General features: G+C 68.5%; 53 protein-coding genes (1 of these 53 cut by a window edge). 24 read left to right on the top strand and 29 right to left on the bottom strand.

Annotated elements, in window-relative coordinates; genetic code table 11:
- From AC07PR_RS16250 to AC07PR_RS16240, 3 genes are all read left to right on the top strand, one after another.
- Window positions 1-1135, top strand: partial view of a DUF3108 domain-containing protein gene (locus AC07PR_RS16250; RefSeq protein WP_495135891.1) — the 3' portion only. Its footprint begins 104 nt before the window's first position; the window shows 1135 of its 1239 coding nt (coding positions 105-1239); the start codon falls outside the window, past its left edge; the stop codon is at window positions 1133-1135.
- A gap of 112 nt (window positions 1136-1247) precedes the next feature.
- Window positions 1248-2036 (top strand): enoyl-CoA hydratase, encoded by a 789-nt coding sequence (locus tag AC07PR_RS16245; RefSeq protein WP_495135968.1) that lies wholly within the window; start codon window positions 1248-1250, stop codon window positions 2034-2036.
- 246 nt (window positions 2037-2282) lie between these two features.
- The gene (locus AC07PR_RS16240) at window positions 2283-2567 is read left to right on the top strand and encodes a DUF4148 domain-containing protein (protein ID WP_377157467.1); all 285 of its coding nucleotides are present in this window, start codon (window positions 2283-2285) and stop codon (window positions 2565-2567) included.
- 219 nt (window positions 2568-2786) lie between these two features.
- Here AC07PR_RS16240 and lysS read toward each other — a convergent pair whose 3' ends face one another.
- Complete coding sequence (lysS, locus tag AC07PR_RS16235) at window positions 2787-4328, bottom strand: lysine--tRNA ligase (RefSeq protein ID WP_495135890.1); 1542 nt, start codon at window positions 4326-4328, stop codon at window positions 2787-2789.
- Between the two features lie 53 nt (window positions 4329-4381).
- Between lysS and AC07PR_RS16230 the strand changes: the two genes are divergently transcribed.
- From AC07PR_RS16230 to AC07PR_RS16160, 15 genes are all read left to right on the top strand, one after another.
- Window positions 4382-5446: a Gfo/Idh/MocA family protein gene (locus tag AC07PR_RS16230; protein WP_377157463.1), complete on the top strand. Its 1065-nt coding sequence runs from the start codon at window positions 4382-4384 to the stop codon at window positions 5444-5446.
- Window position 5447: 1 nt separating this feature from the next.
- On the top strand, window positions 5448-6080 hold the full coding sequence (locus AC07PR_RS16225) for an acyltransferase (RefSeq protein WP_483108940.1): 633 nt from the start codon (window positions 5448-5450) through the stop codon (window positions 6078-6080).
- On the top strand, window positions 6077-7180 hold the full coding sequence (locus tag AC07PR_RS16220) for a DegT/DnrJ/EryC1/StrS family aminotransferase (protein WP_495135889.1): 1104 nt from the start codon (window positions 6077-6079) through the stop codon (window positions 7178-7180). The genes AC07PR_RS16225 and AC07PR_RS16220 overlap by 4 nt, the downstream gene beginning before the upstream one ends.
- A 7-nt stretch (window positions 7181-7187) precedes the next feature.
- Window positions 7188-7748 carry an acyltransferase gene (locus AC07PR_RS16215; protein WP_483108942.1) on the top strand — a complete coding sequence of 187 codons (561 nt, stop codon included), beginning with the start codon at window positions 7188-7190 and terminating at the stop codon, window positions 7746-7748.
- Entirely contained in the window at window positions 7745-8998 is a 1254-nt protein-coding gene (locus AC07PR_RS16210; RefSeq protein ID WP_431101825.1) for a DegT/DnrJ/EryC1/StrS family aminotransferase, read from the top strand. The genes AC07PR_RS16215 and AC07PR_RS16210 overlap by 4 nt, the downstream gene beginning before the upstream one ends.
- Window positions 8995-10299 (top strand): lipopolysaccharide biosynthesis protein, encoded by a 1305-nt coding sequence (locus AC07PR_RS16205; RefSeq protein WP_431101826.1) that lies wholly within the window; start codon window positions 8995-8997, stop codon window positions 10297-10299. The genes AC07PR_RS16210 and AC07PR_RS16205 overlap by 4 nt, the downstream gene beginning before the upstream one ends.
- Complete coding sequence (locus AC07PR_RS16200) at window positions 10296-11444, top strand: glycosyltransferase family 4 protein (protein ID WP_483108943.1); 1149 nt, start codon at window positions 10296-10298, stop codon at window positions 11442-11444. The genes AC07PR_RS16205 and AC07PR_RS16200 overlap by 4 nt, the downstream gene beginning before the upstream one ends.
- An 18-nt stretch (window positions 11445-11462) precedes the next feature.
- Window positions 11463-12680 carry a glycosyltransferase family 4 protein gene (locus tag AC07PR_RS16195; RefSeq protein WP_377157451.1) on the top strand — a complete coding sequence of 406 codons (1218 nt, stop codon included), beginning with the start codon at window positions 11463-11465 and terminating at the stop codon, window positions 12678-12680.
- Between the two features lie 138 nt (window positions 12681-12818).
- Window positions 12819-13544, top strand: a complete 726-nt coding sequence (locus tag AC07PR_RS16190) for a class I SAM-dependent methyltransferase (RefSeq protein WP_495135888.1) — start codon at window positions 12819-12821, stop codon at window positions 13542-13544.
- Window positions 13541-14752: a DegT/DnrJ/EryC1/StrS family aminotransferase gene (locus AC07PR_RS16185; protein ID WP_495135887.1), complete on the top strand. Its 1212-nt coding sequence runs from the start codon at window positions 13541-13543 to the stop codon at window positions 14750-14752. The genes AC07PR_RS16190 and AC07PR_RS16185 overlap by 4 nt, the downstream gene beginning before the upstream one ends.
- A 40-nt stretch (window positions 14753-14792) precedes the next feature.
- A complete protein-coding gene (locus AC07PR_RS16180) occupies window positions 14793-15386 on the top strand; it encodes a sugar transferase (protein WP_377157447.1) in 594 nt (197 codons plus the stop codon).
- Between the two features lie 49 nt (window positions 15387-15435).
- Entirely contained in the window at window positions 15436-17301 is a 1866-nt protein-coding gene (locus tag AC07PR_RS16175) for a polysaccharide biosynthesis protein (protein WP_495135886.1), read from the top strand.
- Window positions 17302-17475: 174 nt separating this feature from the next.
- Window positions 17476-17664: a hypothetical protein gene (locus tag AC07PR_RS16170; protein WP_495135885.1), complete on the top strand. Its 189-nt coding sequence runs from the start codon at window positions 17476-17478 to the stop codon at window positions 17662-17664.
- A gap of 17 nt (window positions 17665-17681) precedes the next feature.
- The gene (locus AC07PR_RS16165) at window positions 17682-19004 is read left to right on the top strand and encodes a hypothetical protein (RefSeq protein WP_495135884.1); all 1323 of its coding nucleotides are present in this window, start codon (window positions 17682-17684) and stop codon (window positions 19002-19004) included.
- A gap of 77 nt (window positions 19005-19081) precedes the next feature.
- A complete protein-coding gene (locus AC07PR_RS16160) occupies window positions 19082-20362 on the top strand; it encodes a hypothetical protein (RefSeq protein WP_495135883.1) in 1281 nt (426 codons plus the stop codon).
- A 13-nt stretch (window positions 20363-20375) separates the two neighbouring features.
- On the opposite strand, the gene AC07PR_RS16155 is transcribed toward AC07PR_RS16160, so the two are convergent.
- The 26 genes from AC07PR_RS16155 to AC07PR_RS16030 form a co-directional block, all read right to left on the bottom strand.
- Window positions 20376-21413 carry a GHMP family kinase ATP-binding protein gene (locus tag AC07PR_RS16155; protein WP_495135882.1) on the bottom strand — a complete coding sequence of 346 codons (1038 nt, stop codon included), beginning with the start codon at window positions 21411-21413 and terminating at the stop codon, window positions 20376-20378.
- The gene (gmhB, locus tag AC07PR_RS16150) at window positions 21410-21994 is read right to left on the bottom strand and encodes a D-glycero-beta-D-manno-heptose 1,7-bisphosphate 7-phosphatase (protein WP_495135881.1); all 585 of its coding nucleotides are present in this window, start codon (window positions 21992-21994) and stop codon (window positions 21410-21412) included. The genes AC07PR_RS16155 and gmhB overlap by 4 nt, the downstream gene beginning before the upstream one ends.
- The gene (locus AC07PR_RS16145; RefSeq protein WP_495135880.1) at window positions 21978-22691 is read right to left on the bottom strand and encodes a nucleotidyltransferase family protein; all 714 of its coding nucleotides are present in this window, start codon (window positions 22689-22691) and stop codon (window positions 21978-21980) included. Before AC07PR_RS16145 ends, gmhB begins: the two co-directional genes overlap by 17 nt.
- Window positions 22688-23287, bottom strand: coding sequence for a D-sedoheptulose-7-phosphate isomerase (locus AC07PR_RS16140; RefSeq protein WP_495135879.1), 600 nt, complete (start codon window positions 23285-23287; stop codon window positions 22688-22690). The genes AC07PR_RS16145 and AC07PR_RS16140 overlap by 4 nt, the downstream gene beginning before the upstream one ends.
- 50 nt (window positions 23288-23337) lie before the next feature.
- A complete protein-coding gene (locus AC07PR_RS16135; RefSeq protein WP_495135878.1) occupies window positions 23338-24492 on the bottom strand; it encodes a glycosyltransferase in 1155 nt (384 codons plus the stop codon).
- An 86-nt stretch (window positions 24493-24578) separates the two neighbouring features.
- Window positions 24579-25496, bottom strand: a complete 918-nt coding sequence (locus AC07PR_RS16130; protein WP_495135877.1) for a GDP-mannose 4,6-dehydratase — start codon at window positions 25494-25496, stop codon at window positions 24579-24581.
- Window position 25497: 1 nt separating this feature from the next.
- Window positions 25498-26535, bottom strand: a complete 1038-nt coding sequence (gene gmd, locus AC07PR_RS16125) for a GDP-mannose 4,6-dehydratase (protein WP_495135876.1) — start codon at window positions 26533-26535, stop codon at window positions 25498-25500.
- A gap of 78 nt (window positions 26536-26613) precedes the next feature.
- Window positions 26614-27744, bottom strand: coding sequence for a glycosyltransferase family 4 protein (locus AC07PR_RS16120; protein ID WP_495135875.1), 1131 nt, complete (start codon window positions 27742-27744; stop codon window positions 26614-26616).
- 12 nt (window positions 27745-27756) lie between these two features.
- Window positions 27757-29100, bottom strand: a complete 1344-nt coding sequence (locus AC07PR_RS16115) for an O-antigen ligase family protein (protein WP_495135874.1) — start codon at window positions 29098-29100, stop codon at window positions 27757-27759.
- A 10-nt stretch (window positions 29101-29110) separates the two neighbouring features.
- Window positions 29111-30268 (bottom strand): glycosyltransferase, encoded by a 1158-nt coding sequence (locus AC07PR_RS16110; RefSeq protein WP_495135873.1) that lies wholly within the window; start codon window positions 30266-30268, stop codon window positions 29111-29113.
- Between the two features lie 2 nt (window positions 30269-30270).
- On the bottom strand, window positions 30271-31221 hold the full coding sequence (locus AC07PR_RS16105; protein WP_495135872.1) for an NAD-dependent epimerase/dehydratase family protein: 951 nt from the start codon (window positions 31219-31221) through the stop codon (window positions 30271-30273).
- Between the two features lie 19 nt (window positions 31222-31240).
- Window positions 31241-31954 carry an acyltransferase gene (locus AC07PR_RS16100; protein WP_495135871.1) on the bottom strand — a complete coding sequence of 238 codons (714 nt, stop codon included), beginning with the start codon at window positions 31952-31954 and terminating at the stop codon, window positions 31241-31243.
- 11 nt (window positions 31955-31965) lie between these two features.
- A complete protein-coding gene (locus AC07PR_RS16095; protein ID WP_495135870.1) occupies window positions 31966-33237 on the bottom strand; it encodes a lipopolysaccharide biosynthesis protein in 1272 nt (423 codons plus the stop codon).
- A complete protein-coding gene (locus AC07PR_RS16090) occupies window positions 33234-34133 on the bottom strand; it encodes a glycosyltransferase (RefSeq protein WP_495135869.1) in 900 nt (299 codons plus the stop codon). Before AC07PR_RS16090 ends, AC07PR_RS16095 begins: the two co-directional genes overlap by 4 nt.
- 64 nt (window positions 34134-34197) lie before the next feature.
- The gene (locus AC07PR_RS16085; RefSeq protein WP_495135868.1) at window positions 34198-35286 is read right to left on the bottom strand and encodes an NAD-dependent epimerase/dehydratase family protein; all 1089 of its coding nucleotides are present in this window, start codon (window positions 35284-35286) and stop codon (window positions 34198-34200) included.
- On the bottom strand, window positions 35279-36307 hold the full coding sequence (gene dmpG / locus AC07PR_RS16080; RefSeq protein ID WP_495135867.1) for a 4-hydroxy-2-oxovalerate aldolase: 1029 nt from the start codon (window positions 36305-36307) through the stop codon (window positions 35279-35281). Before dmpG ends, AC07PR_RS16085 begins: the two co-directional genes overlap by 8 nt.
- Before the next feature lie 5 nt (window positions 36308-36312).
- The gene (locus tag AC07PR_RS16075; protein ID WP_495135866.1) at window positions 36313-37194 is read right to left on the bottom strand and encodes an acetaldehyde dehydrogenase (acetylating); all 882 of its coding nucleotides are present in this window, start codon (window positions 37192-37194) and stop codon (window positions 36313-36315) included.
- Between the two features lie 27 nt (window positions 37195-37221).
- Window positions 37222-38154 (bottom strand): NAD-dependent epimerase/dehydratase family protein, encoded by a 933-nt coding sequence (locus tag AC07PR_RS16070; protein ID WP_495135865.1) that lies wholly within the window; start codon window positions 38152-38154, stop codon window positions 37222-37224.
- A 16-nt stretch (window positions 38155-38170) separates the two neighbouring features.
- A complete protein-coding gene (locus AC07PR_RS16065) occupies window positions 38171-39988 on the bottom strand; it encodes a thiamine pyrophosphate-binding protein (RefSeq protein ID WP_495135864.1) in 1818 nt (605 codons plus the stop codon).
- Between the two features lie 16 nt (window positions 39989-40004).
- Complete coding sequence (gene rfbH / locus AC07PR_RS16060) at window positions 40005-41354, bottom strand: lipopolysaccharide biosynthesis protein RfbH (RefSeq protein ID WP_495135863.1); 1350 nt, start codon at window positions 41352-41354, stop codon at window positions 40005-40007.
- On the bottom strand, window positions 41351-42415 hold the full coding sequence (gene rfbG, locus AC07PR_RS16055; protein ID WP_495135862.1) for a CDP-glucose 4,6-dehydratase: 1065 nt from the start codon (window positions 42413-42415) through the stop codon (window positions 41351-41353). The genes rfbH and rfbG overlap by 4 nt, the downstream gene beginning before the upstream one ends.
- Before the next feature lie 10 nt (window positions 42416-42425).
- The gene (gene rfbF, locus AC07PR_RS16050) at window positions 42426-43199 is read right to left on the bottom strand and encodes a glucose-1-phosphate cytidylyltransferase (RefSeq protein ID WP_495135861.1); all 774 of its coding nucleotides are present in this window, start codon (window positions 43197-43199) and stop codon (window positions 42426-42428) included.
- Window positions 43200-43247: 48 nt separating this feature from the next.
- Window positions 43248-44240 carry an FAD-binding oxidoreductase gene (locus AC07PR_RS16045; RefSeq protein ID WP_495135860.1) on the bottom strand — a complete coding sequence of 331 codons (993 nt, stop codon included), beginning with the start codon at window positions 44238-44240 and terminating at the stop codon, window positions 43248-43250.
- Between the two features lie 26 nt (window positions 44241-44266).
- On the bottom strand, window positions 44267-44665 hold the full coding sequence (locus AC07PR_RS16040) for a MarR family EPS-associated transcriptional regulator (protein ID WP_495135859.1): 399 nt from the start codon (window positions 44663-44665) through the stop codon (window positions 44267-44269).
- 102 nt (window positions 44666-44767) lie between these two features.
- A complete protein-coding gene (locus tag AC07PR_RS16035; RefSeq protein WP_495135858.1) occupies window positions 44768-45907 on the bottom strand; it encodes a Wzz/FepE/Etk N-terminal domain-containing protein in 1140 nt (379 codons plus the stop codon).
- A 28-nt stretch (window positions 45908-45935) separates the two neighbouring features.
- The gene (locus tag AC07PR_RS16030; protein ID WP_495135857.1) at window positions 45936-47975 is read right to left on the bottom strand and encodes an SLBB domain-containing protein; all 2040 of its coding nucleotides are present in this window, start codon (window positions 47973-47975) and stop codon (window positions 45936-45938) included.
- A 142-nt stretch (window positions 47976-48117) separates the two neighbouring features.
- Here AC07PR_RS16030 and AC07PR_RS16025 point away from each other — a divergent pair, with 142 nt between their 5' ends.
- Window positions 48118-49242: an MraY family glycosyltransferase gene (locus AC07PR_RS16025; protein WP_495135856.1), complete on the top strand. Its 1125-nt coding sequence runs from the start codon at window positions 48118-48120 to the stop codon at window positions 49240-49242.
- Window positions 49243-49316: 74 nt separating this feature from the next.
- On the top strand, window positions 49317-50879 hold the full coding sequence (locus AC07PR_RS16020) for a DEAD/DEAH box helicase (protein ID WP_495135855.1): 1563 nt from the start codon (window positions 49317-49319) through the stop codon (window positions 50877-50879).
- 42 nt (window positions 50880-50921) lie between these two features.
- Here AC07PR_RS16020 and AC07PR_RS16015 read toward each other — a convergent pair whose 3' ends face one another.
- Window positions 50922-51713 carry an SAM-dependent methyltransferase gene (locus tag AC07PR_RS16015; RefSeq protein ID WP_495135854.1) on the bottom strand — a complete coding sequence of 264 codons (792 nt, stop codon included), beginning with the start codon at window positions 51711-51713 and terminating at the stop codon, window positions 50922-50924.
- A gap of 60 nt (window positions 51714-51773) precedes the next feature.
- Entirely contained in the window at window positions 51774-52385 is a 612-nt protein-coding gene (locus AC07PR_RS16010; protein WP_495135853.1) for a Maf family nucleotide pyrophosphatase, read from the bottom strand.
- Window positions 52386-52435: 50 nt separating this feature from the next.
- Between AC07PR_RS16010 and AC07PR_RS16005 the strand changes: the two genes are divergently transcribed.
- The 4 genes from AC07PR_RS16005 to AC07PR_RS15990 all read left to right on the top strand — a co-directional run bounded on the left by AC07PR_RS16005 (window position 52436) and on the right by AC07PR_RS15990 (window position 55764).
- Window positions 52436-52999 (top strand): YceD family protein, encoded by a 564-nt coding sequence (locus AC07PR_RS16005; RefSeq protein ID WP_483108964.1) that lies wholly within the window; start codon window positions 52436-52438, stop codon window positions 52997-52999.
- A gap of 263 nt (window positions 53000-53262) precedes the next feature.
- A complete protein-coding gene (gene rpmF, locus AC07PR_RS16000) occupies window positions 53263-53448 on the top strand; it encodes a 50S ribosomal protein L32 (RefSeq protein WP_067065736.1) in 186 nt (61 codons plus the stop codon).
- Window positions 53449-53644: 196 nt separating this feature from the next.
- The gene (gene plsX / locus AC07PR_RS15995) at window positions 53645-54778 is read left to right on the top strand and encodes a phosphate acyltransferase PlsX (protein ID WP_495135852.1); all 1134 of its coding nucleotides are present in this window, start codon (window positions 53645-53647) and stop codon (window positions 54776-54778) included.
- A complete protein-coding gene (locus AC07PR_RS15990; RefSeq protein ID WP_483108966.1) occupies window positions 54775-55764 on the top strand; it encodes a beta-ketoacyl-ACP synthase III in 990 nt (329 codons plus the stop codon). Before plsX ends, AC07PR_RS15990 begins: the two co-directional genes overlap by 4 nt.
- Window positions 55765-55846 lie beyond the last annotated feature (82 nt).

Genomic DNA, 55846 nt, shown 5'->3' with positions numbered 1-55846 from the left:
GCCGCTCGCCGACCCGCGCCGCTGGCGCGATGCGGCGCTCGGCATCCGCAGGCATCACGTCGCGCTGGCCGGACTCACGGCCGCGGTGATTGGCGCCCACCTCTGGCTGCTGAGCGGCGCCCGCGAGCTCCACGACCAGTGGGCGCCCGAGACGCCGGAGCCGGAGCGGCTGCAGGCGGCCTTCATCCGGGAACTGGCGCCGGCCCCGCCGCCGCCGCCGGCGACGACGCCAAAGGACGGACCGCAGGGCACGCCGCAGCGTCACATCGAATCGATGCCGGCGCTCGGCGACGGTCCGGCACCGCTGCCGCCCGATCCCGCCGCGAGCGAGCCGCCGCCTGAGCTGCAGGCCTTGGCGATGCCGCCGGCGCTGGCGGTCTCCGACGCGGTCGGCGAGTGGATGCCGGGCATCGAATGGCCGTTGTCCACCGAGCTCGACTACAAGCTGAGCGGCGATTTCCGCGGCGCCATCCACGGCGATGCCCGGGTGCAGTGGCTGCGCGAGGGCTCGCATTACCAGGTTCACCTCGAGGCCTGGATCGGTCCGAAGATCGCGCCGCTGATGTCGCGCCGGATGAGCAGCGACGGGGAGATCACGCCGCTGGGCCTGGCGCCGCGGCGTTTCGATGAAGTGACCGGCGGCCTCGCGGGCGGGAACCGCCAGTCGACGCTGCTCTTCGACCTGGGCGGCGTGCGTCTGGCCAACGGTCGCCGCGAACCGGTGCCCGACGGCACGCAGGACGCGGCCAGCCAGTTCGTCCAGTTCACCTGGCTCTTCCTGACCGGCCGCCAGTCCGCGCAGGGCGATCTGCTGATCCAGCAGCCGCTGGCGCTGCCGCGCAACGTGCACCTGTGGCGCTACAAGGTGCGCGGGATGGAGGACGTCGCGACGCCGCTGGGCCAGATCCCGGCGTGGCACGTGGACTCGGACATGGACATGGAAGACACCCGCGGCGACATGCAGGCGGAGTTCTGGCTGGCGCCGTCGCTGCAGTACCTGCCGGTGCGGGTGCGGATCTGGCAGAACCGGCCGAAGGATCCGCGCACGCACATCGACCTGGTGCTGAAGGCGGCGCCGAAGCAGGCGCTGGCGCCCGCTCAACCGGCGCCGTCGGCCTCCGCCGCCAGCCCCTGAGCCTCCGAGCGTCAGGGCGTCAGGGCGCGCGGACATCAGCGCCAGCATGCGCCCCTATAGTTGCCGCCATTCAAGTTCAAGGAGACATCCCATGATCGCAGCCCTGTCCGACGTGACGTTCGAGAACATCCTGGTGGAGGTCGCCGGCAGCGGCGACCGCAAGACGGGCGTGATCCGGCTGAACCGCCCGAAACAGCTGAACGCGCTGAGCGACCCGTTGATGGACGAGCTGGGTCGCGCGCTGCTGGCCTTCGACGCGGACGACGGCATCGGCTGCATCGTGCTGACCGGCAGCGAGCGCGCCTTCGCAGCGGGCGCGGACATCCCGACGATGGCGCCGCACACCTTCATGTCGGCGCTCAAGAGCGGGCTGATCTCGAAGAACTGGGAGACCATCCTGCAGGTGCGCAAGCCGGTGATCGGCGCGGTGGCAGGTTTTGCCCTGGGCGGCGGCTGCGAGCTGGCGATGATGTGCGACTTCATCATCGCGGCGGAGACGGCGCGCTTCGGCCAGCCGGAGATCAAGCTGGGCATCATCCCCGGCGCGGGCGGCACGCAGCGCCTGCCGCGAGCGGTCAGCAAGAGCAAGGCGATGGACATGCTGCTGACGGCCCGCATGATGGACGCCGCGGAGGCGGAACGCGCCGGGCTGGTGTCGCGCGTGGTGCCCGCGGAGCAACTGATGGCCGAGGCGCTGGCGGCGGCGGAGACGATCAACGGCTTCAGCGGCCCGTCGACGATGCTGATCAAGGAACTGGTCAACCTGGCCTACCAGGGCCCGCTGACCGACGGCGTCGCGATCGAGCGCCGCTACTTTCATGCGCTGTTCGGCACCGACGACCAGCGCGAAGGCATGGAAGCCTTCCTGGCGAAGCGGGCGCCGGCGTTCAAGCATCAGTGACGCTGGGCGTGACCGTTCCAGGGGAGGGCCTGGGACGGCCACGGTCCCTGCCTAGGCAGGCTCTTTTTGAAACAATCCTTGACCCCAACCGCTGTACGCTGAGTGTGCGCTTGGGTGATTGTTGACAATCCGTGAACGGATCTTTCCAGTTTGCCTAGTGTTTCCCCTAGGCGGCGGCGCCTAGAGTTCAACCCATGGACAACGCGGAGTGCGGAGTCCGGTGCAACGAACCGCTAGGAGCCCGCCATGAACACCCTGATCAAGACCACCCTGATTGCCGCCGCCTTCCTGACCGCCGGCGCCACCTTCGCCGCCGAACCGGCCCAGAAGACCCGCGCCGAAGTCATCGCCGAGCTGCAAGCCGCTCGCGACTCCGGCGAAATCGCCTCGCTGAGCGCTGAGCAAGCCGGCGTCGGCTCGCTCGAGAACGGCATCAACGCGCCGACTTCGGCTCAGATCGCCGCCAAGAAGGCAGCGGTCAAGACCGCCGCCAAGAAGGGCGCGACGACTGAAGGCAACTCGGCCAAGTAAGACCGACGCTTCCCCCTTGACACTGCCGGACGCACCGGCCGGCCTGGGGGGCCAGCAAAGGAAAAAGGACACCCTCGGGTGTCCTTTTTTCATTCGTGAGGCCAAGCGCGGGCACTCCACGCAGCAGGGGGCATCCCTCCGGGAACCCCCAGCAGCATTCCGGCCCCACTCGCAGTCGTTGACTGCACGTTGAATGGGGTCAGGGGGTGCGCGTTTCGATCAACCCTCGCGACGCAGCGCGGGGAACAGGATCACGTCACGGATCGAGGGGCTGTCGGTGATCAGCATCATCAGGCGGTCGATGCCGATGCCGCAGCCGCCCGTCGGAGGCATCCCGTACTCGAGGGCGCGGATGAAGTCGGCGTCGAAGAACATCGCCTCCTCGTCGCCCGCATCCTTGTTGGCGACCTGCGACTGGAAACGCGCCGCCTGGTCCTCGGCATCGTTCAGCTCGGAGAAGCCGTTGGCGTACTCGCGGCCGGTGATGAAGAGCTCGAAACGCTCGGTGATGGTCGGGTCGGCATCCGAGGCACGCGCCAGCGGCGACACCTCGACCGGGTAGTCGACGATGAAGGTCGGCTCCCAGAGCTTCTCCTCGACCGCCGCCTCGAACAGGCCGAACTGCAGCGCCGACAGGCCCCAGTGCTTCGGCGCTTCTTCGCCGAGTTCCTTGAGCTTGGCGCGCAGCACGTCGGCGTCATCGGCCTCGGCTTCGGTCACGCCCGCGTGCACGATCAGCGACTGACGCACGGAGAGGCGCGTGAACGGCTTCTCCAGGTCGACCGGCTTGCCGGCGTAGGTGACCTGGGCGCTGCCCGTGGCGGCGCGCGCGGCGTGGCGGATCACTTCCTCGGTGAAGCTCATGACCTCCTGGTGGGTCCAGAAGGCCGCGTAGAACTCCATCATCGTGAACTCGGGGTTGTGCCGGACGCTGATCCCCTCGTTGCGGAAGTTGCGGTTGATCTCGAAGACGCGCTCGAAACCGCCCACCACCAGGCGCTTCAGGTAGAGCTCCGGCGCGATGCGCAGGTACATCTCCTGGTCTAGCGCGTTGTGGTGCGTGATGAAGGGCTTGGCGTTCGCACCACCCGGGATCGGGTGCAGCATCGGCGTCTCGACTTCCAGGAAGCCGTTCTCGACCATGTACGAGCGGATCGAGGACACGGCCTTGGAACGCGCCACGAAGCGTGCGCGGGCGTCGCCGTCGGTGATCAGGTCGACGTAGCGCTGGCGGTACTTCTGCTCCTGGTCGGCCAGGCCGTGGAACTTGCTGGGCAGCGGACGCAGGCTCTTGGTGAGCATGCGCAGCGTCGTGACCTTGACCGACAGCTCGCCGGTGCGGGTGCGGAAGAGCGTGCCCTCGGCACCCAGGATGTCACCCAGGTCGTAGTGCTTGAAGTCGTTGTAGACCTCCTCGCCCAGCGCATCCTTGGACAGGAAGAGCTGGATCGAGCCGGTCGCGTCGGCCAGCGAGGCAAAGCTGGCCTTGCCCATGATGCGCTTGAGCATCATGCGGCCGGCCACCGTCACCGTGACGGCCTGCGGCTCGAGTTCCTCGTTCGGGAGCTCGCCGTACTGCGTCTGCAGCGGCTGCGCGCGGTGCTGCGGTTTGAAGTCGTTGGGGAAGGCCGCGACCCCCTTGGCCTTGGCCTTTTCGCGGACGGCGGCGAGTTTCTCGCGGCGTTCGGCGATCAGCTTGTTCTCGTCTTGGGCGGGCGCCGGCGTGTCGTTGCCGGTCTGGGGGTCTTGGGGCTGGCTCATCGTGGGCTGCAAAAAAGGCAGGGGGCGATTTTAGGCTCTTAAAATCGCGCCCCATGTCTCAGTCCCCCATCCTGGACCGCCCGGTCCGCGTCGCCCTGGTCGGTTGCGGCCGTATTTCCAAGAATCACGTCGACGCGCTGACCCGGCACCAGGGCCGCGCGGAGCTGGTCGCCGTCTGCGATATCCGCCCCGAGGCCGTCCAGGCCGCGCTGGCCCAGACCGGCCTGCCCGCGGACCGCGGCTTCGCGTCGCTGGACGCGCTGCTCGCAGGCTCCGACGCCGACCTGATCGTGCTGTCCACGCCCAGCGGCCTGCATGCGCAGCAGGCCATCGCCTGCGCCCAGGCCGGCCGCCACGTGCTCAGCGAGAAGCCGATGGCGACGAAGTTCGAGGAAGGCCAGGCCATGGTCCGCGCCTGCCGCGACGCCGGCGTGAAGCTGTTCGTCGTCAAGCAGAACCGCCTGAACGCGACCGTGCAGCTGGTCAAGAAGGCGCTGGACGAAGGCCGCTTCGGCCGCATCTTCATGAGCACGGTCAACGTGTTCTGGACCCGCCCGCAGAGCTACTACGACGCCGCCCGCTGGCGCGGCCGCTGGGACATGGACGGCGGCGCCTTCATGAACCAGGCCAGCCATTACGTGGACCTGCTGGACTGGCTGGTGGGCCCGGTGGACAACGTCCACGCCTACACCGCCACGCTGGCCCGCGACATCGAGGCCGAGGACACCGGCGTGCTGGCCCTGCGCCTGCGCCACGGCGGCCTGGCCAGCATCAATGTGACGATGCTGACCTACCCGCAGAACCTGGAAGGCTCGATCACCATCCTCGGCGAGAAGGGCACGGTCAAGATCGGCGGCACTGCCGTGAACAAGATCGAACACTGGACCTTCGACACGCCGCATCCCGACGACGAGCTGGTGAAGAACGCCAGCTACGAGACGACCAGCGTCTACGGCTTCGGCCACGCCGCGTACTACGACAACGTCATCCAGACGCTGCGCGGCGAGGCGCAGGCACAGGTCGACGGCTACGAGGGCCTGCGCTCGCTGGAGCTGCTGATCGCCTGCTATCGCAGCGCGCGCGACGGCCAGCGCGTCGGCCTGCCGCTGGTGTTCTGAGATGAGCTTCTGGCAACACGCCTCGGCCGTCGTCGACGACGGCGCGCAGCTCGGCGACGGCACCAAGGTCTGGCACTTCAGCCACGTGTGCGCCGGCGCGCGCGTCGGCGAAGGCTGCTCGCTGGGGCAGGGCGTCTACGTCGGCAACGACGTGACGATCGGCCGCAACGTGAAGATCCAGAACAACGTGTCGGTCTATGACGCGGTGACGCTGGAGGACGACGTCTTCTGCGGCCCGTCCATGGTCTTCACCAACGTCTACAACCCGCGCTCCGCAGTGCCGCGCAAGAGCGAGTACCGCCGCACGCTGGTAAAGCGCGGCGCGACGCTCGGGGCGAACTGCACCGTCGTCTGCGGCGCGACGATCGGCGAATACGCGTTCGTCGGCGCCGGCGCCGTCGTCAAGGGCGATGTGAAGCCGTATGCGCTCATGGTCGGCGTGCCGGCCCGTCAGATCGGCTGGATGAGCCGCCACGGCGAGAAGCTGGCCCTGCCCCTTGACGGCCATGGCCGCGCTGCCTGCCCCGCCAGCGGCGACCTCTACGAACTCGACGGCCAAACGCTGTCGTTGATCACCGCTTCGAACGCGGCTTCGACCCCCACCACCGCGTCGCCCCAGGATTCCCAGCCATGAGCCTTCCCTTCATCGATCTCAAGGCGCAGTACGCCGCGCTGAAGACGACGATCGACGCCCGCATCCAGCGCGTGCTGGACCACGGCCAGTACATCATGGGTCCCGAGGTCAAGGAACTGGAGACCGCGCTGGCAACCTACGTCGGCACGAAGCACTGCATCACCGTGGCCAGCGGCACCGAGGCGCTGCTGATCGCGCTGATGGCCTTGGACCTGCAGCCCGGCGACGAGGTCATCACCACGCCGTTCACCTTCGCGGCCACGGTCGAGACCATCGTGCTGCTGGGCGGCGTGCCGGTGCTGGTCGACATCGAGCCCGACAGCTGCAACCTCGACGCGACGCTGATCGAAGCGGCCATCACGCCGCGCACGAAGGCGATCATGCCGGTGAGCCTCTACGGCCAGGTCTGCGACATGGACGCGATCAACCAGATCGCGGCGAAACACGGGAACATCCCCGTGATCGAGGACGCGGCGCAGAGCTTCGGCGCTTCCTACAAGGGGAAGAAGAGCTGCGGCCTGTCGACCTGGGGCGCGACCAGCTTCTTCCCGAGCAAGCCGCTGGGCTGCTATGGCGACGGCGGCGCGCTGTTCACCGACGACGACGCGCTGGCGCAGGCCGCGCGCGAGATCCGCGTCCACGGCCAGAGCCAGCGCTACACGCATACGCGGGTGGGCGTCGGCGGCCGCATGGACACGCTGCAATGCGCGGTGGTGCTGGGCAAGCTGGAGCGCTTCGACTGGGAGATCGCCCAGCGCCTGGCGATCGGCGATCGCTACCAGCGCCTGATCGCCGAACTGCCGGTGCAACGACTGGCGGTGCGCGAGGACCGCGATTGCGTGTGGGCCCAGTTCACCGTGCAGGTGGACCGCCGCGACGAGATCGCGGAGGCCTTGAAGCAGGCCGGCGTCCCGACGGCGGTCCATTACCCGAAGCCGCTGCACCGCCAGCCCGCCTACGAGCAGCGCTGCCGCGTCGCGACGCCGCTGCCCAACGCCGAGTCCGCCGCGCGGCGCGTGATGAGCCTGCCGATGAGCGCCGACCTGAGCGAGGCGCAGCAGGACCAGGTCGTCGCCGCGTTGCGGGTCGCGCTGACCTGACCCCCCGATGCTGATCGGCTACACGCTGGATGCGGTGCGCGCCCGGATGCGCGCGCGGGTCGCGGCGTGGCTGGGACTGGATGTCGGCACCCGCGCGCAGATCCACCCCGGGGCGCGCGTGCGCTGCGGCGCGGGCAGCGCGCTGGGCGCGGGATCGATCCTGTACCGCGACGTCCAGATCCTCGCCACCGGGGATGGGCGCTTCACGATCGGCGCGCGCAGCCACATCGCGCCGGGCGGCTACCTGCTGGTCGGCGACCAGCGCCTGTCGATCGGCGACGACGTCGCCATCGGCCCCGGCCTGATGCTGTTCTGCGAGTCCAACGCGGTCACCGCCACCGGCCTGTTCCGCGACCACTACCGGCGGGGCGAGATCCGCATCGGCAGCAACGTGTTCATCGGCGCCCGCGTGACGGTGCTGCCGGGCAGCTTCATCGACGACGGCGTCGTCGTCGCGGCGCACGCGGTGGTGCGCGGCCACCTGCCCAGCGGCTGGGTCTACGGCGGCGTGCCGGCCCGGCCGCTCCACCGGATCGACGGGGCCCGTCCGCCGTCGACCGGCCCGTGAAGGGTCACGTCGCCGGCGCGCTGCGCTGGCGCGACCTGCCCGGAGCGCTCTGGCACTGGCTCCGCCACGGCGCGCGCAGCGCCGAGGATTTCCGCGCCGCGTTCGCCCGCAGCCTCGGCCTCGATCCGGCGCAGGCCGGCGAGGTCCGCCTCTTCGGCACCGGACGCGCGGCGCTGCATGCGTTCACCGCGTCGCTGGACCTGCCGCCCGGCTCGGAAGTGCTGCTGCCCGGCTACACCTGTGTCGTCGTGCCCAACGTGTTCATGCACCTCGGGCTCGCCGTGCGTTACGTCGACATCGCGCGGGACGATTTCAATCCGACGCCGGACGCGATTTCCAATGCCATCGGCGAGGCGACACGCCTCGTCGTCGTGCCGCACAACTTCGGCCTCGTCACCGAGGGCCTGGACGCGTTGCGGGCCAAGCATCCCGACGTCGTCTTCATCGAGGACGCCGCCCACGCCTGGGGCAGCACCGACGCGATCGGCCGCGAGGTCGGCACGCTCGGTCATGCGGCGTTCTTCAGCTTCGAGTACTCGAAGCCGCTGACCACCGGCATCGGCGGCGCGCTGGTGATCCACGACCCCGCGTCACGCGAGCGCTTCGCGGCGCGCATGCCCGCGCTGCATGCGCCGACGACGTCGACGGTGCTCAAGCAGCTGCTGACGCTGTGCTGGCACCGCCTGACGATGAGCCTGCCGCGCCCGGCGCTGCAGGCGCTGATCGCGCTGCTGCGCGCGCCGTCGCGGATGCTGGGCGTCGTCGCGAAGACGCCCGACAGCGAAGTCGCCGGCGACACGCAGCCCGACTACCGCGCCGGCCTGCACCCGTTGAGCGCGGCGATCGGCCTGATGCAGGCGAGCCGCTTCGACGAGATCCATGCGCTGCGCCGCATGCAGGCGCAGGACTACGACGCGCTGCTGGCCAATCTGCCGGGCTGGGAGTGGCCCGTGCGCGCACCGGGCGCCGTGCTGCTGCGCTATCCGCTGCTGCTGCCCGATGCCGCGACGCGCGACGCGGCGATCGCGGCGCTGGAGGACGAGGGCATCGTCGGCGGCACCTGGTTCGACGACGTCGTCCATCCGCGCGGCAGCCGCCGCTTCGGCTACACCGAGGGCGAGTGCCTGAACGGCGAGCGCGCCGCGCGCACCGTGCTCAACCTGCCGCTGGGCCGCCATGCGCGGCTGAGCCCGTCGCAACGCGCCGCCGTGCGCGCGATCGCGGAACGTCACGGAGGGAAGGCCCGATGACGGTCCGCCGCCGCTTCGCGCAGCTCGCCGGCGCCTCGATGCTGACGCAGGCGATCCCGATGCTGATCGCGCCGCTGCTGACGCGCTGGTACGGCGCGGAGGCCCTCGGCCACTGGGCGCTGTTCGTGGCGCTGGCCGCGAACCTGGCGACCATCGCCAATGCGCGCTACGAGTTCGCCATCGTCCTGCCGCGCCGGGACGGCGAGGCGGCGCTGGTGCTGCAGCTGGCGCTGTGGATCGCGCTGGGCATGGGGCTGCTCACGGCGGTCGGCGCCACGGGCTGGCACCTGCTGATGGCGCATCACGCGAAGCTGGGCGGCCGCTGGGTCTCCCTCGATCAGTTGGATCCGTGGCTGCTGATGCTCGCGCCCGTGGTCGCGCTGGCCGGCATGCAGCAGGCGCTGAGCCTCTGGAACAACCGCCAGGGTCGCATCGACGTGATCGCCCAGGCCCGCGTGCTGCAGCAGAGCGTGATGGCCGCCGCACAGGCCGCGGCCGCGCTGGGCGGGTTCGCGAGCGTCGCGGCGCTGGTGTTGTCGCAAAGCCTGGCCGCGCTGCTCGCGCCGCTGTGGCTGCTCCGGCGCGGGGCCCGGTGGCGCCGTGCGACGCGGCTGGATCGCGCGGGCAAGACCTGGCACTGGCGCCACCTGCGCCGCCTGGCCTGGCGCTACAAGCAGTTCCCGCTCCTCAACAGCCCGCATGCCTTCGTCAACGCGGCGCAGGAGACGCTGGTGCTGGCGATGATCGCCGCCTGGGCCGACGCCGCCACGGCGGGTTACTACGCGCTGATGGTGCGCCTCGTGAAAGCGCCGGCCACGCTGGTCGGCGGCGCGTTGTCCGAGGCTCTGCTCGGCGAGCTTGCCCGCGACTGGCAGCGCGGCGTCGACCTGCGCCCGCGCCTGCTGCGCGGCATCAAGCTGCTGGCGATGGTCGCGCTGCCCTGCATGGTGGTGCTGATCGCCGTCGGGCCCGCGCTGTTCGGCTGGCTGCTCGGCGCCGACTGGGCGCGAGCGGGCGAGTACGGCCGCTGGCTCGCGCCCTACGTCGCGGCGCACTTCATCGCCGCGCCGCTGACGGTCACGCCCATGGTCACCGGCCGCCAGCGCGGCGCGCTGGTCTTCAGCCTGGTCGGCAACGCGCTGTATGTGCTGCCGGTCGCGCTGGTGCTCAGCACTGGCGGCGCGCTGACGACGGCGCTCGCCGCCATCGCCGTGCTGCTGCCGATCTATTTCGCCATCTATCTGGCGTGGCTGGTGCGCGGCTCGGCGCCGCGACCCGCCCTGCACGGAGTGCCTGCATGAGACTGGTCCTGATCGGGGACGGCGAGAGTCCCCACCTCCTGAAATGGGCGCGCGCGCTGTCGCAGCAGCGGGAGCTCGAACTGTGGGCCGCGTCCACGCGCGGCTTCGCGCCGGAGTTCCAGTTCCTGATCCCCGAGGACCGCCGCCTCGCGCTGAACACCGATCCCGCGCATGCCGGCGGCAACATCGCCGTGCTCAAGCAGCTGCCGGCGCTGGGCGCCTGGCTCAAACGCGTCGATGCCGACTGGCTGCACGCGCACTACCTGACCTCGCACGGCACGCTGGCCTGGGCCGCGCGCCGCGGCTGGAAGCTGCGCGCCAGGATCGCCGGCTCCGCCTGGGGCAGCGACATCCTCGTCACGCCCGACCAGGGCTGGGCCTACCGCTGGCTCACCACGCAGGTGCTGAAGGCCTGCGCGATCACGACCTCCGATTCCGAGCACATGAGCGCCCGCATGCGCGAGCTGGGCGCGGCCGAGGTGATGACCTTCCCCTTCGGGCTCGAGCAGTTGCCCAAGCAGAACGTCCGCAAGCAGCCCTGGCTCTTCTTCACCAACCGGGGCCTGGAGCCGATCTACCGGCCGCATCGCGTGATCGAGGTCTTCGCCGCGATCGCCGCGAAGCAGCCCGAGGCGCTCCTGGTCGTCGGCAATGACGGCTCGCTGCGCGGCGCGATGGAAGCGCAGGTCGCGTCGCTCGGCCTCGCGGACCGCGTCGAATTCATCGGTCGCGTCGACGCGACCTCGCAAGGCCGCCGCTACGCGCCGGCGCGCTGGTTCCTGAGCCTGCCGCAGAGCGACTCGGTGTCCGTCTCCGTGCTGGAGGCGATGGCGCACGAGTGCCTGCCCATCCTGTCCGACCTGCCCGCCAACGACGAGGTGCTCGGCACCGGCGGGACCGGCAGCATCGACGCGGCGATGCATCCCAACGTCAAGCTGCTGGGCCGTTACGGTCTGATCCTGAAGGACGGCGACGACCTGACCACGCTGGCGGACCGCCTTCAGCTGATGGTCGGGCAGAGCGACGTGGCGGGCCATTCGGTCGATGCCGACCGCCTCGGCGCGGCCAATCGCGCGTGGGTCGCCGAGCACGCGATGTTCGGCCCCGCCGTCAAGACTTTCATCGAGCGCCTGAAGCGCTTCTGAGCCTTCCCCTTCCTTCCCATGAAGCTGCTGCTGATCAACCATTACGCCGGCTCGCCGAAGCACGGCATGGAATTCCGCCCGTTCTATCTGGCCCGCGAATGGGTCCGCACCGGGCACCAGGCGCTGATCCTGGGCGCGTCCTACTCGCATGTCCGCACGACCCAGCCCGAACCCGGCATGGCGGCGATGAGCGGCGTGAACTACCTCTTCTACGACACGCCCGAGTACCAGGGCAACGGCACGGGCCGGGTCAAGAACATCTGGTCCTTCTGCCGTCAGGTCTGGAAGGACGCCGACATCCTGGCGCGCGAATTCGCGCCGGACGTCGTGATCGCCTCCAGCACGTACCCGATGGACATCTGGGTCGCGCGCCGCGTCGCGAAGCTGGCCCAGGCCAAGCTCGTGTACGAGGTGCACGACCTGTGGCCGCTGTCCCCGATCGAGCTGTCCGGCATGTCGAAGTGGCATCCCTTCGCGATGCTCTGCCAGAAGGCGGAGAACGATGCCTACCGCGATGCCGACGTCGTCGTGTCGATGCTGCCCAAGGTGCATCAGCACATGGCCGCGCACGGCCTCGACCTGAAGAAGCTGCACATCGTGCCCAACGGCATCACGCTGGATGAATGGTCCGAGCACGGCGAGCCGCTCGAGGCCGCGATCCAGGCGCACCTCGACGCCGAGCGGGCGGCGGGGCGCACCGTCGTCGGCTATGCGGGGTCGATGGGCGAGCCCAACGCGCTGGACGTGCTGCTGGACGCGGCGAAGCTGCTGAAGGACAACAGCGGACTGAGCTTCGTGCTCGTCGGCGGCGGACACCTGCGGGACAAGCTCGAAGCGCGCGTGCGCGACGAAGGCCTCACGAACGTCGCGATGTTCCCGGCCATCCCCAAGGCCCAGATCCCGTCGCTGCTGAAGGGCTTCGACATCGCCTACATCGGCTGGCAGCGCACGCCGATCTATCGTTTCGGCATCGCGCCCAACAAGCTGATGGACTACATGATGGCGCAGCGGCCAGTGCTGCATTCGGTGGAGGCGGGCAACGATCCGGTGGCCGAGGCCGGCGCCGGACTGACGGTACCGCCGCAGGATCCGAAGGCGGTGGCGGAGGGCCTGCTCAAGCTCGCCGCCGTCCCGGCCGAGGAACGCGCCGCCATGGGCCGCCGCGGGCGCGAGTTCGTGCTGGCGAATCACACCTATCCTGTCCTGGCGCAGCGCTTCATCGACGCGGTGTCCTGAGCGGCTTCGCTCCCACGCCGTTCCCGCCGTTCGCAGTCCCCGTAGTTCCCGTAGTCCCCGCAGTTGGCGAGCAGTTCCTCCAACGTCCCCGCAGTCCCGATCAACGCAGTCCTCACCACGGCTCCGGCCGACGACGACATGACCCAGGACCGAGAACTCCAGGCCATCGCCCAGCGTTACGCCCGGCGCGACCAGCGGCTCGCCGGGCTGGAGCGCTACAGCCTGCTGCGCCCCGAGGTCTGGCAGATGCTGCATGAGCGCCAGGCCGCGATGCTGCGGCTGCTGGCGGCGCACCGCGCGACCCTGCCGGATCCGGCCGCGCCGCTGAGCGGCTGGCGGATGGCCGAAGTCGGCTGCGGCGCCGGCGGCAACCTGATGGACATGCTGCGGCTGGGCCTGCAGCCGCAGCACCTGACCGGCATCGAGCTGCTGCCCGAGCGGCTGGACGCCGCGCGGGCCGCGCTGCCCCATCAGGTGCGGCTGCTGGCGGGGGATGCGTCGCAGGCGGACGTCGAGGCCGGCAGCCAGGACCTCGTGCTGCAGTCGACGGTGTTCTCCTCGATCCTGGACGACGGCCTGCAGCGCCGGCTCGCCGAGGCGATGTGGCGCTGGGTGACGCCGGGCGGTGCGGTGCTCTGGTACGACTTCATCGTCGACAATCCCCGCAATCCCGACGTCCGGGGCGTGCCGCTGAAGCGCGTGCGCGCGCTGTTCCCCGAGGGCCGGATGGCGGTGCGCCGCGTCACGCTGGCCCCGCCGATCGCGCGTGCCGCCTGTCGCGTCCACCCCGGCGCCTACCGCGTCCTCAACACGATCCCCTTCCTGCGCAGCCACGTGCTGGCGCTGATCACCAAGACACCATGAGCACCAACGATCCGAAGTCCGATCCGACGTCAGAGCGCCCGGCCGAGCCCAAGCTCCCGTTCCTCCCGTTCGCGCTGCCCGAGCTGGGCGATGAGGAGATCGCCGAGGTCGTCGACACGCTCAAGAGCGGCTGGATCACGACCGGCCCGAAGGCCAGGCGCTTCGAGCAGGCCTTCGCCGAATTCCTGGCCGAGCCGCAGATCGAATGCATCGCCGTCAACTCCGCGACCGCCGGCCTGCACCTGGCGCTGGAGGCCCTGGGCATTGGCCCCGGCGACGAGGTCATCACGACGACGCACACCTTCACCGCGACGGCGGAGGTGGTGCGCTACCTGGGCGCGGACGTGAAGCTGGTCGACATCGACCCGGCGACGATGAACATCGCGATCGACCAGATCGAGGCCGCGATCACGCCGCGCACGAAGGCGATCATCCCGGTGCATTACGCCGGCCTGGCGGTGGACATGCTGACGCTGCTGGACATCGCGCGCAAGCACGGGCTGAAGGTGGTCGAGGACGCTGCGCACGCGCTGCCCACGACGCTGGAGAAGGAGCTGATCGGCACGATGGGCAGCAACGCCACCGTGTTCAGTTTCTACGCCAACAAGACGATGACGACGGGCGAGGGCGGCATGCTCGTCACGCGCGATCCGGAGCTGGCCAAGCGCGCCCGCGTGATGCGCCTGCACGGCATCAACCGCGACGCGTTCGACCGCTTCACCGCCAAGGTGCCGAGCTGGTACTACGAGATCGTCGCGCCCGGCTTCAAGTACAACCTGACCGACATCGCCGCGGCGCTGGGGCTGCACCAGCTCAAGCGGCTGCCGGCCTTCCAGAAGCGGCGCGAGCAGATCGCGGCGCGCTACTTCGAGGCGCTCGCCGACCTGCCGCTGATCCTGCCGCCGAAGGCGCCCAACGAGGACGTGCACAGCTGGCACCTGTACGTGCTGCGCCTGTCCGACGCGACCGACGTGTCGCGCGACCTCTTCATCGAGCGCATGTTCGAGCAGGGCATCGGCTGCAGCGTGCACTACGTGCCACTGCACCAGCACCCGTACTGGCAGGAGCTCTACGGTCTGACGCCGGAGATGTTCCCCGAATCGCAGAAGGCCTATGAGCGCACGGTGACGATCCCGCTGTACACGGCGATGACCGACGAGCAGGTCGAGCGCGTGATCGCCGCGGTGCACCGCAGCCTGGGCTTCTGAGCGGACGCCTCAGGCATACGGAAACGGGACGGAACGGCCGATGGCCAAGCGACTCTTCGACATCCTCTGCGCCGGCGTGGGCCTGCTGCTGCTGAGCCCGCTGCTGCTGGCCGTGGCGGTGTGGGTGAAGCTGGATTCGCGCGGGCCGGTGATGTTCCGGCAGGAGCGGGTGGGGCGTTTCGGCCGCAGCTTCCGCATCCACAAGTTCCGGACGATGCGCGTCGACGCGCCGACGCTCGGTCCGCAGATCACGATCGGCGACGATGCGCGCATCACGCGCAGCGGCCGCTGGTTGCGCGCGAGCAAGGTCGACGAGCTGCCGCAGCTGTGGGACGTGTTGCGTGGCGCGATGAGCCTGGTAGGGCCTCGGCCCGAGGTGCCGCGCTACGTGGCGATGTACCCGGCGGAGTTGCGTGCGCTCGTGCTGTCGGTGCGGCCAGGGATCACGGATCCGGCCTCGCTGAGTTTTCGCAACGAGAGCGAGCTGCTGGCGCAGGCCGAGGATCCCGAGCGCGAGTACGTGGAGGTGGTCATGCCGATGAAGCTGCGGCTGGCGGCGGACTATGTGCGCAATGCCAGCCTGGGCGGCGACATCCGGCTGATCCTGGCGACGCTGGGCGCGATCAAGGCCTGACCCCGGCCCGATAGACAAACAGACAGACGTTCAAGAAGAAGAGCACGCGATGAACTGGTTGTCCCTGGATGCCTTCCTGACGCGGATCCGCCCCTACCGCGAGGCGCTGGCGCTTGCGCTGGACATGGTGGCGGTGGCGCTTGCGTGGCAGGCGACGTATCTGTTCCGGCTGGGGTTCGAGCGCTGGTTCGAAGCCCGGCCCGACTACGACCACTGGGTGATGCTGGGCATCGTGGCGCTGTACGGCGGCTTGCTGAAGCTGTTCCAGGTGCCCAAGGGGATGTGGCGCTTCAGCGGCTTCGGCGAGGTCAAGCGGCTGGCGGCGGTGTGCGTCACCGCGGGCCTGATCGCGGCGGTGGCGGTGCTGATGGCGCAACTGACCAAGGTGCCGCGCGCGGTGCTGGCGCTGCACCCGGTGTTCACGCTGATGGTGCTGGCGATGATCCGCATGGGCTACCGCATGCTCTACGAGCACATGCGCAGCCGCATCAGCGGCAGCGCGCTGGAGCAGCGCCGCGCGCTGGTGATGGGCGCGGGCGATGCCGGGCGGCTGCTGGTGGCGGGGATCCAGCACCAGCAGGGCTGGGTGGTCGTCGGTTATCTGGACGATGCGCCGGAGAAGCGCGGTGCGCGCGTCGCGGGCGTGCCGGTGATCGGCACGCTGGAGGACGCGACGCGGTTGGCCGACATGCACGGCATCACGCACGTGATCGTGGCGATGCCGGCGGCGACGACGCTGGAGCGGCGCCGTGCGCTGGACCTGGCGGGGAAGACGGGGCTGGCGGTGCTGACGGTGCCGAGCAGCCAGGAGCTGCTGGCCGGGCGGGCGGTGAATCAGGTGCGGGACATCGAGCCCGAGGATCTGCTCGGGCGCGAGCCGGTGGAGCTCGACGAGGGCGGCATCAGCGAGTGCATCGGCGGCAAGGTGGTGCTGATCACCGGCGCGGGCGGGTCGATCGGGTCGGAGCTGTGCCGGCAGGTGGCGCGGTACGGGCCTTCGAAGATCGTGCTGTATGAGCTGAGCGAGTTCGCGTTGTATCGGATCGAGCAGGAGCTGAGCGAGAAGTTCCCGCACATCCCGCTGGTGCGGCTGATCGGGGATGTGAAGGACCTGGAGCACCTGCGGTTCACGTTCGGGAAGTACCGGCCGCAGATCGTGTTCCATGCGGCGGCTTACAAGCATGTGCCGTTGATGGAGGAGGAAAACGCGTGGGCGGCACTCCGCAACAACACGCTGGGGACGTATCACGCGTGCACGGCGGCGGCGGAGTCCGGCGCGGAACGCTTCGTGATGATCTCGACGGACAAGGCGGTGAATCCGACGAATGTGATGGGGGCGACGAAGCGGGCGGCGGAGCTCGTCATCAGCCACATGGCCGGGCAGGGGCATTCGACGAAGTTCATGGCGGTGAGGTTCGGGAACGTGCTCGGATCAAGCGGGAGCGTGATCCCGAAGTTCAAGGAGCAGATCGCCAAGGGCGGGCCGGTGACGGTGACGCATCCGGACATCATTCGCTACTTCATGACCATCCCCGAGGCGGCGCGGCTCGTGCTGCAGGCCGGTGCGATCGGCGAGAGCGGACAGGTGCTCGTGCTGGACATGGGCGATCCGGTGAGGATCGTGGATCTGGCGAAGACGATGATCCGGATGGCGGGACGCTCGGAGCAGGAGATCGGGATCCGGTTCACCGGGCTGCGGCCGGGGGAGAAGCTGTATGAGGAGCTGATCGCCGACTCAGACAAGACCGTGCCGACGCGGATTCCACGGGTGCGCATCGCCAAGTTGGGGCAGGCGGGGGCGGACCAGGACCTGCTCGCGTGGATCGTCCGTGGGGACGACGCCTTGTACCGTCAACGACGGACAGTCATCGATGGGCTGCTGCGCTTCATTCCGGAATATGGTCACCGCTCTTGAGCGATCCCGGACGTGGCGCGGGCAGGCGGTGCGCTAAACGAATTGTCGATGATGACAGACGTGTGAAAATCGGGTCGACTGGATCGCACCCCTGGTGATCCGGAGCGCGGGAAGAGGAAATCGGCGCTCCGCTGGGAGGGGCAGGCGATCACGCCGCGAAAGAGAGAGAACCACATGCTTCGTCGCTATTCGCTGGTGCTGGCCTTCGTGCTTGCGCCCGTTCCTGCCTTTGCCTACGTCGACCCTGGCAGCGGGATGCTGATCTGGCAGGGCCTGCTGGCTTTGATCGGCGCGGTCATCGTGTTCGTGCGCCAACCGGTCCAGACCTTGAAGGATCTGATCAACCGCATCCGCCGTCGATGAGGGATCCCGCCGCGAGCGTGACGTTCGAGAAGGACTGGGTCGTCCGGGACTTGCGGGGCGATGCCGCCCCCGCGCGTTTCCTGGAGACCGAACTGGCCCGTCGCTGGGTCGACGAGCATCGCCTGATCCCCTTCGAACACCGGGGACCGCGGCAACTGGCGGCGCCGCGGTTGCCGTTCGTGACGCAGCCGTCGGAGTGGACCGACGCGCAGTTGCTGGCGGCCGCCAGACTGACCCTGTCCCTGCAGCAGGAGGCCGTGGCGCAGGGCTTCGACTTGAAGGACGCCTCGGCCTGGAACGTGCTGTTCGACGGCGCACGGCCGATCTTCTGCGATCTTCTGTCCTTCGAGCCGCTCACCCGGCGGCCCTGGTGGGCCATGGGGCAGTTCGCGCGCCATTTCATCCTGCCGCTGCTGGTGTCCAGACGCACCGGTCTGCGGGCTGGCGCCCAGCACCAGGTGTGGCGCGACGGCCTGCCGCCGGCGCAGGCCCGGGGGATCTTGGGCTGGCGCGGCTTACTGAGCCGGTATGGCGCGCTCATGGCCGGGGGACCGGCGGGCGCGCATTCGAGCGTCGAGGTCGAGGACGCCTCGGACGGGCGCCATGCGCTGGCGGACATTCAGGGCTTCCGTCGCCGTCTGCATGCCACGCTGGACTGGCAGCTCGGCGGGCTGGCGACCCCGCGCCTCGATGCCGACGCTTCGTCGGGTTGGTCCGGATACGAGGGCGACCGCCCGCACTACGAGGGCGACAGCCTCGACCGCAAGCGCCGTCAGGTGGCCGAGTGGATCGGGCGCGTGGACCCCGCCTGGACGATCGACTTCGGCTGCAACGCCGGCGAATTCTCCGCGATGGCCCTGGCGCACGGCGGCCGCGTCATCGGGATGGACGCGGATCACGACAGCGTCCAGCGACTGTACCTGCGGCACGCGGGGCACCCGCGCCTGCACGCGGTGGTCGCGTCATTGGACGATCTGCGCGGCGGTCGAGGATGGGGAGCCAGCGAGCATCCTGGGCTGGTCGAACGCCTGACCGGCGCCGCGGACCTCGTCATGATGCTTGCGCTGATCCATCACCTCAGCATCGGGGCGTCGATTCCCTTGGCGCGGGTGGCCCGTTTCGCGTGGCAATGCACGCGACGCGCTGCGATTATCGAAGTGCTGGACGAGACCGATCCCCAGTTGGTTGCGCTGTGTCGGCAGCGACGGCGGGAGCCCGCGGAATTCAGCGCGTCCCGTCAGCGCGAGGCGCTGGAGGACGCTGGATTCGTGCTGTGGGACGAGTGTCGGCTGGCGCCTTCCGGACGCACCCTGTTGCTGCTGGGCAGGACAGCGCCATGAGGCATGGCGCTTCGGCCGTCGCAACGCAACGGCCTTGCTCCAGGAACAACTGGACTGTCTGGTCGTGCTGGTTTGCCGTGCTGCTGGCGCTGGCGCTGGATGCAGGCATGCAGGAGGCCTACTTCCGAACCGGTCTTGAATGGCCCCGGCTGCTGCTGCTGATCGTGGCGTTGCTGCTCAGCGGATTGATCGCCAAGAGGCGCCTCGAGGCGCATGTCTGGACCTGGTCGCCGACTGCTGCCGCGCTGAGCCTGATGGTGCCGTTTCATGGCGCCACGGCAGCATGGGTGGCAGGCCCGACACCGATATGGACCGGCTTGAAGACGATCATCGTCTTTGGAGCGGTGGCGGCGCTCGGGCTTGGTGCCAAGCCTGAACTTTGGAACCGCTTACGCCAGGCCGTGACGGCCGGGATCCTGATCTTTGCAGGGTCGGGACCCTTGCTGGCGCTCGCATTGGCGCATCCGGTGCCTTGGCTGAAGACACCTGTCCTGAGTCGCGAGGATCGCGAGGCGACGGTCTTCATCCTGTTAGACGAACTCAATTGGAAGGCGTCCGCGCCGATCATCGCCGCAGTGCGCGACGCGGGCTTCGATGTCCGTGCACGCGGCCTGGAGTCGGTCGGTGATGCCACCGCGCGTGTCATCCCGGAGATGTTCACTCGCGAGCGCTTCTCAAAAGCAGCGGCCTGTTTACCGACAGCGATTTGCAGTGAAGGCAGCATCCTCGACTTCTCAAAGGTCCAGGTCGGCCCAGGTGTCGACGTAGTCGGCTTCTATCATCCGTATTGCGCGATCCCGGGGCTGCGGTCGTGCCTGGTCACGCGGCCGGCATCACCGGCGATCGACCCGAGGCGTTGGCGCTGCGCGTTGGCGAGGCGACTTCCGGGATCAAGTGACGGCGAACTCCTCGACAGGTGCGCCGGCCTCACGGAATCGGTCGCTCGCGACCATCTCCAAGCCCTGTTGGCTGCCGTGGATCAGGCGCCCGTGTGGACACGGGGGGGCGTCCTGTACGCGCATCTGCCCTTGCCGCATCCGCCGGGCGTGGCCGGGCACGGATCGCTGACGGAACAGTACCGCGGCAACGTCGCGCTCGCCGCTCAAGTGATCGCGCGGATCGCGGGACGCCTGAAATCCGGAGGGTTCACGCGGGCCCGTCTGGTCGTCTTCTCCGACCATCCGCTGCGGCCCGCCGTGTGGTGCGGGCTGCCGGGTTACGCGCACAACGGATGCCCCTTGTCCGCCTCGGAACTGGACGAGCACGTGCCGCTCATCGCCGCGGGGTTCACGGATTGGCGCGCCTTCGAGCAGATGCGCTCCAACGCGGCGGTCTTCGATCTAGCCGCGGCGCGCTGACCCGTCCGAAGGTTCAGCGTGAGAGCGTCCAGCTCTGCGCGCCCACCGAGGTGAAATGGAAGTTCATCACGTCGCCGTCATGGTGGCGGAGCCGGCGCAGCACGGCCATGCGCTGATGTGGCGGCACGAAGAACATGAAGAAACCGCCACCACCTGCGCCGGAGATCTTCCCGGCCAGGGCGCCGGCGTCCATGACGTCGTCGTAGATGGCGTCGAGTTGCGGATTGCTGACGCTGGCGGCGAGTTGCTTCTTCGCCTCCCAGGACTGCCGCAAGATCGCGGCGTAGCGCGCCAGATCGCCGCGCAGGATCGCTTCCTTCATGGCCACAGCGTCCTGTTTCAGCGCGAACATGGCGGCCAGCGACGGCGACTGCTTCACGCGCGAGCTTTCGATCTGCTGTTCGATGATCTTCGCGGACTCGCGGGACTGCCCCGTGTAATAGAGCACCGTCGAGGCCTCAAGTTCATTGCGGACCCATTCCTTGATCCGCAGCGGATTGACGAGGACTCGGTCCTGGGCGCCGAACTCGATGAAGTTGAAGCCGCCGAAGGCGGCGGCGTACTGGTCCTGCTTGCCGCCCGCCAGCCGCAGTTCCTCCCGCTCGATCTCGAAGGCCAGGTGGGCGATCTCATACTCGCCCAGGCCCAGGCCGAGCCATTCGGAGAAGGCCTGGATGATGCAGACCACCATCGTCGACGAGGTGCCGAGTCCGGAGCCCGCCGGCGCGTCGGCGAAGGTCGTGAGCTTGAAGGACAACGGACGACCGCCGTTGAACTGCCGCACGATGCGGTTGTAGATGCCGCGGTGCAGTCGCAGCGGCTCCACGTCGGGCAGTTCCGGCGCAGCGTCCAACTCGACGGTTTCCTCGCGGTCTTCCGCCGCCAGCACGATCCGCTGGTCGTCTCGCGGTTCCAGGATGACCTGGGCGTACAGGTCGATCGTGGCGTTGAGCACGTAGCCGCCGTGTTCTTCGCTGAAGGGGCTGACGTCCGTGCCGCCGCCCGCCAGGCCGAGGCGCAACGGTGCACGGGAACGAAAGATCTGGTTCATGGCGTGTCTGGGGAGCGTGGGGCCCCGTCCGTCAGCGCGCGCGCGGCGGCCAGCAGATCGGTGGCGGTGAACAGCGCGGTCGAGCGCTGGTGATCGGGGATGGCATGACCGGTCTCCACCAGGGCGGTCCGGCGCACGCCAGCGCGGTGGGCGGCTTCGATGTCGCTGATCTTGTCGCCGATGAGCAGGCTCCGCGCCAGGTCGATGTCCAGGTCGGCCGCCGCGCGCAGGAGCATGCCCGGCGCCGGCTTGCGGCAATCGCAGTCGTGCGCGTAGGCGGCGACCGAGCCTTGCGGGTGATGCGGGCAGTGATAGATCGCGTCCAGATGCACGCCCTGGTCGGCCAGCACGGCGCGCAGGTGCGCGTGCAGAGCCTGCATCGCCGGCTCGTCGTAATAACCGCGCGCGATGCCCGCTTGGTTCGTCACCACGACGAGCAGATGGCCGGTGTCGCGCAACAGCGCGAGACCCTCGGCGACGCGGGGCAGCAGCACGAAGTCCTCGATGCGATGAACGTAGTGGCGCTCCTCGTTGATGACGCCGTCGCGGTCGATGAAGGCGGCCTTACGCAGTGCCGGCATAGCGGTTGATCTCTCGGGAGAAGGCGCGATAGTCCTCAGGCACGCCGATGTCGATGAACGGGCCATCGATCTCGCGCGCCTGTAGTCCGCCCCGCGCGACCAGGCGCGGCATCGTGTGGGTTTCCATTGAGAACGCGCCGGCCGGCGCATCGTCGAACGCGTGGCGGTGGAGGCGGTAGAGACCGGCGTTGATGGCGCCGGCACCCGTTTGGCCCTTCTCGAGGAAGGCCGTCACACGCCGGGCGTCGTCGACCGCCACGCCGCCGAAGCGGGCGCGATCGTCGACGCGCACGGTGGCGATGCGCATGTACTCGCCTTGGGCGAGGTCCAACGGGGCCTGCATGTCGGCGAGATCGCCGCCGAGGAAGGTGTCGCCATTGACGATCAACGCCTCGTCCAGGCCAGATTCATCCATGGCGAAGCGCGCCGCGCCGCCGGTCCCCAGGGCTTCGCGCTCGATCACGTGGTCCAGCCGCAGGGACCGGGCCCAAGGCTCGTCCAAGGCGCTCAGCACCTGAGGGGCGCCGTGTCCCAGCGCCAGCACGAAGCGGTCGATGCCGCGGCTCGCGAGCGAGCGCAGCTGCCATTCCAAAAACGGCCGGCCGGCGACCGGCGCCAAGCACTTGGGCAGGTCCGGCACGGCGCTGCGCAGCCGCGTGCCGAGTCCCCCGGCCAGGACGACGCAGGCGACGCTCACGATTTGACGGGGGCCAGGTGTCCGAAGACCTGCAGCTCGACCTCGGCGCAGATCATGTGGCCGACCAGGATGTGGCACTCCTGGATGCGGGGCGTGTGGCGGCTCGGCACGCGCATCAGGTGGTCAACCTTGCCCTCGAGTTCACCGCCCAGGCCGCAGAGCGCAACGGAGGTGACGCCGAGTCCGGCGCAGGCCTCGAACGCGGCCAGCACGTTGGGCGAGCGGCCCGAGGTGGTCAGGCCGACGAACACGTCGCCGGGCCGGGCCTGCGCCTGCAACTGGCGCAGGAACAGGCGTTCGTAGCCGTAATCGTTGCCGATGGCGGTAATCATCGAGGTGTCGGTCGACAGCGACATCGCCGGCAGTCCCGGGCGGTCGAACTCGAAGCGGCTGACGAATTCGGCGGCCAGATGCTGCGCATCGGCCGCGCTGCCGCCGTTGCCGGCGAAGATCACGCGGTTGCCCTTGCCCAAGGCCTCGACCATGTGCAGGGAGACGTCGGCAATGCGTCCGAGCAGGGCTTCATCGGCGAGCAGCGCCTGCTTGACCTGGATGGAATCGGCGATGGACTGGCGGATGCGGGTGAGAGTGTCCAATTGGAGGTCCTATCGGAGTGAGGGGCGGTGGGGGCGGAGTACGCGCGTGTTCAGCGCTGCGGGCCCACACCGATCTGGCGGAAGGCGCCGGTGATGGCGTCGATCATTTTGTCGATGGTGAAATTCTGCTCGAATCGGCGGCGGCCCGCTTCGCCCATGGCTCGGGCCATCGCGGGATTGTCCAACACCTGACGCAACGCTGCGGCCAGGTCTTCGGCGTCCGCGGGTTCGGCGTTGAGGCCGGTCTCGCCGTGCAGGTTGACCCAGGTCACGCCTGAGCCCGGGATGCGGGTGGCCACGACCGGCTTGCGATGGGACATAGCCTCCACCATCACCAGGCCGAACGCCTCGGAACGCATCAGCGAGGGCAGGCAGAACACGTCCGCCGCCTCGTAGTACCCGGGCAGGTCCTCGTCGGAAACGCGGCCCAGGAACCGCACCTTGTGCGCGACGCCCAGTCGCTGGGCCTGGGCCTTCAGGCTGTCCAGCAATTCCCCCTTGCCGCCCAGCAGCACGACGGTGTCGTCGTCGAGGTGGCGGGCGGCGTCGACCAGGACGTTGAAACCCTTGTAGGAGGTCATGCGGCCCAGCGCGAACACGATGCGCTTGCCCGGGTGCGCTTCCCGGACAGCGGCCCTGATCCGATCGCGGGCCGCCGTATCGATGTGGTCGTCGGGGTCGCGGATGCAGCTGGGCGCGAAGTGCACCTTGTCCATGTAGGGGCGCAGCCACGGCGAGCTCTCGGCGTACGGCGGTGAGGTGGCGAAGATCGCGTCCGCGCGCCGCAGCAGCCAAGCCTGCAGCGGCGCGTACAGCTTGAGCAGCCGCTGCTGCTTGACGATGTCGCTGTGCCAGTGCAGCACGACCTTGGCGCGCGGCCGCGTCAGCAGCAGCGCCAGGTTGGCCATCGGATTGGGCATGTGCACGTGGATGACGTCGTTGTTGCTCTGCCGACGTAGCAGATGCGGGATCAGCGCCGGCGTCATCGAGGTCTTCGCGACTTCGCCCCAGGACGACACCCGCGTTACGGGAATGGGACCGGGTTCCTCGACGGTCCTGCGCTCGGTGTGGGCGCACAGGATTTCCACCGACCAGTCGCGCGCGGTCAAGCCTTCGGCGATGTCGCGCACGGTGGTCTCGATGCCGCCGTTGATGGGGGGATAGAACTTCGTCAGTTGCAGGCAGCGCCCGGAGGATCGAGTCATGTCGGAGTGTCGGATGGATCGCAACGACCGCGTTGGGGCGGAGGGGCGGAGGGGTACGGGCAGTGCGGGCGCCGCGCGCGGGCGGGTCAGCGGGGGAAGTCCTCGGCGGCAAGCATCCAGGCCAGGGTCTCGTCGAGCGGTCTCGGCTGCCACGCGGGCAGCACGGCCCGCAGCCGGGCGACGCTGCCCTGGAGGACCTTGACCTCGTTGGCCCGGACGAACTGCGGGTTCACACGGATCTCGAGGCGGTGACCCGACAGCGCGCCGACCTTGCCGAGGATGTCGCGCAAGGTATGGACGCTGCCGGAGCAGAGGTTCAGCGTCGCGCGGGGCGCGGCCTGGAGTAGACCCACATAGGCCTGGGCGACGTCGCGGACGTCGGAGAAGTCGCGGTACACGTCCAGGTTGCCGAGTTCGAGCGCGTCCAGGCGGCGCCGGTAGGCGTCCACGATCTTCGGGATCAGGAACTGCCGCGACTGGCCCACGCCGGTGTAGTTGAACGGGCGCACGATGGTGATCGGCAACTGCGCGGTCCAAAGGGCCGCCATTTGCTCCATCGCAGCCTTGCTCACGGCGTAGTCGTTGGCCGGGTGCGGCGGGACGTCCTCGTCGATCGGCGAGACCTCGGTGTTGCCGTAGATGTTCGCGCTGCTGGCGAGGATCACGCTCTCCAACGCCGGCGTGTCCGCCCGCCGCCGCGCCAGCGCGCTCAGCAGGTTGCGGGTGCCCAGCAGGTTGGTGCGGTAGATCTCGTCGACGTCGTCATGGGCGACGAAGGACACCGCCGCCAGATGGATGACGTGGGTCGGCGCCAACGCGTCCACGAGGCCCTGCAGCCCGGCGGTGTCGGACAGGTCGACGGCGTGGCGCGCCGGACCTGTCGGGTCGCCGGGGCGTACCAGGCCGTGGACCTCGTAACCGGCGCGCTTCAGCGCGTCGTCGAGGTAGTGCCCGGTGAAGCCGCCCAGTCCCGTGACGAGCACGCGCGCAGCACGAGAACTCATGTCAGAACGACACCCCGCGTTCGACGCGGCGGATGTCCTCCTTGACCATCATGGCGCAGAGCTCCTCCAGCGTGGTCTTCGGACGCCAGCCGAGTTCGCGCTCCGCCTTGCCCGCGTCGCCGATCAGCAACTCGACCTCGGCGGGGCGATAGAACGCCGGATTGACGCGGACCAGAGTGCGGCCGCTCGCGACGTCGATGCCGACCTCGTTCTCGCCACCGCCCTCGAAGCGCAGCTCGAAGCCCGCTCCCTTGGCGCTCATGGCGACGAAATCGCGCACGGTGACGGTCCGGTTGGTGGCCAGGACGAAGGTGTCGGGCCGCTCGGCCTGGAGCATCAGATACATGCCCTCGACGTACTCGCGGGCGAAGCCCCAGTCGCGCTTCGCATCCATGTTGCCCAGTTCCAGGACGCTCAGTTGACCGGCGCGGATCCGCGCAAAGGCGTCGGTGATCTTGCGGGTGACGAACTCGCGGCCGCGCAGCGGCGATTCGTGATTGAACAGGATGCCGCTGGTGGCGAAGATGCCGTGGGCCTCGCGGTAGTTCACCGTCATCCAGTGGGCGTACAGCTTGGCCACGCCGTAGGGGCTGCGCGGATAGAACGGCGTGTCTTCCTTCTGGGGGATCGCCTGGACCTGGCCGAACATCTCCGACGTCGAGGCTTGGTAGAAGCGGATCGACGGATCCAGCAGGCGGATCGCCTCGAGCAGGTGCAGGGCGCCGATGCCCGTGATCTGCGCGGTCGTGGTGGGCTGCTCGAACGAGACGCCCACGAAGCTCTGCGCCGCGAGGTTGTAGATCTCCTGGGGGCGCACGCGCTTGATCAGCGACATGCAGATGCCGGGGTCCGTCAGGTCGAACTCGACCAGGTGCAGCCGCTCGTGGCCGACGATGCCCAGTTCCTCCATGCGCCAGAAGTTGACTGAGCTGGTGCGGCGGTAGGTGCCGTAGACGGTGTAGCCCTTGGACAGGAGGAGCTCGGCGAGGTAGGCACCGTCTTGGCCGGTGATGCCGGTAACGAGGGCGGTCTTGGACATGGTGGATGGCTTTCGGAAGTGAGAGGGTCCCGGTTGGTCGGTGGGACGGATGTCAGAAAAGAAGTGGCGCCCCGACGGTTATGGACGCGCAGGGAAGGACAGGGGGACGGTGTCGCGCGGGATGACGCCGTCGGTCAGCAAATGGTCGAGCAGTTGCCGTGCGGCGCGTTCCCAGGTGAAGTGGCTGGCGCGGACCCTACCGAGTTCGCGCAACCGTTCCCGCAGCGCGGGGTCGCCGAGGATCTCGACCAGCGCTGCCGTGATGTCGGGCACCGACGCGGGGTCGAAGTAGCGCGCTGCCTCCGCGCAGATCTCGGGAATGGAGGCGGCCCGCGCCGCCACCACGGGACAGCCCAGCGACATCGCCTCCAGCGGCGGGATGCCGAAGCCCTCGTACAGCGACGGGAAGGCGAAGGCGGCGGCGTGACGATACAGCGACGCGAGTTCGGCGTCGCTGATCGCGCCGGTGCTGATCACGCGCGGATCGACGGGCGCGTCGTCCGTCGGCCCGGCGAAGACGGCGCTGTTGGTGCCGCCCACCAGGACGAGCCGGACGGCCGGCCCGGGGGTGGCGGCGAAGGCCCGGATGAGCGCGGGCAGGTTCTTCGTGGGATTGAGGCTGCCGACGGCGAGCAGGAACGGGACGCCGTCCAGTCCCAGCCGACCCAGGACGGCGTCGTCGGGCACGATGGCCGCCATGTGCGTGGCCGCGCAGTCGACGATCTTCAGCCGCTGCGCGCCGGGCCCCAGGGCGTCGATCAGGCGGCCCCGGGAGAACTGGGAGATCGTCAGCAGGCCCGCGGCCGTGCGCGAGAGCGTGCGGAACAGCAGCCGGTACCAGGCGCCGTAGGTCGGCGTGTAGGCGTCGGGAAAATCGAAAATGGCGGCGTCCGGGATCATGCAGACCTGCCGGCGCTTGAGCAGCGGCGCGGGGCCGGCGAGGTTGAGCAGCGGGTGGCCGGCGGTGTGCAGCGGCAGGAACAGCTGCTCCCAGGCGTGCAGCCCGCCGCGGCGCGGGCCGGCATGGCAGACCTCGATGGTCCGCAGGGGCGGCGGGGTGGCGCCGGGCGGGCACAGCAGCACCCAGCGCGCGGCGGTGCCCGACTCGTGCAGCAGCCGGTCCAGCGCCTGGATCAGGCCGGCGGCCAGGCGCTGCACGCCGGTCATGCGCTGGGCGGTGAACTTGCCGTTGATGAAGATGGTTCGCATCGGACTGTCTGACTATCTGACGGTGCTGGAGGCCGCCGCGGCGGCACCGGGTCGCGTCGGGGCGGGATCGAGCTGATGCCGGAGCATCAGACCGAAGTAGACCCAGATGAACACGACGCTGTAGGTGGGGAAGGCGTTCCAGTAGAGGAGCACGCCCGCCAGGCCGAGCAGCCAGTTGTCGCGGCCGGGGCGGCGCCGGCGCAGCACGAGCCGGACCATCGAGACCAGGATCCCGAGGAACAGCAACAGGCCGACCAGGCCGAGCTCGGCGCCGAGCTCGGCGTAGATGTTGTTGGGAATGCGCCGGTAGCTCTCGTCGTAGGTCAGCAGCAGCGGGCCTTCCAGCAGGTCGTTGCTGAGGAAGCCGTAGGTCTGCAGGCCGTGACCCAGGAGCGGGGCGTCGGCGAACATCCGCAGCGCGGCGCTGATCGACTCGAGGCGGTCGATCCGGGAGAAGGAGTTGGCGGTGACCTCTTCCTCGAAGAGCTTCTCGCCGATGCCGAAGTCCAGGCCCGCGCCGACCATCCCCACGGCGATCGTCGGCACGACGAGGAACACGGTCAGCATGCGCAGCAGCCGAACGCGGGGACGCCCGGGCAGGAAGGCGAACTTGGCCGACACGAGCAGCCCGATCAGCACGATGCCCGCCGCGCTGCGCGACAGCAGCACGCCGGTCAGCGCGACGGCCAGGAACCAGGTCCCGGCACGACCCTCACGACCGGCCCCACCTGCTGCCCGATCCGCCTTTGCGCCGCGGCGGTACTCCAGCGCCACGAACACGGACAGCAGGTAGTACAGGCCGGCTAGGTTGCCTTCGTTGAAAGTGCCGGCGCGCTGCAGCAGGAAGTCGTCGGTGATCAGGTAGGTGAGGGCGTGCAGCACGACGGCCCCGGTCGTGCCGAGGAGCCACCATCGCATCATCCGGCGCGGATCGTGACGGCTGTTGCGGACGACCTCGAAGGCCACCACGACGAGCGCGATCTGCAGCAGGCGCTCGACGCAGACGCGCAGGTAGTCGATGTCGCCGGTGGTCAGGCGCAGCGCCAGCCGCCCGCGGACGTCGAGGTTCCAGTAGCCGTAGGCGGTCGAGGCGAGGCAGTAGACGAAGAAGGTGATCCACAGGCCGCGCAGCGCGCCGGGGTCCGTGAGCCGCAGGCGGATGCTGCGCGGCTGCAGCATGGCCAGCAGGGCCCACAGCAGCAGGAACAGGCTGGCCGCCGGCGGCCGGTAGACCGCGCCGGCGGGGATCGCGAAGTGCGGCAGCGCGACGATGAAGCAGGCCATCGCCGTGACCTGCGCGGCGCTGCGTGCGCTCGTGCGGTGCGAGGGATCGGGATGGAGCGAGGGGGGCATCATCGGCCTGTCTTCAGCGGCGTTGCATGACGTCGTCGACGACGGCGAGATAGCTCTCGCCATAGGCGCGCAGCCGGCGTTCGTAGTCGGCGTCGATGGCCGCCGCGTCCAGCGGCGCCGGCGGTTCGTCGAGCACCCGGGCCATGTGCCCGGCCAGGCCCGCCGCATCGTCGACGTCGAAGAAGCGGCCGTTCTCGGGCGCCTGCTCGCGATGCACGGCCAGGTCAGACAGCAGCAGGCGCTTCTGTAAGGTCTTGGCTTCTTCGACCGACGTGCTCCAGCCTTCGAAACGGGACGGGTTGATTACCGCGGTCGCGTGCGCCATCAGACCTTGCAGGTCCGCATGCGGGACCACTCCCAGGACCCGGAAACGGTCCGCCACGCCGCGCTCGCGGGCGTGCGCCATCAACTGGTCGAAGTGCTGTGGCATGCGCGCGTCGAACGGCTTGCCGGTGCAGGCGACCGTGGCGTCCACGCCCCGTGCCTTGAGCATCGCCAGCGCATCGACGACCAGCCGATGGTTCTTGTTGGACCAGAACTGGTTGGGCAGATGGAAGTAGGTCTGCGGCAGACGGTGCCTGGCCAGCAGAGGGGCGGCGTCCGGCAGACGCGCGAGGTCGACGGGATTGGAGACGAACTGCTGCACGTACACCGGCTTCTCGCACCAGGGCGCGAAGGTGTGCAGGTCGTGTTCGGCGTCGCGGCTGCTGACAATGAGGCCGTGCCCGTGCCGGCACGCGTTGTTGTAGCGCTTGGCGGACCAGGCGACCTGCTTGGGCGTCCAGTACTCGGGCAGATGCATGAACTGGAAGTCGTACAGCCAGGGCAGGGTGCGGATGCCGCAGCGCTTGCCGAGGTAGGCGGAGTGCGACAGTAGGTCGATCTCGTGGCGCGACAGGTAGCCCGCGAGCAGATAGTCGTTCTCGAAGCCCCGCAGGGTGACTTGGCGCGCCAGCCAGGCCGGATGCATCTTGTCCATCAGCGGCGTGCGCAGGACTTCCAGCCAAGGAAATTCCTCGGGTAGCGTCGAGACCGTCCGCTCGCCCAGTACCAGCACGAACTGCAGGGACGGCGGAGCGACCTTCCTCACGGCACTGAACAGGCTCGCGAAGTAGTTCCGGCCTCCCAGCCAGTCCTTGTCATGGAAGTGGTACGCGATGGCGATTCGCATGTTCAGGCCGCTCCCTGCGTCCGGAACCAGGCGGCGTAGCGCGCCAGTCCTTCGTCGAGGCCGACCCGGCCCTGGAAGCCGAGTTCGGCCGCCGCGCCGTCGTGGCTGGCGGTCAGTCGCGCCGGGTTGCCGGGGTGGGCCTCGCCCGAGAACACCGGCGCCATCGTGCCGCCCGCGGCGGCGGCCAGGCGGGTGAGCACCTCCCGCGTGTTGGCGCGGACATGCCCGCCGTTGTAAACCGCGTAGGGCGCGTCGCCCCGCGTGGCGGCCAGCACCAGCAGCCGGGCCGCGTCGTCGACATGGATCCAGTCGCGCAGTTCGCTGCCGGTGCCGAAGAACGACGGGGTGCCGCGCGCGAACTTGTTCATCGCGTCCCACAGCAACTGCTTGCGCAGGCCTTCGCCGTAGACCGAGAACAGGCGCACCGCGCGGGCCTGCAGGCCGAAGAACCGGCTGTAGGACTCGCACAGCATCTCCGCCATCTGCTTGTGGTAACCGTACGGCGACATCGGCAGCGCGGGGGCGTCCTCCGACAGGTCGCGGTCGCCCTGGTCGCCGTAGAGCGCGGCGCTGGAGGCCAGCACGATGCGCGGCGGGCGGGGCAGTTGGCGGGCGAATTCGAGCATGGCCAGCGTAGAGTCCACCGAGCGGGCGAAATCGCTCGCGGGGGCGCTGAACGAATGGGACACCGCACCGCTGCCGGCGCAGTGCACGATCACGTCCGGCGCGCCGTGCGCCGCAATCGCGCGCAGGCCGTCGGCGTCGATGTCCGCCTCCAGCCAATGGCGCACGCCGTGCTGCCGGCGATCCTGCTCCGACCAGTCGCCGTGACCGAGTCCCGACACGACGGCACCTTGGCCCGCCAGGTGACGGCACACATGACGGCCGATGAATCCGGCGGCGCCCAGGACCAGCGCGACAGGGCCGCCGGCGGGAGAAGAATCGTTGCTCATGGGGATCTCGATCAGGTTCTCAATGCTTCAGGAGACGCAGGTAGTCGGCCGCGGTCGGGAGCGTGGCCAGATGACGCGTCAGCACGGCCTCGCGCTCGGCCGCCTGCGCTGGTAGACGGATCCAGCGGCGACCGGGCCAGTCATACAGCTTCACGATGACGGCGGGCGTGCCCGCGGCCAGGCACAGCGGCGGCAGCGATCCGCGCAGGAGCGACCCGGCCGCCACGATGCTGCCGAAGCCGACGGTCACGTCGCCCAGCAGGGTGCTGCCGACGCCGATCCAGGTGTTCGCGCCGAGCGTCATCCTGCCGTAGGACACCACCGCGGCGATGCTGTAAGGCGTGGACGGATCGTCGTAGACATGGCCCGCGGCCAGCAGGTTGCAGGAGGCGCCGATGTTGCACCAGGGACCGATGTGGATCGATTCCCCCGCCGAGAAGAAGCTGTTGCGGCCGACGAAGCTGCCCTCGTCGATCCGGATGCGCCAACCGTCGCCATTGTCGTTGGTATGGAAGCATGCGCCGGCGTCGACGACGCATCCCGGGCCGAGGCTCACCTGACGCCAAAGCCGCGCCGAGGCGTGGCGCGAGACGGACGACCGCCAGCCGGCCGCGCGCAGCCGGCCGACCATCGCGGGCAGTCCCCGCCTGGCGCGGACGCCGGCCAGCCAGCGTCGCGCCGCGAAGGGCAGGCACCGGCGCAGCGCCTGACGGAGCCGGCGGGTCATGGACATGGGCGCCGGCGTCATGTGGGTTGCACCGTCAGGCGCGGCGCCGCGACGATGTGGCGGCGCGCATAGAAGTTGAAGTAGGCGGCGCCGGGCAGGACGACCAGCAGCGTCGCCAGCGGAATGGCCGCGATGCCCCGGCCCTGCAGCAGAAAGAAGAGCGGCAGGAACACGATCGTCGACACGACCGCGAACAGGATCTGCACGCGCAGGCGCTCCACGGCATTCATGAAGACGGCGCCAGCGTACGCCAGCATCTGGATGCCGATCTGCATGGCGAACCAGAAGACCTCCGGCGCGTCGACCGACAGCTTGCCGTGGCTGTAGACCCGCACGAAGGGCTGCACCGCCACCATCGAGACGGCCAGGATCAGCAGGCCGCCGAGCGTGCTGGCGACGACCAGTTGCGTGTGGATCCTGCGGGCGCCTTCGAAGTCGCGTTGACTGAGCAGCGTGGCCGCCGACGACCAGGCGATCGCGATCAGGACGTTGAACAGGGTCATCGGGATCTGGAAGACCTTGTTCAGGATGTCGTACCGCGCCGCGGCGTCGGCCGAGAAGCAGGTGTAGGCCAGATAGGTGCCGAGGTTGAACAGCACCAGTCCGGTCATCTGCAGCAGGAAGAAGGCGCCGCCGATGCGCACGAGCGGCAGGGCCTCGCGGAACAGGTGGGGCGCCTTCAGCCGGGGCAGGAAGTCGGCCAGAGTCAGGCTCAGCGCGCGGAAGCCGCGACTGAACACATAGACGTTGCTGAGCAGCCAGAGGCCGGCGAAGGCCGCGGCCAGCGATCGCAGCGACGCGCCTTCGCCCAGGACGACGACCACGCCCAACCAGGCCAGGCTCTGCAGCATTGACACGAGGAAGGACACCCGGGCCAGACCGAGGCCCTGCAGCACGTTGGTGCCGATCAGGGTCGGCAGCGACAGGAAGGCGGTGACGTAGAGCACGCCGGCTTCGAACCGGTGGTCCTGGACGATGGAGAGGCGGCTGCCGCCCAGCACGTAGAGGACGCACAGCGCCAGACCGGTAAGGAAGGACAGCCGCACGGCGATCGCCAGTTGGTTGCCCAGGACCTGGACGGGTTCGCGCGCCGCCACCCGGTTCTTGATGACGTAGCCGATCCCCAGGTCGGACATCTGGATCCACACCAGCGCCGAGACCAGGGTGGCCCAGGCGCCGTAGCGCTCGGGACCGAGGCTCCGGATCAGCCACGAGACACTGGCGAAGCTGAATCCGATGGTGGCGATCCGGTAGAAGAGCGACAGGATCGTCTCGCGGGAAGCGATCATTTGAGTCGGGGCAGGATCAGGTGGGCGAGCAGCTTGGCCTGGGACTTCAGGCTGGCCCGGTACGGGTAGCGGTTGCCCAGCACATGCCGCCACGCGTCCAGGTAGCGGTTGCGCTGCTTGAGCGCGTGGATGCCCGCGCGCAGGTTGGCCGCGTAGATCTCGTCGTGCAGCGAGTCCTCATACCGGTAGCTGGTCTGGCGATGGGCGAACTCCTGGACGCTGGCGCACCAGAGGTCGATCTCCTTCATCCACGCGGGCGTGGCGATCGTCGACATCGTCGAGCCCGAGCTCCAGACGCGATACCCCGACACGATCTCCGGCGAGAACAGCACGTTGCCGACCAGGCTCGCGCGCTGGTAGAAGTGGTTGTCCCCGGCCGTGACAGAGAAGTTCTCGCTGAAGCCGCCGAGCCGTTCGAACAGCGACGACCGGAACGCGATGCTCGGCGGACGCGCGGGGGCGCCCAGCCGGATCCGGTCGAAGCCGGCAGGCGCGGGCAGCAGGGCGGCCTCGGGCCGCCAGCTCGAGGTCACCGCATCCTGCTCGTCGATGATGTGGTGGCCGAAGAAGGCGATGTCGGCGGTTGGATTCGCCCGCAGCGTCCGCTCGATGGTCGGGAAGCTGTCCGGGAAGTACAGGTCGTCGTCGCCGGGCATCACGATCCACTCGGCCTCCGACGCCCGCGCGGCGTTGTTCCAGTTCCGCAGCACGGGCACTTCCGGCCCGCCGAGGAAGCGGGCGCGTTCGTGCCGCGCCTTGAACGACTCCGGCAGATGTCCCCCGTTGTCGCTCACGACGATGGGCGCGTCCGACCGGATCGAGCTAAGGAGCCGGTCCAGCAGTTCGGTGCGCTTGTACGCGGGGATCGAGATCCCCAGGAAAGGACGTTCCGTCATCGTCCGCTCCCCGCCGCCGACGCGGCGCTCGACCCGCCGATGCCGCGCGCGCTGCCCGGTCCGTTCATGGTGCGACGCCGTCCTCACGCCACCGGCGGGCGACGCCCCGCCGGTCGGCTTGCCATTGCAGGGTGCGCTCGACGGCCGCCTGCGGCGCCACCGTCACGCGCACGCCCAGCTGGCGCCGGGTGCGGGACAGGTCGGGCACGAAGTCGCGGCTGCGCTGATCGTCGCCGGCGCCCGTGCGCACCAGGATGCGCGGCGTCGGCGTCGTGCGCGCGCTCACCCATTGCGCGGCCTGTTCGTGGGAGACCGGCTCGTCGCCGCCGAAGTTGTAGACCTCTCCGTCCTCGCCGGCGACCAGCGCCTGCAGCAGCCAGGCGGCCACGTCGCTGCCGTACAGGTAGCCGCGGCGGCTCGAGCCGGCGCCGTGCACGCGGATCTCATGGCCGGCTAGGGCGTCCTGGATGAAGCTGTTGACGGCCCACGGCGCGTCCTGGGGCTGGAACGGGCCGAGGAAGGTGAAGGCCCGGACCGTGCTCACCGGCAGCCGGAACTGGCTGGCGTAGGCGCTGACCATGGCTTCGCCGGCGCGGCGCATTTCGGCGTACAGGTTGTGCAGGCGCTTGAAGTCGAGCACGCCGATGTCGGATTCGCTCACCGCCGCGGCGGGATCCACGGCGCCCGCCACCAGCCCCGAGCTGATGTTGATGAAGCGCTGGATGCCTTCGAGGCGGTTGGCCGCCGTCAGCGCGTTGTCCAGGCCGAACAGGATCGACTGGTAGACGCGGTGCGGATCGCTGGCCTGCATGCGGGGATCGGCGGTGCCGGCCGCGTGGATCACCAGCGTGGTGTCGCGCGGGAACTCGAAGGCGGAGCGCACGTCCGCCGTCTGCAGGACGATGTCGTCGCGCTGCAGATGCGGATGCTGCTGCAGCCACTTCTGCGGCTCGCGTCCGATCAGGGTGAGGCGCGCGCCCGCGTCGCGCTCGTCGTTGAGCGCCGCGACCATCTCCGCCAGCCAGGTGCCGGCGAAACCGAGCCCGCCCACGACGGCGACGTGCTGGCCGCGCAGCCTGCCCGCCAGGGACGGGATCGCATCCGCCGAGGCGAGGCAGTCCCGGCGCAGCTGTTGGTGGAGCCGGTCAAGCATGGATCGCCCCGCCTTTCGCCTTGTCCGCCAGCGACAGCGTGACTTCGAGGATCAGGCTTTCCTGACCCGCGACCGCGTTGCGACGGCCCAGCTCGAAGAAGATGTCGCGCGGGTCTACGCCGTGTTCGGCGCCGATGGTGTTGACGTGCTTGATGAAGCCCGAGAACACGCCCGACATGCCACTGACGATGCTGGTCGAGGAGATGTAGGGCATGGACTTGACCATGGTCTTCTCGGCCAGGTCGGCTGCGTCGAGCATCTTGTAGAGATCGATGCCGGTCTCGAAGCCCATCTGCTGGAACACCGCGACCAGGACTTCCAGCTGCGCGTTGCCGGCGCCGGCGCCGAAGCCGCGCGCGCTGCCGTCGATGATGGTCGCGCCGGCCTGCACGGCCGCCACCGAGTTGGCGATGCCCATGCCCAGGTTGTTGTGGGCGTGGAAGCCCACCGGGATGTTCAGGGCCTCGACCAGGGTGGTGATGCGGCGGGTCACGTCGGCCGGCAGGTAGGTGCCGGCGGAGTCCATGATGATCAGGCCTTCGGCGCCGTAGGCCTCCATCTTGCGGGCCTCGTCGGCCAGCGTCTCGGGGGAGGCCATGTGGCTCATCATGAGCACGCCGTAGACCTCCTTGCCGGACTTGCGCACGTACTCGATGTGGCGCTGCGTGATGTCGGCCTCGGTGCAGTGCGACGCGATGCGGAACACGTCCACCCCCAGGTCCATCGCCATCGACACGTGGCGGTGGATGGTGCAGAAACCGGGGATCGCGTGGATGGCCATCTTCGAGTGCGGCAGGTTCTCCCGGGCCGTCCTGAGGATGGTCTCGTCGCTCAGGGCGCATTCGCCGACCAGCATCGAGGAGGCGCCCAGGCCGTTGCCGTGGCCCACTTCCACGATCGGCACGCCGGCGGCGTCGGCCGCGGCGCAGTACGCGGCGAAGTGCTCCTGCGAGATCTGGTGCCGCACGGCATGGTTGCCGTCGCGCAGCGTCGGGTCGCTGATGAGGATCTTCTTGCTCATGACGTTCACTCCGTGCGTTGGCGTGCGATGCGCTCGGCGATGCCGATGGCCGCACAGTTGATGATGTCCAGGTTGCCCGCGTAGCGGGGCAGGTAGTCGCCGTTGCCCAGCACCTTGACCGTGGTCATGACCTTGCCGCCTTCGATGGTGGGCGGGACGATCAGCTGGTAGCCGGGCACGTACTGCGTGATGCGCTGCATCATCGCCTCGACCGAGGCGCGGATCGCCGGCAGGTCGGGGTTGGCGATCTTGGCGTAGATCGTGGTCTGCATGTCGATCGGCGGACGGGCGGGGTTCAGGATCAGGATCGCCTTGGCCTGGCGGGCTCCGCTGAACTTGATCAGGGCCTGTTCGGTCGTCTCGATGTACTCGTCCAGGTTGGCGCGGGTGGCCGGACCCGCGCTGCGGGAGGCGATGCTGGACGCCACCTCGATGTACTCGATGTCGTCCTGCACTGCCGCGATCGCGTTGGCGATCGGCACCGAGGCCTGGCCGCCGCAGGTGATCATGTTGATGTTCTGGGCGCGGCTCTCGATGATCTGCTCGGTGTTGATCGCCGGCACGCAGAGCTCGCCGATCTTCGCGGGCGTCATGTCGATGACCGTCTTGCCCAGCTTCTGCAGCACCGGCCAATGGTCCATGTGGGCGGCGGCCGAGGTGGCGTCGAAGACGATGTCGATGTCGTCGGCCTGCTGGACGATAGCGTCCAGGCCGCGGTCCGAGATGGGCGCGCCCAGCTGGCTGGCCTTCTGCATGCCGTCGGAGCGCAGGTTGCGGCCCACGAAGAGCGCGCATTCCAGCGACTCGGAGCGCATGGCCTTGATCAACAGGTCGGTGCCGATGTTGCCGGTGCCCAGGATGGCGACTCGGGTCTTTTGCTTTGCCATTGTTGTTTCCGTAGCGATGTTGCGCGCTCAGGCCAGCAGCGCGGCGGCTTCTTCAAGCACACCGGCGAGCGACGAGTACGCGGGGACATAACCGAAGGACGCGGCCTTGCGGTTCAAGGAGTAGTAATGCGGTTTGGCGCCGGTGGCGTTGACGGCCACCGCGCTGCTCGGCGGCGCCGTCTCGTAGCGCAGTCCGAAGCGTTCCCGCAGGGCCTCCAGCAGCGTCGGCTTGTTCACCGGTGCCGCGGAGTAGCAGTCGACCGCCGTGTTGACCGGCGGCGCGGCGAGCAGCCGCTCGACCAGCTGATGGAAGTCGGCCGGATGCATGAAGTCGCGCATCATGAAGTCGGCGGAGACCCGCACCGTCTCGCCGGCGCGGACGGCGCGCAGCAGGTCGGTGACGAAGAAGCGCGCCGCGAGATCCTGCGTGCGGCTGAAGTAGTTGTAGACCCGCAGGTCGACGATGGGCGCCTCGGTCCACGCGCGGTGGCGCACCTCCGCGTGCAGCTTGGCGACGGCGTACCAGTCCTGGGGCGTGATCGCGTTGAGCGCGAAGGCGGCGCGGGTGTCGGCCGTGACGGGCTGCTGGTAGACGTCGCCGTAGACCGCGCCGCTGGACAGGAACAGGTAGCGCCGTCCGGGCTGGCGCTTCAGGCCGGCGAGCGCGAGCTCGTCGAAGCGCTGCGTCACCTCGAAGATGGTGTTGCCCATCTCCACGGCGCGGCGGGGATCGCCGACGCCGACGAAGTTGAGGACCGCGTCATGAGGCAGCTCGTCGTAGCGCTCGTAGCCGTGCACCGCGGTCCGGGTCTCGAGGCCGCGCTCGCGCACCCAGGCCTGCATCGCCGGGACGTCGCGGACGTACAGCAGCAGGCGATGCCGGCCGTCGGCGCCCATGGCGCGGATCAGGTCGCGGGCGATCTGACTGTTGGCGCCGAGGAGTGCGAGGGTCTGGCTCATGCGGGGTCTCCGGGCCTCAGCGCAGCGAGGCGGACTTCTCGTGCAGGCCGACGATCATCGCCTCGGCGAGCTGGTCCAGCGGCAGCAGCGGCGACAGGTCCTCCAGCGGCGGCGACACCAGCGTGCCCTGCGGCGTCGAGGCGACCGAGAGCTTGGGGACGAATAGCTGTTCGGGATGCATGAACACCTCGCAGATCACCGGGCCGTCGGCGGCCTGCACCTGGGCCAGGACGTCGTCGCACTCGTCCCAGGCGCGGATCTGGAACGCGGGCATGTCGAACGCCGCCGCCACCTTGGCGAAGTCCGGGCAAGACAGGCCGGAACTCTTGCTCGTGCCCACGTAGCCGGCCTTGTTGAACAGCGCGTTCTGCGTGTGCTTGATCATCAGGTAGCCGTCATTGTTGAAGATGAACAGCTTGATGGGCAGCCGGTGGTGCGCGATGGTCTGCAGCTCCTGCAGGTTCATCATCATGCCGCCGTCGCAGTTCAGGCACATCACCTCGCCGCGGTCGGCGGCGAAGGACACGCCGATCGCCGCCGGCAAGCCGTAGCCCATCTCTCCCAGGCCGGTGGACGTCATCAGGCGCTGGCCGGGCTCGAGCTTCAGGACCTGATGGCCGCACAGCAGCGCGGTGCCCATGTCGGTGACGACCTTCTGGTCCTTCTTGAAGACGCCGTTCAGGCGCTCCATGAAGCGGTAGGAGTTAATGAAGCCTTCCGGATCGGCGTGTTCCGGTCCAATCCAGGGGAAGGCCTCGCGGTACTGGTCGCATTGCGCGAGCCACTCGGCCTTGGCGCCGACGCCGCCGGCGGCCGCGCCGCGCAGCGCGTCGATGAAGGCGCCGGCATCGGCGTGGATGAACTCGCGCACGCGGGCGCCGAGCTTGGTGCCTTCGATCTCGTCGATGTCGACGACGTCGATCTGCGCGCCGCGGGCCAGTTCCGACAGGTCGTAGCCGACCTGCGGGATCGCCATGCGGTTGCCGATGGAAAGGATGTAGTCGCTGTTCTGCAGCACGAAGTTGGCGGACCGCTGGCCGTAGACGCCGGCGCGGCCGAACACCCGCGGGTGGTGCGAGTCGAGCATGTCGATGCCGGCCCAGCTGACCAGGGCCGGGATGTCGAGCTCATCGACCAGTCCGGCCAGCGCCTGCGTGGCGCCGGCCAGGCGGATGCCGTGGCCGAGCCACAGCACCGGGCGCTTGGCGGCGCGCAGCGCCTGCACCACGCGCTCGACCGCCGCGTCCTGCGGCGCCAGGCGCGGGGCCTCGTCCGGCTGGAAGCGGGCGAGGGAGTCGACGTCCACGCGCGTGGACTGCACGCTCATCGGGATCTCGACCCACACCGGGCCGGGCCGGCGGTCCAGCGCGATATGGGCGGCCTTCTCGAGTTCGAATAGCGTCTGCGTCGGGTCCGAGACGCGGCTGGCGTACTTGGTGACCTTCTCGACCATCTGCACCGAGTCGTAGCCCTGCACGCCCCACATGCGCTGCGGGTTGTCCGGGAAGCAGAACTTGCCGTTCTCGTTGCCGGCGATCACGAGGCCGGGGATCGAGTCCGCCCAGGCCGACACCACGCCGGTGACCCCGTTGGTCGAGCCGCCGCCGGTGGTGAGCAACGCCGCCGCCAGCTTGCCGTGCGTGCGGTAGTAGGTCTGCATCGCCATCGTCGCGGCCTGCTCGTGATGCACGCAGACGATCTCGGTATAGCCGTGACGGCTGATCGATTCGAACAGGTGGACGTTGCCCGCGCCGATGATGCCGAACGCGTGCCGGATGCCCATCTGTTCCAACAGGATCGCGACCTGGTCGCTGACCTTGGCTTGGTTGCTCATGTGTGATCCCGTCCGATCAGAAGTTGACGCCGAAGAACTCTTCCAGCTTGCCGGCGATGTAGTCCAGCTGCTCTTCGCCGAGCGCCGGGAACGTGCCCAGCCAGAAGGTCTGGTTCATCACCACGTCGGTGTTGGTCAGCTCGCCGCTGACGCGGTAGTTGCGACCGGCCATGTAGGGCTGCTTCGTCAGGTTGCCGGCGAACAGCAGTCGCGTGGCGATCTTGTTCTCTTCCAGGAAGTTGATCAGGTCCGCGCGCTTCACGCCGGCGGCGTCCTTCACGATCAGCGGGAAGCCGAACCACGACGGCTCGGAGTTCGGCGTCGCTTCCGGCAGGTGCAGGAACTCGGCGACGCTCGCCAGCTTGGCCTTCAAGTAGGCGAAGTTGGCGCGACGCTTGGCGATGAACTCCTCGACCCGGTCCATCTGCGCAAGCGCGCAGGCGGCCTGCATGTCCGAGATCTTCAGGTTGTAGCCCAGGTGGCTGTACGTGTACTTGTGGTCGTAGCCGTCCGGCAGGTCGCCGCCTAGCTGTTCCTTGGTCCAGCAGAAGCGCTTGTCGCAGGTGTTGTCCTTGCCGGGCGGGCAGTAGCAGTCGCGGCCCCAGTCACGGAAGGACTCGGCAATCAGCTTGAGCTCGGCGTTGTTGGTGAAGACCGCACCGCCTTCGCCCATCGTGATGTGGTGCGCCGGGTAGAAGCTCAGCGTGCCGATGTCGCCGAAGGTGCCGACCATCTGGCCGTTGTAGGTCGCGCCCAGCGCGTCGCAGCAGTCCTCGACCAGCCACAGGTTGTGCTTCTTGCACAGCGCCGTGACCACCTCGAGGTTGAACGGGTTGCCCAGGCTGTGGGCCAGCATGATGGCCTTGGTCTTGGGCGAGATCGCCGCTTCGATCTTCGAGGCGTCGATGTTGTGCGTGGCTAGGTCGACGTCGACGAACACCGGCACCGCGCCGAACTGCACGATCGGGTTCACGGTCGTCGGGAAACCAGCGGCCACGCCGATGACTTCATCGCCCTGCTTGATCGCGCGGTCGCCCAGTTTCGGACTGGTCAGCGCCGAGAAGGCCACCAGGTTGGCCGACGAGCCGGAGTTCACCGTGATCAGGTACTTCACGCCCAGGAACTGCGCCAGGCGCTGCTCGAACATGGCGTTGAAGCGGCCCGTGGTCAGCCAGCCATCCAGGGAGGCGTCGACCATCATCTTGAGTTCGCCGGCGCCGATCACCTTGCCGGAGACGGGGACCTGGGTCTGGCCCGGGACGAAGGGCTTGGGGGCGTACGCGATGTCGGCGTATTGCTGGACCAGCTCGCTGATCTGGCTGCGGAGCTTGTCGAGCTGCGGCTGGAAATTGATGGGAGTGGTCATGCGTCGGCTCGGTATTGAGAGATTTGATTCAGGCAGACGGCACGCATGTCCTGGCCGTCAAGCCAGGCGTGATGCCAGTCGGTGATGCGGGTCAGCGTGGTCTCGAGCGACCAGCGCGGGGCCCAGCGCAGGCGCTGCCGCGCCTTGGAGATGTCCAGCTTCAGGAAGCTGGCCTCGTGGGGATGGTTCCCCGGCTGCAGGGTCCAGGAAGCGCCGTCGCCCCAGGACGCACACAGGTGCTCGACGATCCATTGCACGGGACGGGCGTCCTCGTCGCGCGGACCGAAATTCCAACCTTCGGCGTCGGCCTGGCCCTGCGTGTACAGGCGCTCGGCCAGCAGCAGGTAGCCCGACAGCGGTTCCAGCACGTGCTGCCACGGGCGGATCGCATGCGGGTTGCGGATCAGCACCGGCTCCTTGTCCTGCAGCGCGCGCAGGATGTCCGGGATCAGCCGGTCCAGCGCCCAGTCGCCGCCGCCGATGACGTTACCCGCGCGGGCCGTGGCCATCGCGATGCCGGCGTCCGTCAGGAAGGACTTGCGGTAGGCCGAACTCACCAGCTCCGCGCAGCCCTTGCTGTTGGAGTAGGGATCATGGCCGCCCATGGGTTCATCTTCCCGGTAGCCCCAGACCCATTCGCGGTTCTCGTAGCACTTGTCCGTCGTGATGTTGACGACGGCCTTGACCGAGCCGGTGTGGCGCGCGGCCTCCAGCACGTGCACCGTGCCCATCACGTTGGTCGCGTAGGTCTCGACCGGCTGGTGGTAGGACAGGCGCACCAGCGGCTGCGCCGCCATGTGGATGACGATCTCGGGCTGGAACTCGTCCATCTGCGCCTTCACTGCGACGAAGTCGCGGATGTCGGCGATGCGGTGTTCCATGCCCTCGGCGACGCGGGCGACGTCGAACAGCGCGGGCTCGGTCGGCGGCGTCAGCGACAGGCCGCGCAGCGTCGCGCCCATGGACTGCAGCCACAGGCTCAGCCAACTGCCCTTGAAGCCGGTGTGGCCGGTCAGGAGGACGCGCTTGCCGCGCCAGAAATCGGGATGGGTCTGCTGCATGCGCGCTGCCTCAGTCCCACTGCTTCCAGGGCGCCTTGCCCGAGGCCCACAGCTCCTCGAGCAGGTGTTTGTCGCGCAGCGTGTCCATCGGCTGCCAGAAGCCGTGATGCTCGTAGGCCATCAGCTCGCCGGCCACGGCCAGCCGTTGCAGCGGCTGCTGCTCCCACACGGTGGCGTCGTCGTCCAGGTAGTCCAGCACGCGCGGCGACAGCACGAAGAAACCGCCGTTGATCATGGCGCCGTCGCCCTTGGGCTTCTCCATGAACTGCCGGATCTGGTTGCCCTGGATGTCCAGCGCGCCGAAACGGCCGGGCGGATAGGTGGCCGTCAGCGTGGCGGCCTTGCCGTGCGCCTTGTGGAAATCAATGGTCGCGCCGATGTCCACGTCGCCCACGCCGTCGCCGTAGGTGAAGCAGAAGGCCTCTTCGTTGCGCACGTAGTCGGCGACGCGGCGCAGGCGGCCGCCGGTCATGGACTCGTCGCCGGTGTCCACCAGCGTGACGTTCCAGGGTTCGGCGCGCTTGTGATGGACCTCCATCCGGTTGCTGCGCATGTCGAAGGTGACGTCGGACATGTGCAGAAAGTAGTTGGCGAAGTACTCCTTGATCACGTAGCCCTTGTAGCCGCAGCAGATCACGAAGTCGTTCACGCCGTGGTGCGAGTACATCTTCAGGATGTGCCACAGGATCGGCTTGCCGCCGATCTCGACCATCGGCTTGGGCCGGGTGGAGGTCTCCTCGCTGAGACGTGTGCCGAGGCCGCCGGCCAGAATCACTGCTTTCATCGGGAAAGGTCCTATCGGATGGGATCGCCAGATCGGGAAAGTCGACGATCAGGTCGTAGCCGAGCACACGAAGGCGTCGGAATGGAACTGCCGGTCCGGAAGTCCGGCGGCGTGGAGCCTGGCCCGGGCGCCATGGATCATGGCGTCCGAGCCGCAGGCGTAGACCAGGGTGTCCGCCAGGTAGGAGTGGTCGCGCAGCATCGCGTCCTGCACATGCCCGCGCGCGCCGTCCCAGTGCGCGTCGGCTCGGGACAGCACCGGCACGAAACGCAGGCCCGGGACATGGGGCGGCTGCCAGTAGAGGTCTTCGCGATGTCGTCCGCCCCAGTAGACGGTGACGCTGCGCGGCTGTGCGTCGGTTGGCGCCCCGGCCAGGCCTTCCAAGATCGCCTTGACGGGGGCGATGCCGGTGCCGGTGGCCAGCAGCACGAGGTCCTTGCCGGTCTGGCCGCGCAGGAAGAAGGTGCCGAGGGGGCCCCGCAGGCGGAGCAGGTCGTTGACCTTCGCTTCCTGGAACCAGTAGCGGCTCATGGCGCCGTCCGGTACTTCGCGAACATGCAGTTCGATCTGCTTGTCCGCGCGGGGCGCGTTGGCGATGGAGTAGCTGCGGCGCAGGCCTTCGGCGCCGATCACGTCCAAGTACTGGCCCGGCAGGAAGTCCAGGGCCGCGGTGGGCGGCAGGCGCAGCATGACGCGCACCACGTCCGTGGACAGGCGCTCGATGGCCTGGATCCGGCAGGGCAGGGTCTTGGCTTCGGGCAGGCGGATGTCGCCGAGGTCCTCGATCTCCAGTTCCAGCGGCCCGCAGGCCTCGCGCACGCAGGTGAGGATGAAGCCGCGGGCCTTGTCCTGCGCCGTCAGACCCGTCTCGTCGTGCATGGGGGTCGAGCTGCCCGCGCGGACGCGGCCCTTGCAGGAACTGCAGCGGCCCGTGCGGCAGCTGTAGTCGAGCACCACGCCCTGGCGCAGAGCCGCGTCGAGCAGCGACTCGCCGCTGCGCACCTCGTACGTCCTGCCGCTGCTGATGGTGACGGTATGCATCCCTGGATCTCTGTCTTCTTGTGCGTTCAGGCGCGCGAGTCCGGACGCTGGGCGTCCTGCGCGGCGGGCGACGGCGCCTCGGCCGCGTCCTGCTCGGAGACTTCATGTCGCAGCGCGTCGATCTCGTGCTGCAGCTGTTCGAATTCCGCTTCCTTGATCGCCAGGAACCTGCGTGCCATCCGCATCTTCGCGTGCACGCCGCTGGGCGTGAGGATGTAGACGTAGGCCAGCTTGTTGTCCGACCTGCGGAAGTTGTTGACCTTCACCCATCCGCGATCGATGACCGCGCGCATGCAGAAATTGATCTTGCCGACGCTCACGCCCAGCCGCTTGGCCAGGTCCCGTTGGTTACCAGGGATCTTGGATTCCAGCTGGCGTAGAAGCGCGTAATCCAGTTCGTTGTCGGAGGGGGTGGGGTCGGTCAAGCGTCACCTGTTCAGGCGATGAACGGGTGCGACTCTAGCATGGATCGGTGGCGCCACCCTAGGCCGGCGACGTGCGCCGCCGCCTGGATCAGAAACGCGGGCTCAGACGCCTGCCGTGCGGCGCCCCTGGCGGCGGAGGTGGGCGACGATCGTGCCGATGGACAGGAGCAGCGCGATCGCGGCGAAGGCGCCGAGCGCGATGAACGCCCGCTTGGGCTTGCTCTTCAGCTCGGGCGGCGTTGCCGCATCGACCACTTGCACCAGGGTGCCTTCCTTGCTTTCGTCGAGGCGAGCCAGTTCGTATTGCTTCGAAAAGACTTCAAACATCGCTTCTTGGTACTTGAACTCACGGTAATGTCCCACGTAATCGGCGCCGTCGCTGGGCGTGCTCGTGGCACTTTCCAGGCGACGCAACTGGCCGCGCAGGGCGTCGACGAGCGTCGCCTGCTGCTGCAACTGCGGCGAGCCGTCCGCCAGTGTGTTGCGCAGCGTCTGCAGTCGCACCTCCGCGATCGTGATGTCGGATCTCAGCTTGGCATACGCCTCGGCCGCCGCCTTGGGCTCCGTCTTCAGCGCGCCCGGATTGAAGCCGCTCTGCTGGAGGGACAACTGCGCATCGGCCAACCGCTTCTTCGTGCGTTGCAGTTCTGCCTCGAAAAAGATGCGTCGTTGCTTGGCTTCCGACAGCGCCAACTCACCTGTCAATCGCTGGAGTTCCGTGACGTACTGGTTCGCCATGTCAGCCGCCAGCTGAGGCGACTGGGCATCGGCTTCGACCGTGATCAAGCCGTCTTTTTTCCCCAGCGTGATCCGCACATCCTGCTGAAGTCGCTTCAGGGCATTGGCGCGGTATTTCTGTTCATACAGCGCCATCAGGTCGAATTTGTCGATGATGCGGTTGGCGACGTTGTTGCTCTGAAGCAGGCTGACGTACTGATCTGCGGATGTCTTCACCGAGCCGCCGGCGCCAGCGAGTTGGGCGAGGGCTCCTAGCGACGCCAACGCGGAGGCCGCGCCGCTTTGCGACGGCTGCTGCGGCGGAATGAACAGGGTCCGCGCGGTGAAGGTTGGTGTGATCAGAAAGCTCAAGCCGTAGCCGGCTGCTCCTGCCAGGATGGCAGAAGCAGCGATGACTTTCCAGCGACGGGAAAGAGCCTGGAGAAGTTCCTGCAGGCTGACTTGTTCATCTTCGGGGGGGAGTGCTCGACCATGCTCCGGCGGCGCACCAAGAAGGGTACTCATGAAGTAGGGCTCCAGTGGCAACGCCGCGTTAGTTCTTAATAGTCTGCAGCGCCGCGATGCCCAGGCCGAAGTTGGCCAAGATCTGCGTCCAGTCCTTAGCGTCCTGGATGAACGTCGACTTGTTCATCTGCTCCGGCACGAAGACCGTGTCGCCGGGCAGCGCCGGCAGGCCCGCAAGATTGGAGCCGAAGCCCAGCCAACCGCTGCTCGACTGGCGCGCGCTGACGACCGTGCCGTTGGCGCGGATCACGAAGGCGCCGCTGGCATCCGCGCCGCGCGTCGGGCCGCCGGCGAGTTTCATCACGTCGTCGACCGAGGCGTTGTTCTGGAGCAGGAAGCTGCCCGCGTTGAACACGCTGCCGAAGACGCCCACGGTTGTGGGCCTGGACGGAATCAGCAACCGGTCACCGTCCTCGACGGTCAATGTGGGCAACTGCCTGGCATCGGACTCGAGCTGCAGCACCACGCGACCTGTCGGGCGCACGGCGCGCAACCGTGCCACGAGGCGTTCGGTGCCGGCGGCGCGTTGGGCGTTGCCGGCGGCTTCATCAGCCGTCGTCGCGCGCTGCGTACTGCTGTTCTTGGTGAACTCCGTCTCCAGGTCCCGCAGGGCCCGGTCGTAGTTCTCCTGCTGCGACTGGCGCACGCTCTCGCGCGAGAAGTCCGTGCCGAACACGTAAGCCTGCGACGTCAATCCGCCGGCTGCCGCGATGGCGTCCTGCAGCGTGCTCGTCGGGGGCAGCACATACTCGCCTGGGCGGGCGACCTCGCCCTCCACGATCACGCGCTTGAACTGCTTGCCCAGCGGCAGCGCCGTGTTGACGCTGCTGAAGGCGCGGATGACGTCGCCGTTGGTGGCCGCGGTCTTCAACTGGGCGGGGAACTGCAGCTCCCGCACGCGGCGGTCGTTGCGATCGCTCAGTTGCTCGATCGAGACACGCGAGCGGTCGGCCACGGCGCTGAATCCGCCGGCCATCCCCAGCACGTCGTCCACCGTCTCGCCGGGTTTGAGCTCGACGATGGACTGCTTGTTCACGCTGCCCAGCACCGCCACTTGGGGGCCGATCGGGCCGATATGGATCACGTCCTCGGCCTGCAGCGCGCGGTCGCTCGCTTTGTCGCCTTTCAGCAGCAGGTCATAGGCGTCGAAGTTGGCGACGACCTGGCCGTTGCGGCGCAGTTCGATCTGGCGGAAGCTGCCCGCCGCAGACGGGCCGCCGGCGCGGATCAGGCCGTTGACGATCGTGGCCAGGCTGCTGACCGTATAGGCGCCGGGCTTTGCAGTGAAGCCGGTGACATAGATGCGGATCGTGCGCAGCTTGCCCAGCGACGTGCTCACCTGGAAATTCTTGAACACTTGCGCGATGCGGGCGCGGATGACCTCGTTCAAGTCGCCGTTGCGCACGCCCGCCACCAGCACCGGACCCACGCGCGGAATGGTGACGCGACCGGCGCGGTCTACCGTCAGGCGCAGGTCGGCATCCACCGAGCCCCAGGCGGTGACCTGGATCTCGTCGCCGATGCCGATCAGGTAGTCGGCGGGCGCCTGACGCGGGCCATCGTTGTCGGGCCCCATGCGGGCGTCCAACATCAGGTCCGCGCCGAGACGCCGCACGATGTTGTCCGCGGATACCGTCGAAGTCTTGCCGATGGCGGCCGACTGCGTCTGGGTCTGCGAGATGGTGCTCGTCTCAGCCGCACCGGCTTCCGAGCGCCGCAACTGCTCCAGCGTCGCAGGATCCGCCAGGTCGATGCCAAGCAACTTGTTGACGTAGATCTCGAACTCGCCGGGCACGTACTTCGACGCCCGGCTCTGCGGAGCCTGCTGTTGCTGCTGCTGTTGCTGGCTCGTGTCCTGGGCGTTGCGGTTCGTCGAATTCAGCCGGACCGGACTGGACAGCTCGGAACCTTGATCCGAGGACGTCTGGCCGCTGACCGTCGTCACCTGCGCGAACGCCGGACCTGCCATCAGGCAAGCCGCCAGCACCGCCAGCGCGGACTTGTGGAAGGAAGGGCGCGCGCGAGTCGTCGACACCGGCGAAAGGGCGCGTTGGGCGCGTAGTTCCATGCGTGATCTCGTCTCAGATGAACGTGGTCGCCCGCGACGGACCTGATGACCAGGGTGTCGGAGCGACCAGCGGCGCATTCTATGGCAGTGCTGTTGCGCCAAAACCGCCTTGTGCCGGAAGCCGCTCGTTACACTGCCGCCCATGTTGTATTTGCTCATCCCGTTCGCGCTGGCGGCGGCGATCACGCTCTACGTCGTGCACTCGTCGACGGTGCATGGCCACCTGTCCGCTGACCACGACCTGTCCGGTCCGCAGAAGTTCCACGCCCGACCCGTGCCGCGCATCGGCGGGCTCGGGATCTTCGTGGGCCTGGCCGGCATGGTCGCGCTGGCCTATGTGCTGAAGCATCCGCAGGCGAAGACCGGGCTGCTGCTCCTGCTCTGCGGCCTGCCCGCCTTCGCCGCCGGCCTCATCGAGGACTTCACCAAGAAGGTCTCCCCGCGCGAGCGCCTGATCGCCACCGCGATCTCCGCCGGCCTGGGCTGCTGGCTGCTCCAGGCCATGATCACGCGCACCGACATCCCCGGCCTCGACTTCATCGTCGGGACCACCGTCGGCGCGATGATCATCACCATCTTCGTCGTCGCCGGCGTGGCCAACTCGGTCAACATCATCGACGGCTTCAACGGCCTGTCCTCGATGTGCGTCAGCCTGATGCTGCTGACCCTCGCCTACGTGGCCTACCAGGTCGGCGACACCGAACTCGCGCTGTGGGCGCTCGCGGGCGTGGGCGCGATCCTCGGCTTCTTCGTCTGGAACTACCCCGCCGGCCTGATCTTCCTGGGCGACGGCGGCGCGTACTTCATGGGCTTCTATCTGGCGGAGATCGCCATCCTGCTGATCCATCGCCACCCGCAGGTGTCGCCGCTGTTCGCGCTGATGGTGTGCATCTACCCGGTGTTCGAGACGGTCTTCTCCATCTATCGCCGCCGCTTCCTGCGCAACACCAGCCCGGGCGATCCGGACGGCATTCATCTGCACTCGCTGATCTACCGCCGCCTGATGCGCTGGGCGATTGGCGCACGCGACGCGCGCCTGATGACGCGCCGCAATTCGATGACGGCGCCCTATCTCTGGACGCTGTGCCTCTCGTCGCTGGCGCCGGCGCTGCTGTTCTGGGACTCGACGCCGATGATCGCCGCGTGCATGGTGCTGTTCGGGGTCGCGTACGTCGCGCTGTACTGGCGCATCGTGCGATTCCGGACGCCGAAGTGGATGGTCTTCCGCGGCGACCAGCGCAAGCTCACTGATCGCTCCGCGCAGTGATCCTTCGCCGGTCCGCATGCGCGGATCGGTGGTTTCCCGGGGCTTTCAAGGGCTTGGAGGATAATCCGCCGCTTATGACAGAAACCACCCCGACGCCAAACCCTCTTTTCGACACGCTGCCGCTGGACCCCAAGCTGTTGCGCGCCGTGTCCGATCAGGGCTACGCGACGATGACGCCCATCCAGGCCAAGGCGATCCCGATCGTCCTCGCTGGCCGCGATGTCATGGGCGCCGCGCAGACCGGCACCGGCAAGACCGCCGCGTTCTCGATCCCGCTGCTGCAGCGCATGCTCAAGCACGAGAACGCCTCGATGTCGCCCGCCCGTCATCCGGTGCGCGCGCTGGTGCTGGCCCCGACCCGCGAACTCGCCGACCAGGTGGCCAACAACGTCAAGGCCTACGCCAAGCACACGCAGCTGCGTGTCGCCTGCGTCTTCGGCGGCATCGACATGAAGCCGCAGACGCTGCAGCTGAAGGGTGGCGTCGAGGTCCTGATCGCCACGCCCGGCCGCCTGCTCGACCACATCGAGGCCAAGAACGCCGTGCTGAACCACGTCGAGTACGTGGTGCTCGACGAGGCCGACCGGATGCTGGACATCGGCTTCCTGCCCGATCTGCAACGCATCCTGAGCTACCTGCCCAAGGCGCGTCAGACGCTGCTGTTCTCGGCGACGTTCTCGCCCGAGATCAAGCGGCTGGCGCAGAGCTACCTGCAGGATCCGGAACTGGTGGAGGTTGCCCGCCCGAACGCGACAGCCTCGACCGTCGAGCAGCGCTTCTTCAGCGTCGACGACGACGACAAGCGTGCCGCCGTCAAGCAGCTGCTGCGCCAGCGCGAGATCCGGCAGGCGATCGTGTTCGTGAACTCCAAGCTCGGCGCGGCGCGCCTGGCGCGTTCCTTCGAGCGCGACGGCCTGAGGACCGCTGCCCTGCACGGTGACAAGTCGCAGGACGAGCGCCTGAAGTCGCTGGACGCGTTCAAGCGCGGCGAAGTCGACCTGCTGGTCGCAACCGATGTGGCCGCCCGCGGCCTGGACATCGCCGACCTGCCGGCTGTCTTCAACTTCGACGTCCCGTTCAATGCCGAGGACTACGTGCATCGCATCGGTCGTACCGGCCGCGCGGGCGCATCGGGCCTGGCCTTCACGCTGGTGACCAAGGGCGATGCGCGCCTGGTCGGTGAGATCGAGAAGCTCATCAAGCGCAAGCTGGATCTGGAACCGATCGAGCTCGAGGGCGAACGCCGTCGCTTCGACGGTGATCGCGGCGAGCGTGGTGACCGTGCCCCGCGCGGCGAGCGCACCGAACGCCCGCCGCAAGGCGAGCGGACGGAACGAAGCCCGCAAGGCGAGGGCAGTGGGGAGCGTCGCGACTTCCGCCGAGAGCGCGAAGATCGGCGAGACGAGGCCTACGGATCGCATGGCTCGCACGCACCGGCGCGTGCGCCGCGCCAGGCGTACGACCCGCTGTTCGACAAGCCTTACGAGGCCACGCAGGGGGGCGATGTGCCGGCCTGGGAAAAGGGCCCGGCGAACGCGCCGCGCGGCGGCCTGTCGGCCAACATCAAGCCGAAGAAGAAGGTCGCGGCGCTGTTCGGCGCCAAGCGGCCGCCGGTCACGGCCGACAGCGAATCCTGATCGGCGTGTTCTGATCGGTCTGCCCTGATCAGCGAGCTCTGATCAGCGCATGCCGAGGATCGCGAACACCGCCGGTACCTTGTCCGGCAGCGCCTTCGGCGCCTGACGCCATTGCTCCACCGTGGCCGTGTGCGTCCATGCGTCCTTCAGGCTCAGCCCGCAACTGACCGACAGCAGCGAGCCCGGCTTCAGCGCCGCCAGCAGCGCCTGCAGCAGCGCGCCGTTGCGATACGGCGTCTCGATCATCAACTGCGTCTGCTGCTCGCGCGTCGAGAAGCTGTCCAGCGCCTTGATGCGCGCCGTGCGTTCGGCTGCGTCCAGCGGGAGATAACCGACGAAGGCGAAGCTCTGGCCGTTCAGTCCGCTGGCGGCGAGCGCCATCAGCAACGAGCTTGGTCCGGTCAGCGGCACGACCTGCACCTTCGCTGCGTGGGCTGCTGCGACCAGCTTCGCGCCCGGATCCGCCACGGCAGGCATGCCCGCCTCGGAGATCAGGCCGATGTCGTGACCGGCCATCGCCGGTTCCAGCAGCGCCAGCCAGAGTTTCTCCTCGCTGGACGAGCTCGTCGCGGCGCCTGCCGCAGGGCCGCGGCCCTTGGGCGGGCGCGGCAATTCCTCGATGTGCTGCTCCTGCAGCGGCAACGCCAGCGGATGGATCGCACCAACACGCTTCAGGAAGGCGCGCGTCGTCTTGGCGTTTTCGGCAGCCCAGTGCGTGATCGAGGCGGCGCGTACGAGCACCGCGTCCGGAAGGACCTCGCGCAGGTCGACCTCCTGGCCGTTCATGCCGAAGTCGAGGGTGTTGGGAACGAGGAAGAGGCGGCCGCGGGTCATTGTTGTTCTCGGTGTTGTTCTCGGTGTTGTTCTCGGAAAAGCTGATTCAAGGAAGCGGCTTCAGGGCAGCAGGCTCAGCACGTCCAGTCCGCCCCGACGCAGCAGTGTCGAGGTGCGGATGAGGGGCAGGCCGATCAGCGCGGTCGGGTCGTCGGAGTCGATCGCATCGAGCAGCGCGATGCCCAGGCCTTCGGCCTTGGCGCTGCCGGCGCAGTCGTACGGTTGTTCGGCGCGGAGGTAGCGCTCGATGTCGGCATCGCTCAGGTTGCGGAAGCGGACGCGCACTGGCGCGAGGTCCTCCGCGGCAAAGCCCGTCGCCTCACAGACCACGGCCAGCGCCGTCTGGAACACGACGGTCCGGCCACGCATCGCGCGCAGCTGTTCGACGGCGCGCTCGTGCGTGCCCGGCTTGCCGATCGGTTGTCCGTCCAGGTCGGCGACCTGATCCGAGCCGATCACCAGCGCCTGCGGGAAACGCGCCGCCACCGCCCGGGCCTTGGCCATGGCCAGGCGGCGCGCGAGGGCCTCCGGCGTTTCGCCTGGTCGCGGGGTTTCGTCGACGTCGGGCGCCGCCGTCTCGAACGGCAGCCGCAGGCGCTCCAGCAACTCGCGCCGGTAGCGGGAGGTCGAGCCCAGGACGAGCGGGCGAGCGGGCGGGGAAGCGGCGGTCATGGGCCGGGATTGTCCCATCGGGGCGGAGGCCGCTCGTACACTTGCGCCCCATGAAACCGCGTTCGTTCGATCCCTTGAAGCTCGATGTCGGAGTCTTTGCCCGCGAGGGCGGCACGCTGGAGGGCGAGTGGCCCGCGACCAGCCTGACGCGCCTGGCAGAAGCTGCCGCGCCCGAGTCCGATCCGGCCCAATGGCCGCCCGTGTCCTGGTCCACCCATGGCGAGTTGCGCACACCCAAAGGCGGCGAGCCGCAGGCGTGGCTGGAGCTGACCGCCGAGGCGCAGGTCGCGGTGACCTGCCAGCGCTGCCTTCAGCCGGTGCGCGAAGATCTGGCGGTGTCGCGCTGGTTCCGCTTCGTCAAGGACGAGGACATGGCGGCGGAAATGGACATGGATTCGGACGACGACGTCCTGGCGCTGCCGCGCCACCTGGACCTGCGCGAGCTGATCGAGGACGAGCTGCTGCTGACCTTGCCGGTCGTGCCGCGCCACGACGTTTGCCCGGAGCCGCTGCCGCACGCGAATGTCGAGGAAGACGAGGTGCCGGCGGAGGAGCGGCCGAATCCGTTCGCGGCGCTGGCGGCCTTGAAGAAGGGTTCCGGCGGCAAGGCTTGAGGCCTTGGCGGCGCCCCTGTGAAGCATTTCGGTACGCCGGAATTGCGAGCTCATCGGGTGCTGTGCTATAGTTTCCGGCTTTCCCGGATAGAAGTGCGTCCATGTGAATCAACGTGGGTGCGCGGCACCGGGACCGAGGCGTCGGTAGCGGAGCGTCCTCGTCGGGGAGCATCCTCGTCGGATCCGCGGCACAGCTCGAGTTCTCTCGAGAGCCCGAGCAACCTCGAATCACCAGCCAGCCGAAGCCTTTAGGAGAATCCATCATGGCCGTTCAGCAAAACAAGAAGTCCCCGTCGAAGCGTGGCATGCACCGCTCGCACAACGCCCTGGTCACCCCGGGCACCGCGATCGAGCCGACCACCGGTGAAGTGCATCTGCGTCACCACATCAGCCCCAACGGCTTCTATCGTGGCCGCAAGGTGCTGAAGACCAAGGCCGACGCCGCCTGATCGATTCGATCAGCCGGTCCGGAGGGCTCCCGCAGGCCTCCGCCTGGTCGCACAAACAAGACAAGCCCGGTTCCGCATCACGCGTTGCCGGGCTTTCGCATTTCCGATCCTTCCTCCGGAAGGGTTCCCTTGTCGCGCACGCTTCTTGCGAGGTCGCTACAGTCGCACCTTCGACCGGTGTTCTTCTCAGGTTTCGATGACCGCAATTCCCGCCACCCGCTCATCGCCTTCCGCCGAGCCGCTCCGCCTGTCGGTGGACTGCATGGGAGGCGATCATGGCCCCGCCGTCACGCTCCCGGCATGCCAGGCCTTCCTCGCTGCGCACCCGCAGGCGGAACTCGTGCTGGTCGGTTTGCCCGACGCCCTCAAGGCGGCTGAATCCTGGCCCCGTACCCGGATCGTTGCGGCCAGCGAGGTCGTCAGCATGGACGATCCCATCGAGGTCGCCCTGCGGCGCAAGAAGGATTCATCGATGCGGGTGGCGCTCTCGCAGCTCAAGCCGGCCAAGGACGGCACCCCCGCGCAGGCGCATGCGTGCGTCTCGGCGGGCAATACCGGCGCGCTGATGGCGGTCGCCAAGTACCTGCTGAAGACGCTCGAGGGCATTGATCGCCCGGCCATCGCCACCGTGATGCCCAACCAGATCGGCGGCTTCACCACGGTGCTGGACCTCGGTGCCAACGTCGATTGCGGCCCGGAACACCTGCTGCAGTTCGCGGTGATGGGCAGCGCGCTCGTGTCGGCGGTGGATGGCAAGGAGAACCCGACGGTCGGCCTGCTGAACATCGGCGAGGAAATGATCAAGGGCAACGAGACGATCAAGCGCGCCGGCGAACTGCTGCGCGAGGCCGCCTCGCATGACCAGTTGAACTTTCACGGCAACGTGGAAGGCAACGACATCTTCAAGGGCACGACGGACATCGTCGTCTGCGACGGTTTCGTCGGGAACGTGGCGCTGAAGACGGCCGAAGGCCTGGCCAGCATGATCTCCAGCTTCATCAGGGCGGAGTTCACCCGCAGCTGGTGGACGAAGGCGATCGCGCTGCTGGCGATGCCGGTGCTGCAGCGGTTCAAGGACCGCGTCGACCATCGCCGCTTCAACGGCGCCGCGCTGCTGGGGCTGCGCGGCCTGGTCTTCAAGAGCCACGGTTCGGCCGATGCCTTCGCTTTCGAGCAGGCATTGAACCGGGCGTATGATGCGGCCCGCAACCGGCTCCTAGACCGGGTTCACGATCGCATCGTCGCGACGCTGCAGGCGCTACCCGTGCCTGCCAATGAGGAGGGCGGCGATGCAGGAGACACGGCGGCCGCCGCCGCCCACGCTGCATGACCACTGCTTCCACGCGCCACGCCCGCATCCTCGGTACGGGCAGCTACCTGCCCGCGAACCGCGTCACCAATTCGGCCCTGGCGGAACGCCTGGCCCGCGACGGGATCGAGACCTCCCATGACTGGATCGTCGAACGGACCGGCATCCACGCCCGTCACTTCGCCGACCCGCACGTCACCGCCAGCGACCTGGCCCTGCCGGCTTCGCTCGCCGCGCTCGAATCCGCCGGCGTGCGCGCCGAGGAGATCGACCTGATCATCGTCGCCACGTCCACGCCGGACATGGTGTTCCCCTCGACCGCCTGCCTGCTGCAGCAGAAGCTCGGCATCCACGGCTGCGCCGCCTTCGACGTGCAGGCCGTGTGCTCGGGCTTCGTCTACGCGCTGACGGTGGCCGATTCGATGATCAAGACCGGCGCCGCGACGAAGGCGCTGGTGGTTGGCGCCGAGGTGTTCTCGCGCATCCTCGACTTCAAGGACCGCACGACCTGCGTGCTGTTCGGCGACGGCGCCGGCGCCGTGGTGGTCGGTGCCAGCGACGAGCCCGGCATCCTCGCCAGCGAGCTGCATGCCGACGGCCGCCATGTCGACATCCTCTGCACGCCCGGCACCGTTTCCGGCGGCGAGGTCCTCGGCCATCCGCTGCTGAAGATGGACGGTCAGGCCGTGTTCAAGCTGGCGGTGGGCGTGCTGGAGAAGGTCGCACGTTCGGTCCTCGACAAGGCCGGACGTACCGATGCCGACATCGACTGGCTGATCCCGCACCAGGCCAACATCCGCATCATGCAGGGCACGGCCAAGAAGCTGAAGATGCCGCTGGACAAGCTGATCGCGACCGTCGACGAGCACGGCAACACGTCCGCCGCGTCGATTCCGCTGGCTTTCGACGTCGCGGTGCGCGCCGGCAAGATCAAGCGCGGCGACACGGTGATGCTGGAAGGCGTCGGCGGCGGCTTCACCTGGGGCGCGGTGCTGCTGGACTTCTGATTCCCGAAGCCGTTCCGGCGCCGGATCGTGGTGGCCGGATCCGCTCGCGCAACGGCGGCACCCGAGGTGCCGCGCTGCTGTC

The sequence above is a fragment of the Roseateles sp. GW821-FHT09H11 genome, assembly GCF_059415845.1.
The sequence above is the reverse complement of the archived record's forward strand: the minus strand, read 5'-3'. Positions and strand labels throughout refer to the sequence as shown.

Excerpts from the sequence above, each read along its gene's own strand:
- AC07PR_RS16240 (WP_377157467.1), top strand. The coding sequence starts at position 2,283 with ATGAACACCCTGATCAAGACCACCCTGATTGCCGCCGCCTTCCTGACC.
- lysS (WP_495135890.1), bottom strand. The coding sequence starts at position 4,328 with ATGAGCCAGCCCCAAGACCCCCAGACCGGCAACGACACGCCGGCGCCC.
- AC07PR_RS16230 (WP_377157463.1), top strand. The coding sequence starts at position 4,382 with ATGTCTCAGTCCCCCATCCTGGACCGCCCGGTCCGCGTCGCCCTGGTC.
- AC07PR_RS16225 (WP_483108940.1), top strand. The coding sequence starts at position 5,448 with ATGAGCTTCTGGCAACACGCCTCGGCCGTCGTCGACGACGGCGCGCAG.
- AC07PR_RS16220 (WP_495135889.1), top strand. The coding sequence starts at position 6,077 with ATGAGCCTTCCCTTCATCGATCTCAAGGCGCAGTACGCCGCGCTGAAG.
- AC07PR_RS16215 (WP_483108942.1), top strand. The coding sequence starts at position 7,188 with ATGCTGATCGGCTACACGCTGGATGCGGTGCGCGCCCGGATGCGCGCG.
- AC07PR_RS16205 (WP_431101826.1), top strand. The coding sequence starts at position 8,995 with ATGACGGTCCGCCGCCGCTTCGCGCAGCTCGCCGGCGCCTCGATGCTG.
- AC07PR_RS16200 (WP_483108943.1), top strand. The coding sequence starts at position 10,296 with ATGAGACTGGTCCTGATCGGGGACGGCGAGAGTCCCCACCTCCTGAAA.
- AC07PR_RS16195 (WP_377157451.1), top strand. The coding sequence starts at position 11,463 with ATGAAGCTGCTGCTGATCAACCATTACGCCGGCTCGCCGAAGCACGGC.
- AC07PR_RS16190 (WP_495135888.1), top strand. The coding sequence starts at position 12,819 with ATGACCCAGGACCGAGAACTCCAGGCCATCGCCCAGCGTTACGCCCGG.
- AC07PR_RS16185 (WP_495135887.1), top strand. The coding sequence starts at position 13,541 with ATGAGCACCAACGATCCGAAGTCCGATCCGACGTCAGAGCGCCCGGCC.
- AC07PR_RS16180 (WP_377157447.1), top strand. The coding sequence starts at position 14,793 with ATGGCCAAGCGACTCTTCGACATCCTCTGCGCCGGCGTGGGCCTGCTG.
- AC07PR_RS16175 (WP_495135886.1), top strand. The coding sequence starts at position 15,436 with ATGAACTGGTTGTCCCTGGATGCCTTCCTGACGCGGATCCGCCCCTAC.
- AC07PR_RS16170 (WP_495135885.1), top strand. The coding sequence starts at position 17,476 with ATGCTTCGTCGCTATTCGCTGGTGCTGGCCTTCGTGCTTGCGCCCGTT.
- AC07PR_RS16155 (WP_495135882.1), bottom strand. The coding sequence starts at position 21,413 with ATGAACCAGATCTTTCGTTCCCGTGCACCGTTGCGCCTCGGCCTGGCG.
- gmhB (WP_495135881.1), bottom strand. The coding sequence starts at position 21,994 with ATGCCGGCACTGCGTAAGGCCGCCTTCATCGACCGCGACGGCGTCATC.
- AC07PR_RS16135 (WP_495135878.1), bottom strand. The coding sequence starts at position 24,492 with ATGACTCGATCCTCCGGGCGCTGCCTGCAACTGACGAAGTTCTATCCC.
- AC07PR_RS16130 (WP_495135877.1), bottom strand. The coding sequence starts at position 25,496 with ATGAGTTCTCGTGCTGCGCGCGTGCTCGTCACGGGACTGGGCGGCTTC.
- gmd (WP_495135876.1), bottom strand. The coding sequence starts at position 26,535 with ATGTCCAAGACCGCCCTCGTTACCGGCATCACCGGCCAAGACGGTGCC.
- AC07PR_RS16120 (WP_495135875.1), bottom strand. The coding sequence starts at position 27,744 with ATGCGAACCATCTTCATCAACGGCAAGTTCACCGCCCAGCGCATGACC.
- AC07PR_RS16115 (WP_495135874.1), bottom strand. The coding sequence starts at position 29,100 with ATGATGCCCCCCTCGCTCCATCCCGATCCCTCGCACCGCACGAGCGCA.
- AC07PR_RS16110 (WP_495135873.1), bottom strand. The coding sequence starts at position 30,268 with ATGCGAATCGCCATCGCGTACCACTTCCATGACAAGGACTGGCTGGGA.
- AC07PR_RS16105 (WP_495135872.1), bottom strand. The coding sequence starts at position 31,221 with ATGAGCAACGATTCTTCTCCCGCCGGCGGCCCTGTCGCGCTGGTCCTG.
- AC07PR_RS16100 (WP_495135871.1), bottom strand. The coding sequence starts at position 31,954 with ATGTCCATGACCCGCCGGCTCCGTCAGGCGCTGCGCCGGTGCCTGCCC.
- AC07PR_RS16095 (WP_495135870.1), bottom strand. The coding sequence starts at position 33,237 with ATGATCGCTTCCCGCGAGACGATCCTGTCGCTCTTCTACCGGATCGCC.
- AC07PR_RS16090 (WP_495135869.1), bottom strand. The coding sequence starts at position 34,133 with ATGACGGAACGTCCTTTCCTGGGGATCTCGATCCCCGCGTACAAGCGC.
- AC07PR_RS16085 (WP_495135868.1), bottom strand. The coding sequence starts at position 35,286 with ATGCTTGACCGGCTCCACCAACAGCTGCGCCGGGACTGCCTCGCCTCG.
- dmpG (WP_495135867.1), bottom strand. The coding sequence starts at position 36,307 with ATGAGCAAGAAGATCCTCATCAGCGACCCGACGCTGCGCGACGGCAAC.
- AC07PR_RS16075 (WP_495135866.1), bottom strand. The coding sequence starts at position 37,194 with ATGGCAAAGCAAAAGACCCGAGTCGCCATCCTGGGCACCGGCAACATC.
- AC07PR_RS16070 (WP_495135865.1), bottom strand. The coding sequence starts at position 38,154 with ATGAGCCAGACCCTCGCACTCCTCGGCGCCAACAGTCAGATCGCCCGC.
- AC07PR_RS16065 (WP_495135864.1), bottom strand. The coding sequence starts at position 39,988 with ATGAGCAACCAAGCCAAGGTCAGCGACCAGGTCGCGATCCTGTTGGAA.
- rfbH (WP_495135863.1), bottom strand. The coding sequence starts at position 41,354 with ATGACCACTCCCATCAATTTCCAGCCGCAGCTCGACAAGCTCCGCAGC.
- rfbG (WP_495135862.1), bottom strand. The coding sequence starts at position 42,415 with ATGCAGCAGACCCATCCCGATTTCTGGCGCGGCAAGCGCGTCCTCCTG.
- rfbF (WP_495135861.1), bottom strand. The coding sequence starts at position 43,199 with ATGAAAGCAGTGATTCTGGCCGGCGGCCTCGGCACACGTCTCAGCGAG.
- AC07PR_RS16045 (WP_495135860.1), bottom strand. The coding sequence starts at position 44,240 with ATGCATACCGTCACCATCAGCAGCGGCAGGACGTACGAGGTGCGCAGC.
- AC07PR_RS16035 (WP_495135858.1), bottom strand. The coding sequence starts at position 45,907 with ATGAGTACCCTTCTTGGTGCGCCGCCGGAGCATGGTCGAGCACTCCCC.
- AC07PR_RS16030 (WP_495135857.1), bottom strand. The coding sequence starts at position 47,975 with ATGGAACTACGCGCCCAACGCGCCCTTTCGCCGGTGTCGACGACTCGC.
- AC07PR_RS16025 (WP_495135856.1), top strand. The coding sequence starts at position 48,118 with ATGTTGTATTTGCTCATCCCGTTCGCGCTGGCGGCGGCGATCACGCTC.
- AC07PR_RS16020 (WP_495135855.1), top strand. The coding sequence starts at position 49,317 with ATGACAGAAACCACCCCGACGCCAAACCCTCTTTTCGACACGCTGCCG.
- AC07PR_RS16015 (WP_495135854.1), bottom strand. The coding sequence starts at position 51,713 with ATGACCCGCGGCCGCCTCTTCCTCGTTCCCAACACCCTCGACTTCGGC.
- AC07PR_RS16010 (WP_495135853.1), bottom strand. The coding sequence starts at position 52,385 with ATGACCGCCGCTTCCCCGCCCGCTCGCCCGCTCGTCCTGGGCTCGACC.
- AC07PR_RS16005 (WP_483108964.1), top strand. The coding sequence starts at position 52,436 with ATGAAACCGCGTTCGTTCGATCCCTTGAAGCTCGATGTCGGAGTCTTT.
- rpmF (WP_067065736.1), top strand. The coding sequence starts at position 53,263 with ATGGCCGTTCAGCAAAACAAGAAGTCCCCGTCGAAGCGTGGCATGCAC.
- plsX (WP_495135852.1), top strand. The coding sequence starts at position 53,645 with ATGACCGCAATTCCCGCCACCCGCTCATCGCCTTCCGCCGAGCCGCTC.
- AC07PR_RS15990 (WP_483108966.1), top strand. The coding sequence starts at position 54,775 with ATGACCACTGCTTCCACGCGCCACGCCCGCATCCTCGGTACGGGCAGC.